A 57,671-nucleotide genomic window follows, 5' to 3' on the forward strand; every position below is an offset into this window, starting at 1 on the left:
GTTAATATATTTAAGTAAAGGGAGAAGTGAAAATATTAAAAGTGCATTTAAAAATATAAGTGATATTTTTATAATATTTATTTCTTGTATTACTATGTATAATAGGTTATAAATATGGAGGTATTAATGTAAAAAAGTAGTTATAATGATATTTAATAATATATTATATATGTATAATAAATAAAATAAAAAGACAATCTTCTAAAAAGTATTACAAATAGCACCCATTAAAAGAATACAACATATAATGAAATTACAGTGTATCTTTTAAAGGAGGTGTAATATTGAAATCATTAATTCTATGCACAACAGCAAGCGATTCAATTTGTAAACTAGCATTAGATAGCTTAGAAATGAAAAAAATAAGATTTAAACATTGCGATAAGCCAGTTGGACCACATGGCATAAGGGTATATTCAGATACTGTTATTACAGCTAATAGTTATAATGATTCTGTATCTTTTTTTTATGGTGAAAATCTTATTGAGAGTAAGGAGATAAGTATTGGACCCAAGCCAAATGATTTGTTGATGCATGAGCATAAGATTTATGTGGTTTGTGGAGAGTCGAACTCAATGGTAATTTATGACCTTAAGGAAGATAAAAGTATAGGCCAAATAGCTACTGAAAGCTGGCCTCATAGCCTTGACATGGATTTAAATACTAATTTATTATTTGTATCAAATCTAGAAAGCGACAGCATTATAGTAATATCTATGGATAATTATGATATAATTGAAACTATTCAAGCACCAGAATACCCTACAAAGGTAAGGGTATCAAATGATGGAAAAAAGATTTATATCTGCTGCAGTTATTTAGGAAAAGATAAACGAGGATATATAGATATACTTAATATTGGTAATTTTCAAAGAATAGCGAGGGTTATGGTTGGATATTCACCAATAGATATGATTGAAGATACTGAAAATATTTATGTTTCTAATTTCACTGATGGAACTATTAGTGTGATAGATAAAGCAACATATAAGGTGGAAAAGGTTATTTATGTAGGAGGAATGCCAAAAGGCATTTTAAAGTATGGTTCAGTGTTATATGTAGCTGATTATTTAAAGAGTAAACTTATTTTAATTGAGGATGATAAAATAATAAAAGTCATAGCAATCGAGTCTGAACCCAATGCCATGACTTTATTTTAATCATTATCATCAAATAAGCTTTGAATTATCTTTGTATAAATAGTAGAAGGATCATCTTTCCACTTTGAACATAAAGCATTAGCTTGCTTTTTGCTAGGAACAGATACCTTTAAATCAATTAATAAGCTTTCATCTTCAAAGGCTCTTAAATTTACGATATAAGAATCATTGTTATCAATAGTATAATCGCTATAAATTGTCAGCTCCTTTTTTATATTTTCAATAGTTGCGGAGATATAATTATCGATTATATCTCTTTTTATTGGAGCAATTCTGTCGTTAAAAAATGATAAAACCTTTTCTCCCTTATCGGTTATAGAAATTAATTTTTTCTCATTTTTCTCGATATACTTAACAAAGTTAGAATACTCTAACTCGCTAATGTATTGTTGAAGAGTAAAGTAATTTATAAAGTTATTTTCTAAAATTATTTCTGTTAATTGTGTATTTGAAATAGGTTGTTTTAAAGATTTTATAACATATAAAACTAAAAGTTTATTTTCTGCTAATTCTGCTGAGTTTTCGTACATATTAAACCTCCAATTTGAAAGTACTATATTATTATATCATAAATTTTTAACACTGTAATATTATTGTCATTAAAATTATACATTAAGAATATAAATTAGTAAAAGTTAAGTTAAGAGGTTTTTTATGTTTAAGGGAAAAAAAGTTGTTATAGAAGTAATTTTGCTTGTACTTGTAATTATTCTGTCACTTGTTGTAAATAAACGTAGTATAAGCGTAAGCACTAATAATCCTTCTAAACTGCCTATATTTAGAGTAAACACTGAAGAGAAAGAAGTAGCCCTTACCTTTGATATTAATTGGGCGGAAGAGGAGCATTTAGATGAAATTCTACAAATATTAAAGAAATATGATGCAAAAGGTACTTTTTTTATAATGGGTGGTTGGGTAAATTATACAGATGATAATAAAGAAAAGCTTAAGAACATATATAATGATGGTCATGAAATAGGAAATCATAGCTATATACATCCTAACTTTGTAAATATTTCAGAACAAAGAATGAATGACGAACTTAAAAAGACGGAAGATATTATTTATCAAACAATTGGATGTAATACAAAATTATTTAGGTTTCCAAGTGGTTCATATAATGAAAAAGCATTAAATTATGTTATGTCAAAGGGATATAAATGTATTCAGTGGGATGTTGATTCAGTTGATTGGAAGCAATCAGGAGCAGATGTGGAATATAACAGGGTAATGAAAAATGTTAAAGAAGGGTCAATATTATTATTTCACAATAATGCTAAGTATACTCCAGAGAATTTAGATAGAATTATTAATAAATTAACAGATGAGGGATATAAATTTTTAACAGTTAGTGAATTAATTTATGATGATAATTATTATATTGATGAAAATGGAGTGCAAAATAAAAAATAAATATCATAAATATATTGAAAAGTACACATGATTTGTATTATAATGGAAATAAATTCTGATATGGTAATAAATTTATAAATAAACAAAAAATTACTAATGGAGAGAGGGGTAAAGATGGACAATTTGATGTTAAATAATAAAATTTATCTTGAAGGGAAGATTGTAAGTAAACTGGAATTCAGTCATGAAATGTATGGGGAAGGATTTTATACATTTTTCATGGAAGTTACTAGATTAAGTGATTCTGTTGATTTATTAAATATAACAGTTTCAGAAAGATTAATTAGTAATATGGATTTAAGCATTGGAAAAGAAATAGTAGTATTAGGACAATTAAGGTCTTATAATAAGTTCGTAGATGGATCTAACAAGCTTATATTAACTGTATTTGCTAGAAACATAGAACCATGTATTGAAAAAAGCAAAAATCCTAATGAAATATTCCTAGATGGATATATATGTAAGGAACCTGTTTATAGAAAAACACCTTTTGGTAGAGAAATTGCAGATGTATTATTAGCTGTAAATAGAGCTTACAATAAATCAGATTATATACCAACTATAGCTTGGGGAAGAAATTCAAGATTCTGCCAAACTTTAGAAGTTGGAGATAATATAAGAGTATGGGGAAGACTTCAAAGTAGAGAATATCAAAAGAAAATCAGCGAAACAGAAGTGGTTAAGAAGATAGCATACGAAGTATCTATCTCTAAGATGGAAAGAGTAACTGAAGAAAATGAAGAAAGTTTAAACAATGAAGGACATGAAAATACACATGTAACTGAAAAAGGTGCTATATAACTAAAAATATAGTTTAAATAATAAAAAGCTCCAATATGGAGCTTTTTATTATTTTCTTAAATCGCTAAGAATTTGAGTCTTATTTTTTGTTCTGTCATCTACTGATTTAACAATCTTTGCAGGGCTTCCAGCAACCACAACACCTGCTGGTACATCATCTACAACCACAGAACCAGCGGCTACTACAGAGCCATTACCAATCTTAACACCTTCTAAAATAACTGAATTGGCACCAATCATTACATCATCTCCAATTTCACAAGGAGATTTACTTGGTGGTTCTAATACGCCAGCTACTACAGCACCAGCACCTAAGTGAACTCTCTTACCAATCTTTCCTCTAGCTCCAATAACAGCATTCATATCAACCATAGAGCCTTCACCGATTTCTGCACCTATATTAATAACAGCTCCCATCATTATAACAGCATTTTTACCAATAATAACTTTGTCTCTGATAATTGCACCAGGTTCAATTCTTGCATCGATAGCAAGTAAATCAAGCATAGGGATAGCGGAATTTCTTCTATCATTTTCTACTCTAAAATTTTTAATTCTATCCTTGTTATTTAATATAACGTCAGATATCTTTTCTGATTCACCATATAATACGTAAAAATTATTAGAACCATATACTTCAATGTTTTCTAGATCTACACCATCTAAGTTACCATTAATGTAAACTTTCACAGGAGTAGATTTCTTAGATTCTTTTATAAACTTGGCAATTTCATATGGATCAGTTAAATTATAATTCATATTATCATCCTTTCTTCTTGTGCATTTGAATTAAATTGATATATTAATTATAATAAACAAAAAAGTTAATTTAAAGAGGAAATAGAAAAAATATGAAAAAACTTTACGAATCGTCGTATATTAATGTACAATGATTTAAAGGAGATGATTTAATGAAATTAAAGAAAGGATTAGTACAAATTTATACTGGTGACGGCAAGGGAAAGACAACAGCAGCAATAGGGCAAGGCATAAGAAGTGCAGGCTATGGATTAAATGTTGTAATGGTCCAATTTTTAAAAGGAGGATATACGGGAGAACTTTCAACAATAGATAAAATTAATAATTTTAATATATTTAGATTTGAAAAAGAAAGAGATTTCGTATGGAATTTATCAAAACCTGAAATTGAGGAATTGAGGAAGGAAATTAGAACAGGGTATGAATTTATTAAGAAAATAGTTGATGAAGGCTCTTGCGATGTACTTATTGTAGATGAAATAATGGGAGCTCATTATAATAAATTTATAACCACTGATGAGATAATATACTTGATTAAGAATAAAAAGGAGTCAATGGAACTTGTTTTAACAGGAAGAGATGTTCCACAGGAAGTCATTGATTTAGCAGACTTAGTGACTGAAATGAAGATGATTAAACATCCATTTGAAAAAGGAATAGCTGCTAGAGAGGGTATAGAATATTAAAAATGGTATAGATGCGGGGGAGAATTTAATGAATTTAAATTTAGAAAATGTGCAAATTTCGGGAATAAGAAAATTTTATAATGAGGTTAAAAAAATAGATGGTGCCATATCTTTAACATTAGGTCAACCGGATTTTTCAGTGCCAAAGGTAGTAAAAGAGGCATTAATAAATGCTGTAAATGAAGATAAGACAGTGTATACAGAAAATGCTGGAATATTACCACTAAGAAAAGAAATAAGCAAATATTTAATGAATAAAGGAATTGATTATTCAGCTGATGAGATATGTATTACTGTAGGTGGTAGTGAAGCCATATTTACTATTTTTACAGCACTTATAAATAGAGGCGATAATGTATTAATTCCAACGCCTGCATATCCAGCATATGAAAATATAGTTAACATATTAGGTGGCAATGTTGTAAGTTATGGTTTGAATGATGACTTTTCAATTAATATTGAAAGTTTAAAAGCGCTTATAAAAGAAAATGAAATAAAAGTTCTAGTTTTATCACTTCCTTCTAATCCATTAGGAACAATACTAACAAAAGAGGAAAAGGAGGATCTTATTAAAATTATTAATGATAACAATATTTTAGTTGTTACCGATGAAATATATGAATCTCTTATATATGAAGATTATTATAGTGTTGCACAGCACAAGGATATATTAGATAAAGTTATATATATAAGTGGTTTTTCAAAGATGTTTTCAATGACTGGGTTAAGAGTAGGATATTTTGCTGCTGAAAAAAAATTAATGGATGAAATAATGAAGGTGCATCAATATAATGTATCATGTGCGGCCTCTATATGTCAGTGGGCGGCTTTAGAAGGCCTTAAAAATGGCTTACATGATGTAGAACATATGAGAAATGTATTTAGTGAAAGAAAGGACTATGTAATTACTGAACTTAGAAATATGGGGCTTGAAGTAAATGAGCCTAAAGGGGCATTTTATGTATTTCCATCTATTAAAAAATTTAATATGTCTTCAGAAGAATTTTGCTTAAGGTTATTAAGTGAGGAAAAGATTGCTTGTGTGCCAGGAAGTGCTTTTGGTACTGGTGGTGAAGGATATATTAGAATATCATATTGTTATTCAATGGAAGAGCTAAAAAAAGCTCTTTTAGGATTAGAAAAGTTTATTAATAAATTATAGTGTAAATATAAGTAAGATACATCAAAAATGATGTATCTTATTTTGTTTTAGGAAATTATGGGAAAAGTTAAATAAACCTCAGTGCTTAACATATTAATAGATAGCATACTGTAATATTAACAATTTTCGCATAATATAATGAAAATATATATGTATAGTAAAGGTATAAAAGTTAAGTGGAGAGTGATAGGTTTGTTTAGATATGTAATAAAAAGAGTTTTATCAGCAATAATCACTGTATGGATAGTAATAACAATTACATTCTTCTTAATGAGACTTATGCCAGGTGGGCCTTTTGATGGAGATAAAATTAAGCCGCAAGTAAAGGCCAATTTAGAAGCTAAATATGGATTGGATAAGCCGCTTGGAGAGCAGTATGCTATCTATATGAAGAATTTAGTGAAATTAGACTTGGGAGAATCTATGCAGTTTAAAGGAAGACAGGTTAGTGAGACAATAAAGACATCATTTCCTAAATCAGCTAAGATTGGGGGGTTAGCTGTAGTCACTTCAGTTATTATAGGGTTAGGACTTGGAATTATATCGGCACTAAAATCAGGTAGGTGGCCTGATAGATTATGTATGTTTATATCGACACTAGGGATAACTATACCGAGTTTTGTAATAAGTGCATTACTTATTTATATATTTGCAAGCAAGATGAGAATACTACCTACCACAGGATTGGATAATTGGAAAAGCTATATAATGCCAGTAATAGCTTTAGCAGGTAGCTCAACAGCCTTTATTACTAGATTAACCAGGAGTAAGCTTATTGATGTAATGAAATCAGATTATATACGGACTGCTAAAGCAAAAGGACTTTCCAAAAGGACAGTAATTTTTAAACATGCGTTAAAGAATTCCATAATACCAGTGGTAACTTATTTAGGACCTTTGGTAGCAGGAATACTTACTGGTTCTTTTGTTGTTGAAAAGATATTTAGTATTCCAGGACTAGGAAAAGAATTTGTATCTAATGTAAATACAAGGGATTATTCAGCACTGCTGGGAGTGATAGTTTTTTATAGTGTGTTGATAGTTATTTGTAATTTAGTTGTAGATTTATTGTATGTTGCTATAGATCCGAGAATAAAATTAGAAAGTAATGAAGGGTAGGGGAAAAGTAGTGGATGATAAGATTGAGGTAAATGAGGAACTATTTATCCCCATAGAAAATGAAGAGAAAAAGATAGATGAAATGGTAAGACCAAGTATAAGCTATTGGAAATATGCATGGAGAAGGCTAAGGGAAAATAAGGTTGCTTTAGTATCACTAGTAGTTATTATTATAGTTGTTGTTGCAGCAATAATCATACCGATGATTTCTCCATATGGATATGCAGAAACTAATCATACTATCGGTGATCAGGCTCCAAATTTAAAACATATTTTTGGAACAGACACCATTGGCAGAGACATATTGGTAAGATGTATGTATGGAACGCGCTATTCTCTTATTATTGCTGTTTCAGCAGCATTAATAAATCTTGTTATAGGAGTTTTATATGGAGGTGTTGCAGGATTTTTTGGTGGTAGGATTGATAATGTCATGATGAGAATTGTTGATATATTGTATTCTATTCCTACAATAATTTATGTAATTTTAATTATGGTTGCTTTTAGAGAAATTGGAATAGGCTCTAGTGGTGTGGGAGCAATAGTATTGGCATTATCAATTTCTTATTGGGTTGGTATGGCTAGGATAGTAAGAGGGGATGTGCTTCAATTAAAGCAGCAAGAATTTATATTAGCAGCAAGGACTTTAGGTGCATCAAAAAAAAGGATATTATTTAGGCACCTTATCCCAAACTGTATTGGATCTATAATAGTTACTTTAACTTTGTTTGTGCCACAAGCAATCTTTACAGAAGCTTTCTTAAGCTACTTAGGACTAGGTATAAATGCACCATTGGCATCATTAGGTACTTTATGTAATGATGCAATGAATTCTATATATATGTATCCTTATCAGCTATTTTTTCCATCAATGATGATATGTATTATAATCTTAGCATTCAATTTATTAGGTGACGGTCTTACAGAAGCATTAGATCCAAAGCATCAAAGATAGGAGGGGTATGATGGAAAATCTGCTTAAGGTTGATGATTTAAAAACATATTTTAAAACTCATATAGGAGATGTTCAGGCGGTAAGGGGAATTTCTTTATATGTAAATAAAGGGGAGGCTTTAGGAATTGTAGGTGAATCAGGCTGTGGTAAGTCTGTAAGCATGATGTCCATAATGAAGCTTTTGGAGAGCAATGCAGTTATAACTTCCAAGAAAATAATATTTGATGATATTGATATTGGTAACATGAAAGAAAAGGAGTTTGAGAAGTTAAGAGGTAATAAAATATCTATGATTTTTCAGGATCCTATGACATCGTTAAATCCACTGTATACCATTGGTAATCAAATGACTGAACATTTAATTAAACATAAAAGAATATCAAAGAAGGATGCTTATGATAAAGCAGTAAAAATGCTTGAAATGGTAGGTATATCAAGTGCAGAAAAAAGAATGCACCAATATCCTCATGAATTTTCTGGGGGAATGAGACAAAGGGTAATGATTGCTATGAGCATTATTTGTGAACCTAGCCTTATTATTGCAGATGAGCCTACCACAGCATTAGATGTGACCATTCAGGCTCAAATACTTGATATATTAAAAGATTTAAAGGAAAAAATGAATACATCAGTAATCTTAATAACCCATGATTTGGGCATTGTGGCTGATTTATGCTCAAGAATTAATGTTATGTATGGAGGAATTATTGTGGAAGAGGGCAGTGCTGAAGATATCTTTTATAATAGTAAGCATCCTTATACCTGGGGTTTGTTAAGAAGTGTGCCTAATCCTAAAAGTAAGGTAAAAGAGAAATTAAAGCCTATTGATGGACAGCCACCTGATTTATTAAAACCACCTTTAGGATGCCCTTTTGCACCAAGATGTGATTATACAATGAAAGTGTGTCTAAATAATCAACCTCCATTGTTACAAGTTGGAACTGGACATAAAAGTGCTTGCTGGTTATGTCATGAATATGCAGCTAAATCTAAAAAGTTATCAGGTGGTGAAATATAGTGGAAAAAAAGAATGATATATTAGAGGTAAAACATCTTAGCAAATATTTTCAAGTATCTAAAGGACTTTTTAGAAAGCATAGCTATATAAAAGCTGTTGATGATGTTTCCTTTACCATTAGAAAAGGTGAAACTCTAGGGCTTGTAGGTGAATCTGGCTGTGGAAAAACTACCATAGGAAGGACTATTTTAAAGCTTTATACAGCTACTGCAGGAAAGATATTATTTGATGGACAGGATATAAGTAACTTGAATGAAAGAGAAATGATACCTTTTAGAAGAAAGATGCAGATGATTTTTCAAGATCCATATGCATCTTTAGATCCAAGGATGACAGTGGGAGATATAATTGGTGAAGCTATTGATATTCATAAATTGTATACTGGTAAGGAAAGGGAAAGTAGAATACGGTTTTTATTGAATAAAGTTGGTTTAAACGGAAGTAATATAAATAGATATCCTTATGAGTTTTCAGGAGGGCAGAGACAAAGAGTGGGAATTGCTAGGTCTTTAGCTGTAGAACCTGAATTTATCGTTTGTGATGAACCTATTTCCGCCTTAGATGTGTCTATTCAGGCTCAAGTAATTAATATGTTAGAAGAATTACAAGAGGAAATGGGACTGACATATTTATTCATTGCTCATGACTTATCAATGGTAAAGCATATATCTAGTCATATAGGTGTAATGTATTTAGGAAAACTTGTTGAAAAAGGCACTTCAGAAGAGGTATATGAACATCCAGAACACCCATATACCAAAGCTTTATTATCAGCCATTCCAATACCGGATCCTAGGGCATCTAAAGCTAAAAAAAGGATTATCTTAAAAGGAGATGTACCATCACCTATAGATCCACCGCCAGGATGTAGATTTGCAAGTCGTTGCAGATATGCTAAAAAAATATGCTTAAGTGAAGAACCAGTAATGGATGAAATAAGTAATGGTCATTTTGTTGCATGTCATTTATTTAAAGATAAATAACAGTTTATATGAATCTAAAGGGGGATTTTAATGAAAAAATCAAAATTAAAAACAGTTTGTGCACTATTCTTAGCAGGAGTTTTAGGTGCTACAGGTCTTGTAGGATGTAACAGCAATGATGATAATGGAGATAAAGCTAAAGGTAATGAAGAACTTATCTATAATTTAGGTGCAGAAGTAAAGACAATTGATCCAGCTCTTAATAATGCTGTAGATGGTTCAATTGTAATATGTAATGCCTTTGAGGGATTAATGAGGCTTGATGATAATCAGAAGGCTATACCAGGAATAGCAGAAAGCTATGAACTTTCTGATGACTCTCTAACATATACTTTTCATTTAAGAGATGATGCATTATGGTCTGATGGTAAACCAGTTACAGCAGAAGATTTTAAATATGCATGGACTAGAGCTCTTAATCCAGATACTGCAGCAGAGTATGCTTTTCAACTATATTATATAAAAGGTGGAGAAAACTATAATAATGGTACAGGTAGCGCAGAAGATTTAGGAATTAATGTGGTTGATAATCATACATTGGAAGTAACCCTTGAAAATCCAACTAGTTATTTTTTAGAGCTTACAGCATTCCCAACATTAATGCCTGTTAGGGAAGATATTGTAGAAGCTAATGGAGATGGATGGACATTAAAACCAGAAACTTATGTTTCAAATGGTCCTTTTATGTTGAAAGAATATAATATGAAGGATTCATATGTATTTGTAAAAAATCCTGAGTACTATAGAAAAGATGAAGTAAAGCTTGATACATTAAAATTTAGGATGATTGAAGATGAAGTATCTGCATATGCTTCAGTGAAAAACGGTGAAATAAGTATGAGTGAGATATTACCAAACTCAGAAATTCAAAAAGGTCAAGAAGAAGGTACTGTACAGATATATCCATATTTAGGGACATATTTTTATTGTATAAATGTGGGCAATAACACAGAAAATCTTCCAGAAGATGTGCAAGCAGCTTTAAGTAACAAGAAAGTTAGACAAGCTTTATCTCTTGCCATTGATAGAAAAACAATTTGTGAACAAGTAACAAAAGGTGGACAAATACCAGCTTATAGTTATGTGCCAGAAGGAATACCAGGAGCAGAAGAAGGAAAAGACTTTACAGGAGAAGTTAAGTATTGGAATCCTGAAAAAGCTGATTTAGAACAAGCTAAGAAATTACTTGAAGAGGCTGGATATCCTAATGGAGAAGGTTTACCAACTTTAGAACTATTATATAATACTAATGAAGGAAATAAGCTTGTTGCTGAAACAATACAGCAAATGTGGTCTAAAATAAATGTTAATGTTGAACTTTATAATGAAGAATGGGCAGTATTTCAAGATTCAAGGAAAAATGGTAATTATGAAATTGCAAGACACGGATGGATTGGAGATTATTTAGATCCAATGACTTTCTTGGATATGTGGATGAGTGGACTTGGTAATAATGATGCTAAATTCTCAAATGAGGAATATGATAATCTAATAAGAAGTGCTAAAGAGGAAACTGATATAGCTAAGAAATATGAATATCTAAGGAAAGCAGAAGATATCCTAATGGATGAAATGCCTATAATACCTATATACTACTATACTCAAATTAAAGCAGTTAGTCCTAGAGTTAAAGATGTAGTAGTTTCACCATTGGGGCAAGTATATTTTGATAAAGCATATATTGAATAATAAAATATAATGAGAGCGCTGCCAATAAGTTTGTGCAGCGCTTTTTTATTAGTTACCAGCAGGATTAAAGTTATCGCTTGATACACCTTGTCTCTTTACTGATTTATGTTTTCTATTTGGATTGTGGTTTAAACCTTCTTCAGTTATTGGAGTCTGATAATTACATTTTTCCATACGGGCTTTTTTGTTATCAGGCTGACTATCTTTTGTCATAATAAAACCTCCTATAAGTTTAATATCAATTCTTTCAAAAAATAGTATAACCAATTAAATTACATTAATACAAAACTATAGATTGATAATTTTATAAATAAAAAATACACAAAATGAATATTAAATTCAAATTGTGTATTATTAATAGTAGCTATATACCTAATACATCATCCATGTTATATAAGCCAGCTTCAGTTACATTAGCCATGAATGTACATGCCTTTAATGCGCCAACAGCAAATACTTCTCTTGAAATTGCTTTATGACTTAATTCTATAACTTCACCAGAGCCAGCAAAGATAACTTCATGATCTCCAACAATGGAACCACCTCTAACAGCATGTATTCCTATCTCTGCTTTTTCACGTTTCTTTTGACCATTTCTTCCATGAACATAGTAGGTAGCATCAGCAATAGATTCCTTGATGGTATCAGCAAGTAGTAGAGCAGTTCCGCTAGGTGAGTCCACTTTTTGATTATGATGTTTTTCAATTATTTCTATATCATAATTTGGATATAGTAAAGGTGAAATTTTTCTTAGTAAGGAATTAATTAAATTAATACCTAATGACATATTGGCAGATTTAAAAATTGGAAGAGTTTTACTGGAATCTTCAATTAACTTTAAATCTTCATCAGTGTAACCAGTGGAACATAATACTAAAGGCTTTTTTGTACTAGCTGTTAAAGCTAGTAAGTCTTTTAAAGCATCAGCTCTAGAAAAATCAAGAAGAACGTCGTAATCAATATTTACGTCTTCAGTATTCTTAAAGATTTTAAACTCAGATTCTTTAGGGAATTTATCAATTCCAGCTACTATTTCTAATGAAGGAAATTCACTCATAATACTTTGTATTACATTTCCCATTTTTCCGCAACATCCACTTAATAAAATTTTAACCATTTTAAAACTCCATTCTATATTAAGCTGTAATTTTGTAAAGTACTGCATAATATTGCTTTATTATTTTCATCCATTTCATAAAGAGGCAACCTTAAATCTCCAGCTTCTTTTCCCATTAAATTAAGAGCTGTTTTTACTGGTATAGGATTTGTCTCAATAAATAAATCGTTTGCTAGTTTTAGATATTCTAACTGTAAAGATAAAGATTTGTTAGTATCACCAGTTAAATATGACATTACCATTTCATGAACAGCTTTAGGAACTACATTTGCTAGTACAGATATAACTCCAATACCACCTAATGCTAGAATTGCAGTAACTTGATCGTCATTACCAGAATAAATATCTAATTTATCACCACATAAAGCTTTTATCTTTGCAACTTGGCTTATATTGCCACTGGCTTCTTTTACAGCTGTCACATTAGAAAGTTCAGATAATTCTAATAAAGCCTCAGGAGTTATATTCATATTTGTTCTTGAAGGAACATTATAAAGGATTATGGGTGTATTTACAGCATTATTAATAGCTTCAAAGTGTTTAAATAACCCCTTTTTATTTGTCTTATTATAATAAGGAGTTATAACAAGAAGTCCATCTACACCAACAGATTCTGCAAACTTACTCATTTCAATTGCAGCTGCTGTATTATTTGAACCAGTTCCTGCAATTACCGGTATTCTTTTATTTACGGTTTCAACTACAAATTTGATAGCATTTTTTCTTTCATATTCACTCATTGTAGTAGCTTCACCTGTAGTACCACATACTATTATTGCATCAGTACCTTCAGCAATTTGCCATTCAATTAATTCTTTAAACTTAGGAAAGTTTATTCCGTTCTCATTAAAAGGTGTTATTATGGCAACACCAGAACCTTTAAAAACTGTCATATTAACCTCCGTATAAAATAGTTATTTAATTATTTCTTCTGCAATTTGTATTGCATTAAGAGCAGCACCTTTCCTGATGTTATCTCCTACAACCCATAAATTTAATCCGTTATCAATACTGAAATCTCGTCTTATTCTTCCAACATAAACTTCATCTTTACCTGAAACTTGAAGTTGCGTAGGGTATTTAAGTTCTTTAGTATCATCATATACCACTATGCCTTTAGTTGATTCTAAAAGTTTAACCACATCTTCAAGTTCATATGGTTTTTCTAATTCTATATTTATGCTTTCGGCATGACAGTTTAGTACTGGAACTCTTACGGCAGTAGCTGTAATCTTTATGGAATCATCATGAAGAATCTTTTGAGTTTCATTAATCATCTTTACTTCTTCTTTTGTATATCCATTATCTAAAAATACATCAATATGAGGAAGGCAATTTCCTGCAATAGGATAAGGGAATTTTTTAGGTTCTACCCCTTTTAATCCATCCTCTAAGTCAGCGATTCCTTGCATACCTGCACCTGATACAGCTTGGTAAGTTGAGTAAACAACTCTTTTAATGCCATATGCATCTTTTAAAGCTTTTAAAGGTAACATAGCTTGAATAGTTGAGCAATTAGGATTAGCAATTATACCATTATTCCATTTTATATCTTCAGGATTTACTTCTGGAACTACTAAAGGAACATCTTTATCCATTCTCCATGCACTGGAGTTATCAATTACTGTTGCACCATACTTTACAAAGATTGGGGCAAATTTTAAACTTGCATCGCCACCAGCTGAAAATAGAGCAAAATCTATTTTCTTATCTTTTATATTTTCTTCACAAGTTTCATTTACAATATATTCTTCACCTTTAAACTTTAAATATTTTCCCGCTGAACGTTTTGAAGCAAAAAGATATAACTCATTTATAGGAAAGTTCCTTTCCTCAAGAATTTCTAAAAATTTTCTCCCAACATTACCTGTTGCACCAACAACTGCTACATTATACATATAAATTCCCCCTTAATTTAAACGTTTATTAATGATTAAAAAATTAGAAGCTTTGAGCAAAATCACCCAAAGCTTCTAATTTTATATACAGTATAGTCATTAGATTTCTTTAAATGATAGCTCTCCACAAAAATGTGACAGGAATACATATATTATATGGATCCCCAGTAAATAGCTGTAAAGCATAGGCTATTTACTTCGGCGATAAATCCTTTCCTATTAAATCATTGTGCTTAGCTCCTTAATAGTACTGATAAGTATCGCACCTCTATCTTGCAATTATTTATTAGATTAGTTTGATTATATATGTTATTTATAAACAATGCAAGATAAAAATAGTAAAAAATATATATAATACAATATATGTATAAAAATGTAATTAGTTTTTTGAATATTTTATATTTATATGGAGAAAATACATATATTACTTTGTAGGGGGAATAGTTATGAGTAAAACACCATTAAAAAAAATTATAAAATCTAAAATTAAAACTAATAAAGAACTTACACCACAAGAGCTTTTAAGGGAAAGGATTAAGTATGAGATTGCTGATGAATTAGGATTAAAAGAAAAAGTTGATCAATATGGATGGGGAGGGCTTACAGCTGAAGAAACAGGAAGAATAGGCGGAATTATGACCCGCAGAAAAAAAGAATTAAAAATCCCAACTAATGATGAGATATTAGGAAGAAAATAATGGATTGACTAATCAGTGGAATACATATATTATAATTGTTAGAAATTATAGATTAATGTAGAAGAAATATTTCTTCTACATTAATTTTTGAGCAACTGTAAAATTTATAGCAAGGGGGAATAGTATGGCTTATGGAGAATTTGCTAAAATTTATGATGATTTAATCAATGAAGATATTAATTACGATAATATGGTTAGCAGAATAATTGAAATATGCAATGAACATAATATTGAATGCAAAGATTATCTTGATGTTGCTTGTGGTACTGGAAACGTTACTGTAAGATTAGCAAAGCATTTTAAAGATATATATGCGGTAGATTTATCTGAAGATATGTTAAGAGAAGCTTTTAATAAGCTTAAGGAAAATAGAATAAAAGGTAAGATAATTTGTCAAGATATGACTGAAATGCAGCTAAATAGAAAGTTTGATTTAATTACATCGGTTTTAGACTCTACAAATTATATTACCGATGAAGATGATTTAGAGAAGTATTTCAGCTCTGTTAAAGAGCATTTAAAAGATGACGGAATTTTTATTTTTGATGTTAATTCATATTATAAGTTATCAGAAATATTAGGTAACAATATTTATACATATAGTGAAGAGGATGTCTTCTATACATGGGAAAATGTTTTTGAAGATGATATGGTTTCAATGTTTCTTACGTTCTTTGTAAAACAAGGAGAGCTTTATGAAAGATTTGAAGAGGAGCATTTTGAAAGAGCATATAAGGAAGAAGAGCTTGAAAGTGCTCTATCAAATTGTGGATTAAAGGTAATAAATAAATTTGATGGATATAGTAATAATAAAGTTCAAGCAAATAGTGAAAGAATAGTATATGTAGTAAAAAAAATATAACTACATTAATTTAGGAGGAAGTATAGATGAAAGATAAGATTATTAATGCGGTAGCTATGGATGGAACTGTTAGAATAATAGCAGGAACAACTACAAATTTAGTGGAAAAAGTAAGAGAAATTCATGAGTGTACACCAGTAGCTGCAGCAGCACTTGGAAGAATGATTACTGCAGGGGCATTATTAGGTACTACTTTAAAATCTGATAAAGAAATCATGACATTAAGAATTAATGGTGGTGGAGAAGCAGAAGGAATTACTGTAACAGCTCATGAAAATGCTGTAGTTAAGGGATTCATTGGAAATCCATATGGAGATAGACCATTAAATGAAAAAGGTAAGCTAGATGTAGGTGGATATATAGGTAAGAATGGTAACCTTATAATAATAAAAGATTTAGGAATGAAAGATCCATATGTAGGGCAAGTTCCAATATTCTCAGGAGAAATTGCAGAAGATTTAGCATATTATTATACAGTATCAGAACAAACACCATCAGCAGTATCTTTAGGGGTATTAGTTGACACTGATTATTCAATAAAGGTTGCAGGTGGATTAATAATTCAAATGTTACCAGGTGCAGAAGAACATATTGCAGATATAGTAACATTCAGATTAGAAGAAATTCCTACTTTAACTGAAATGCTTAGTGAAGGAAAGACTATAGAAGATATCTTAAACTATTTATTTGATGACATGGGATTAAAGATATTAAAAGAAACTGAGCCTAAATTTGAATGTAACTGCTCAAGAGAAAGAGTGGAAAAAGCATTAATATCAATAGGTGAAAAAGATTTAAAAGAAATTTATGAAGAAGGTAAAGATGAAGAAATCAAATGCCACTTCTGTAATACTAAATATGTATTTACTAAGGAGCAAATTGGTGAGTTACTAACTAAGATTAAATAATAAAAAAGGTTGCAGATTAGCAGCCTTTTTTATTATTTTTCAAAAGATGTTTTAAGTATTTTATGCAACAAATTTCAATAATATACGTACTATATATTGATTACAAAACAAAAAGACTTCCTCTGTCAGTAAGTTTTCCATTTTTTAAGTAAATGGGAGTAATATTGTGATCATTAAGGAATTTTAATACTTCTTTGCCATAAGAATAATGATTTAAATCTCCAAATAATGCTAATTTATCCTGAGAAATCATTCCTCCAACACCGCCTATAAATCCATATTCAAATCCTTCAAGGATAATATCTCCATAAGGCAATAAAAGAACATCAAAATCATCACTGGAAAGAGTTTTATGTATTCCAGGATCATTAGTAATTAGTACATTTTCCCTTAAGGGAAGAATAGAACATTTTGTATAGCCTTGCTTTACATTAATAATTTTTTTATCAGTAATATATTTCTTAAACGCACTATCAGAATACTTTAAATTGTGTATGAAATAATCCTTACTATTTAGTGCATTTAAAAATATGTTTTCCGGGTATTTACTTCCAAGGGTATTAGTGCTTTCAATATAATTTACATTATTCTCCTTTAACTGTTCTTTGAATTCCTGGGGCATATCTTTATTTATTAATATTAATCTGTTTTTTTCATCAAGAATATTTATTTGTATATCTACATGGCCGTTAATTGCATCATATAAACCTAGAGCTTTAGGTATTTTAATTATTTTTAGTCCAAGATTATGTAAATTATTACATTCTTCATCTGTAGTTCTATAATCAACAAAGCAAATCATTAAATTAACTCCTTTTACTTATTAATATATATACAATAAATAAAATTCATCTAAAAATCAATAAATTTAGACAGCTACTATTTATAAATGTTGAATATAGAAAACTTTTTAATACATACTATTATTAAGGAAGGAGTGAAATCCATGCTGGTAATGAAGTTAGTACACAATAATGACTTAGATTTTGTAAAAGAGTTACAAGAATTACGGGAGTTATTAAAAAAGAAAAATATAACAATGGGAATTGTTGAAAGTGGAGAAGGAAGCTCTAATATAATTAAGATAATATGTGATAATGAAAATTATAATGATAAGATTAAAAATACCATTTATTTATATATAAGCAATATTTTGTATTCAGTAGTAGTTAAAGAATATAGAAGAAAAGAATTGTTTAATTATTTGATGGAAAACTATTTTTTCTTAAAGCAGAGTGAGATTATGGAAGTGGAAGAGAAAATAGTTAGTGTATTGCAAAATGAAGAAAAAGTTACAGATGAAAAAATGTTTTATTGCATCAATAAAATAAACTGTATAATTGAAAAGATAAAAGAATGTTTAGAGGAAAATGAAGTCATAAATATCAAAGGGTTTATAACCTTTAGAATGAAGGAACTTAGAGAGGATATTGAATGTATCATTGATAAAATAGTTGAAGACTATATGATTGAAAAGGAATATAAAGAATTTATAAAATTATTAAAATACTTTGTAGATATTCAAGAAAGTAAAATAGAAAAGATTGATATATATATACAAAGTGATGGAGGATATGTATTAAAAGATGGCCTTGATAATGATATTTTTGAAGAGTTTGTCAAGGAAATATATGAATGTAAGATTGATACGGAAGCTAATGTAGAGGATATAATTATTAGCGGCCTTATTACAAATGCGCCAAAAGAAGTAGTAATCCATAATAAAGATAGGGCTTTAAACTTAGAATTTATTGATACTATTAAAAATGTATTTGGTGATAGAGTTTCTTTTTGTAATGGCTGTAGTAAGTGCTTGGCAACTAAGTTGAAAATTTAAAAATTAATAATTGACAACTAAAAGATAGCGTGGTAAAATTTTAAATGTTAAGAAGGAACTGCCGTTTCTCACCTTACGGCAAAGCTTAGTAAGGTAATACTTATGAAATTTGTATCTAGTAATATAATATTATGTCTAGATTTAGTTTGATAATGATGGATGGCAGTAATTGCCATCCATTTATTATATAAAAATGCTTTTTTCATTGGTACATTTTATCGGAGGTGAACGATATCAGTAAAAATTTTACTTGTAACGAAAGTATAAAAGAAAAGGAAGTAAGAGTTATTGATTCAGAAGGTAATCAATTAGGAATACTTCAAACAAAAGAGGCTCTAAGAATGGCAGATGAGAGTGAATTAGATTTAGTTATGATCTCTCCAAATGCAAAACCACCAGTATGTAAAATAATGGACTTAGGTAAATATATTTATGAGCAAGCAAAAAAGGAAAAAGAAGCTAAAAAGAAGCAAAAAGTAACAGTAATTAAAGAAATCAGATGTGGAATCACAATTGAAGAAAATGATATTGTTATTAAAGCTAAAAATGCTAGAAAATTCCTATTAGACGGGGACAAAGTTAAAATAACTATAAGATTTAAAGGTAGAGAAGCAGCATTATCTCATTTAGGTGTTAAAATACTTGATAATTTTGTTTCTAAACTTGAAGATGTTTGTGTAGTGGAAAAGCCTGCTAAACAAGACGGAAGAAATATGACTATGGTTTTAGCCCCAAAAAAAGCATAATCTGAGAGGAGGATATTTATCATGCCAAAAATGAAAACTCACAAAGGTGCAGCAAAAAGATTTAGAAAAACAGGTACAGGAAAGTTAAAGAGAGCAAAGGCTTTCAAGAGCCACATCTTAACTAAGAAAAGCGCTAAGAGAAAGAGAAACTTAAGAAAATGTGCTTATGTTTCAACTACTCAAGAAAAAGCAATGAAAAAATTATTACCATACCTATAATTAAGAAGGTTTAGGAGGATTAAAGAATGGCAAGAGTTAAAAGAGCGGTAAATTCACGTAAGAATCATAAAAAAGTATTAAAGCTTGCTAAAGGTTACTACGGTGGAAAGAGCAGATTATTCAAAACTGCTAACGAAACTGTAATAAGAGCATTAAGAAATGCATATGTTGGAAGAAGATTAAAGAAGAGAGATTTCAGAAGATTATGGATAGCAAGAATAAATGCTGCTTCAAGAATGAATGGACTTTCTTATTCAAAATTCATGAATGGAATAAAATTAGCTGGTGTTGATATCAACAGAAAGATGTTATCTGAAATAGCTATAAATGATCCAAAAGCATTTGCTGAATTAGTTGAATTAGCTAAGAAAAACTTAAATGCTTAATTAATACATAATGCGACTTAGGTCGCATTTTTTTTATAACTAAAGTTTTCTCTAAATAAGTTTTTTTTAAAATATACTTATACTTTTATTAAGATAGTGTATAATAATTTGGTAAAGTATTATTTTGGTATTATAAATTTCGTTTAGCAGAGGTGAATATATGCAGTATAAGTTTAATAAAGGGTTTAAATTGAATCCGATGCAAATCCTTTCACTAGGTTTTCTATTAATAATACTCATAGGAGGAATATTACTATCATTACCTATTTCATCATCTACTGGAGAATATACTAGTTTTATTGATGCTGTATTTACATCAACTTCAGCAGTGTGTGTCACAGGACTTGTAACTGTAGATACAGGAACTCATTGGAACTTATTTGGCCAAACTGTAATTATGCTATTGATTGAAATTGGCGGACTAGGATTTATGTCTTTTACTACATTAATTGCAATTTTACTTGGTAAAAAGATAACCCTTAGGGAAAGGTTGATTTTACAAAATGCAATGAATACCTTTAATATTCAGGGAGTAGTAAAAATGGTTAAATATATACTATTATTTACTATTTCTATTCAAGCTATTGGTGCACTTATATTTTGCACACAATTAATACCTGAATATGGATTAGGTAAAGGATTATTTTATAGTATATTTCATTCTATTTCAGCATTTTGTAATGCTGGTTTTGATGTGTTTGGTGGAGGGGTAAGTTTAACAACTCACAACACTAATGCCTTGGTAATACTAACAGCAGCAGCCCTTATAATTATAGGTGGATTAGGTTTCGGGGTGTGGACAGAACTATATAATGTAAAAAGAATAAGAAGGTTTTCAGTACATACAAAAATAGTTTTACTGGTTACTGGATTCTTAGTAATAGGAGGCACTATTTTAATGCTTCTATTTGAATATAATAATCCTGAAACCATAGCAACAATGAATGGTGGAGAAAAGGTTTTAAACTCTTTTTTTGCAGCTGTAACACCTAGAACAGCAGGATTTAATAGTATATCTACATCTGGTATGACTAGTGCAGGTAAGTTTTTAACAATGATCTTAATGATGATTGGAGGATCACCAGGATCTACTGCTGGTGGAATTAAAACCACTACAGTAGGGGTATTGATATTAACTGTAATTTGCGTTATAAAAAGAAGAGAAGATACAGAGGTTTTTTCAAAAAAAATATCAAAAGATCTTGTTTATAAAGCGTTTACCTTATTCTTTATAGGTTCAGGTCTTGTTATAGTGGTAAGTTTAATATTATCATTTACTGAAACAGGAGCATCTTTTACAGCTATTTTATATGAAACTGTTTCTGCTTTTGGTACAGCAGGCTTGACTATTGGCCTTACACCAAATTTAAGTGTAATTGGAAAAGTGTTAATTATGCTGATGATGTATATTGGAAGAGTAGGGCCTTTAACTGTAGTATTATCATTGACAAAGGAAAAGATTAAAAGTGGAATTAAATATCCAGAAGGAAAAATATTAATAGGTTAGGAGAAAGTAATAATGGCAAGTGGAAAACAATTTGTAGTTATAGGCCTTGGTAGATTTGGGCAATCTGTGGCAAAAACGTTATATGATCTAGGCCATGATGTATTAGCTATAGATATGGATGAAGAAGCAGTAAGAGATATTTCGGATTATGTAACTCATGCTGTGCAGTTAGATGCAACAGATGAAACATCAATAAAGAGCTTAGGACTTAGAAATTTTGATGTAGCAGTAATTACCATTGGTTCAAATATACAAGCAAGTGTAATGATTACACTTTTAGTTAAGGAACTTGGAATTAAATACATTATAGCTAAGGGACAAAGTGAACTTCATGCTAAGGTATTATATAAAATTGGTGCTGATAGAGTAGTGCTACCAGAAAAAGATATGGGTATAAGAGTAGCACATAATTTAGTATCTGCTAGTATAGTAGATTATATAGAATTATCACCTGATTATAGCATTTTAGAAATTAAGCCGCTAAAGGTATGGGATAATAAGACTTTAAATGAACTTAAATTAAGAAGTAAATATGGCATTAATGTTATTGCCATAAAAAAAGGTGAGGAAATTGATATAACACCAAGTGCAAATGCTGTTATAGATAGTGAAGATACTTTAGTAGTTATTGGACCAATAAATGATCTAAGTAATTTAGAAGAAATAATTGTTAAACAAAAGTAAGAGGTGTATACACTTTGATAATCATTGAAAGTAAGGAAAATTCTTTATTTAAGAATGTTAAAAAGCTTAAAGAAAGAAAAAATAGAGCTAGAGAAAAGAAATATATTATAGAAGGTTTTAGATTAGTTGAGGAAGGGTTTAAAGCTGGTGCAGATATTGAGTGCTTGATTATAGAAGAAGGAAATGAGCAAAAAGCAAATGAATTCTTAAAAGATTATTTAACAGCATCTAAAGTTTATTTAATGAAGAAAAGCCTGTTTAGTCAGCTTATAGCTACAGAAAATACACAAGGTGTATTAGCTGTTGTAAATATGAATAATAGTACAGAAGAAATAAAGGGAGATTTTTATCTTTTATGCGATAAAGTCCAAGATCCAGGAAATCTGGGTACTATCATTAGAACTGCTCATGCTGCTGGTGCTTCAGGGATAATCTTAACAAAGGGTACAGTTGATATATATAATGATAAAACCATAAGGTCAACAATGGGTTCAGTTTTTTATCTTCCAATTATATATGATAATGACTTAAGCTTCTTAAAGAAACTTAAAGAAGATGGTTTTAGCTTAGTTACAACATCCCTTCAGGAATCAAAAAATTTCTTTGAAGAGGATTTAAGAGGAAAGGTTATCTTAGGTGTTGGTAATGAAGGTAATGGCATAAGTGATGAAATATTTGCAATGTCAGATAAAAAGGTTAAGATACCGATGCCAGGTGGTGCAGAAAGCTTAAATGTGGCAGTGGCATCATCAATAATTTTATTTGAAAAAGTTAGACAAGGAATGCGATAAAAGTATTTTTTAATAAATACTTGAAAAAAATAATCTTTATTTGTATAATAAGTTGAAAAGAATATGTAAATACTGTGAATGAGAGAGTAATTATAAGGAATATTTCAGGGAGAAAAAGCCTTAGACTGGAAGCTTTTTTAATAAAAATTATAATGAAGTTCGCTCAGGAGTACTAGTTGTGAAATAATAGTAGTAACTAGCGGTTTAACCGTTATTTTAATTAAGAGGATGTTATGGTATTGCTGTAATATCAACTAGGGTGGTAACGCGGATATTCCGTCCCTTTTGGGGCTGAATATCCTTTTTTATTTGTAAATAATTTTAATTGCATAGCAATTAAATTTATAAGTATTTAATATTCGGAAGATACTGATTAAAAAGAAGGGAGTAATATCATGGAAGAAAAATTAACCGCAATTAAAGAAGCAGCACTTAATGAAATAGCTTCAGCTGAAAATAGTGCAGCTTTAGAAGAAATTAGAGTTAAATATTTAGGAAAAAAAGGTGAACTTACTACTATATTAAGAGGGATGGGTTCTTTATCACCAGAAGAAAGACCAGTAGTTGGTAAGTTAGTGAATATAGCTAAAAATGAAGTTGAAGCTAAACTTGAAGAAGTAGGAAGCAAAATAAAGGAAAAAGAAAAAAATGCTAAACTTGCCAGTGAAGTTATTGATATAACTTTACCAGGAAAGAAGCAAGTAATAGGAAAGAGACACCCATTAGATCAAACATTAGAAAGCATGAAGAATATCTTCATATCTATGGGATTCACAATAGAAGAGGGGCCAGAAGTAGAATTAGATCATTACAACTTTGAGGCTTTAAACATTCCTAAAAACCATCCTGCAAGAAGTGAACAAGATACTTTATATATCAATGATAGTTTAGTTTTAAGAACTCAAACTTCACCAGTTCAAGTAAGAACAATGGAAAAGCAAAGCTTACCAATTAAAATGATTTCACCAGGTAAGGTTTATAGATCAGATGATGTTGATGCAACACACTCACCAATATTCTATCAAATGGAAGGACTAGTTGTAGATAAGGGAGTAACTTTTGCAGATCTTAAAGGTACTTTAGAATTATTTGCTAAGAAAATGTTTGGGGATAAAGTTAAGACTAAATTTAGACCTCACCACTTCCCATTCACTGAACCTTCAGCAGAAATGGATGCAACTTGTTTCGTTTGTGAAGGTAAAGGATGCAAGGTATGTAAAAATAGTGGATGGATTGAAATCTTAGGATGCGGTATGGTTCACCCAGATGTACTTAGAAATTGTGGTATTGATCCAGAAGTATACAGCGGATTTGCTTTTGGTTTCGGTGTAGATAGAATGGTTATGCTTAAGTACGGAATAGATGATATTAGATTATTATACGAAAGTGATATGAGATTCTTAAATCAATTCTAATAATTATAGTTATTGTAGGAGGTAAAACAAAATGAAAATACCATATAATTGGTTAAAAGATTATGCAGAGATAAATGTTGATGCATATGAATTAGCAGATAGATTAACTCTTTCTGGTTCTCAAGCAGAAGAGGTTATAATGCAGGGAGATACAATTAAAAATGTTGTAACTGGAAAGATTACAAAAATTGAAAAGCATCCTGATGCAGATAGATTAAATGTTTGTCAAGTAGATATTGGAGCTGAAGAGGAAATTCAAATTGTTACAGCTGCTACAAATATGAAAGAACAAGATATAGTGCCTGTAGCTCTTCATAAATCAATATTAGCTGATGGTAGCGAAATTAAAAAAGGTAAGATGAGAGGCGTAGTATCTAATGGTATGTTCTGTTCTGAAGAAGAATTGGGGATTGCTGGAGATGAACCAGTACATGGATTAATGATTCTTCCAGAAGATGCACCATTAGGAATGGATATAAAGGAATATTTAAAATTAAATAAAGCAATAATTGATTTTGAAATAACTTCAAATAGACCTGACTGTTTAAGTATTGTTGGTATGGCAAGAGAAGCAGCAGCAACTCTTGGAACATCTTATAAAATGCCTACCTTCCAATATGAAGTTAAAAATTCAGCTAATATCAATGATGAATTAAAAGTTGAAGTTAGAGATGAATTATGTAACAGATATATGTCTAGAGGAGTTAAGAATGTTAAGATAGCTCCATCACCTTCATGGATGCAAGAAAGATTATTAGAAGCTGGAGTTAAACCAATAAATAATATGGTTGATATAACTAACTTCGTAATGATTGAACTTGGTCAGCCAATGCATGCTTTTGATGCAAGAGAAATTGAATCTGGAAAAATAGTTGTGGAAAGAGCTAAAGACGGTGAAAAATTCACAACTTTAGATGAAGTAGAAAGAACTTTAGATTCGGAATGCTTATGTATAAAAGATGGAGATAAGACTATTGCTTTAGCTGGTATCATGGGCGGATTAAATTCTCAAATAAAAGAAGATACAACAGAAGTATACTTTGAATCAGCAAACTTTGATGGTACAAACATCAGAGTAAACTCTAAAAAGGTTGGATTAAGAACAGAAAGTTCTTCAATATTTGAAAAGGATATAGATCCTAACTTAGCAAAGCTTGCTATAGATAGAGCTTGCAGCTTAGTATGTGAACTTGGTTGCGGAGAAGTTATGGAAGGAACTATCGATATATACAACAATGTTAAAGAAGAAGGTCACTTAACTGTTGATGCTAATTGGATTAATACTTTCTTAGGAACTGATATATCAAAAGAAGAGATGAAGAAAGCTTTAGATTCTTTAGATATAAAGACTGAAATAAATGGGGATATGTTAGAAATTACTACACCTACATTTAGAATTGATTTAACTATTAGAGAAGATATTGCAGAAGAAGTTGCAAGAATTTATGGATATGATAAAATTCCTACAACTGTATTTAGCGTATCTACTGAGAGAGAGCCTAAGTATAAGAAAAATATTTTAGAAGATAAAGTTATTGAAATAATGATAGGAAGTGGATTAAATCAATCAATAAGCTACTCATTTGTTTCTCCTAAGGTATTTGATAGAGTTAATATACCAGCAGATAGCGAATTAAGAAATGTTGTTAAGATTAAGAATCCTTTAGGTGAAGATTTCAGTGTGATGAGAACAACAACAATTCCTTCAATGATGGAATGTTTAGCTAGAAATTATTCAAGAAATAATGACTATGTTAGATTATTTGAAATTGGTAAAGTATATATTCCAAATGAAGACGAAAATCAAGTTCCAACTGAAAAGAATATATTAACTATAGGTATTTACGGAGATTGCGATTACTTAGATATGAAGGGAATCGTTGAAAACCTAGTAGATGGTCTTGGAGTTGAAAAAGCTAAATATGTAAGAGAAAGTGAAAATGCTAGCTACCATCCAGGTAAGACAGCTGCGTTATTAGTAAGAAATAAAAAGACTGCAGTTCTTGGAGAAGTACATCCAGATGTAACTGAAAATTATGGTATAGATGTTGATTGTTATATAGCTGAAATAGATTTAGATCAATTATTTGAAGCAGCTAAAATGACAAAGTCATATAAAGCATTACCAAAATTCCCTGCTGTAACAAGAGATATAGCATTACTAGTAGATGATTCTGTATTAGTTGCAGATATCGAGGAAGCTATAAGAAAAGCTGGTGGAAATTTAGTTGAAAAAGTTCAATTATTTGATATTTACAAAGGTGAACAAATTCCAGCTGATAAAAAATCAATAGCTTATGCAATAGCATATAGAGATGAAAATAAAACATTAAATGAAAAAGATATTACTAAAGTTCATGATAAGATATTAAAAGCTTTAGAGCATAAGCTAGGTGCTGTATTAAGATAATATTAAAATAATTTATAAAAATCAAAAGCAGATTTAATTTGCTTTTGATTTTTTATTTTAAAATTCAATTATAATTTTAATCAGTAATCTTTATGAAACATTTCTTAATATAACTAATGGGATGATATGATTCTTTTGATTTTCTTAGTCCTAAATTACCACAGTCTTCTTGCCTATTTACATATAAGGTATCACTGAAATACATTTCTAGAAAAGTTCTATTTAGAAAAGAATAAATTCCTTTAAATGAAATATCACAGCGTTCAATATGAATTATAGCTGTATCACCATATTTTTCACCTATAGAAAAGCCTGCAAGGGTATTATCTACATAAATTGCTATGGATTTCAAATCTAATTTATAAAAGTTTATCAATACATCTCTAATGACATCATACTCTATTTTTAGCTCTGTGCTAAGGAAAGTTTTTGATTTTTCCCATTTTCTTATTAAGTCTAAACAATCATTAATTATTTTAGGACTATTTATTTCAGATATTTTAAAGGAGTAGTTCTTTTTAAAGAAGTTATATAAATTTTTCTTTGAGTGATACTTTTTTCCACTTAAGTTAATTAAATCTTTTGTTAAATATATATATTCATAATCATCCGGTGAATCAACGATTTCAAATTTATGAGAGCAATATTTCCTTAAATCATCAATAAAAAAGTTTTCTACATCTCCAAATAGATAAAGGTTATGAGTATTATTTGATAAGACATTAGAGTTTGAATAATTATTACTGTCTTTTTCATATGATAGTAATAATTCAATGATTGAATTTAGTTTGCTTTGAGTGTAATTATAGGGAATCATAAAAAAATTTCCATAACATTCTTCATTTTTCTTAACAATTAAGGTATTGTCTATAATAGCAAAAGTGGTTTTTGATAAATTTCTCCATAAATATAACGAAGCAAAAGTGTATTCATATGAAGTAAAATTGCTTTTATAACAATAATTGTTGAATGTTTCTTTATCTTGGAGAGTTAAAGTATGGAATATATCCAAGATATCATCTCCTTTGTAAAAAATAAGCCATATAGTATATTTTATTAAAAAAAGGTAATACGGTTAATTAAAAATGGTATTTATAGAAAAAATCCTATGCCTTATAAGAATTTATAAAGACATAGGATTTCTAAAAATTAATATTTGAATTTTATTAATACTTCTTTGATTTGGCCTTTAGAATTTTTTCTTATACTAAAGTTTTTAATATCGCTAAATTCATGCTCAAGCTGATATGTTAATTCGTTGATTGTTGCTTTACATTTTTTTGAAAGCTCATTATCTTCAACAATTTCAAATCTTGATTTTTTACAAGTAGTTTCGTTTTGCTCATCATCAATTACTACATAATAATCAGAAGTTTCTTCTAATACATAGTATTCCTTATTTAAAGTTAAAGTAGAACATAAATCATTATTTATACATTTTAATAACATTTTACCATACCTCCCTTTATATATTACATTATACATCTATTTAATAAATGTTAAAATTGTAAGAATATATGAAATGTAATTATTTTTTTATATTTAATTAATTTTTTAATAAATTAATTTTTGCAACACTGTATAAAATCTTGTATAATTTATTTGAATTTATTAGAACTAATGAAGTACTTATATAAATAAGGGAGATAAAAATGAGTAAATTTAAAAATAATAGACTGATAGAAAAATGCAATCAATTAAATAAGGCCATAGAGATAGTTGGTGGAAAAGAATTCTTAAATACAAGGATAACAGATGATATTGATATGGCAGAATACATAATAAGCAGTGTTTTTGAAGGAGAAGAAGTTAAGTTTAATATTGCTGGTGTAGAATATATTATTCCTGAATTATTTAAAGCAAAGCTTGAATATGAAAAGAACTTTTTAAGAAATAAAGGTAAAGCTATTGATTCAATTGTATATAAGATTAAAAAGTATGATACAAGCTTAGATTCTGAAATAAGAAAATATAAGAAAAGCAATGGAATTGAAGAATATAATAGGATATATGATATAGTAGAAAAAAGATATAGAAGAGATATCAATATGTTGGTTTTAAGTTCAATTGATAGTAACATAGTAGAGCAGATTTCAGTAGAAGAAGAAGGAAAATACTATGGAGAATATCTTACTCAAAAGAAAAAACAAATAATACATGGTGTATTTAGTAAAATGGGTATAGTTTAATCTATACCCTTTTATATTAGTTAAACGCCTTCATTTTTAAAAGATGGCACAAAATCAGTGGTATTAGATCCTTCGCCTTGAATAAATCCATTTTTAACTCCAATGGATAATGCATAATCTATGATAGAATCATAATGTTTAGGATTCAACTTGTCATTTATTTTTGGATATTTATAAGCATTATGCATAGGTACATATTGATTCATCAATGAGATATAAATATCATCATGAAAAGTATTGTATAGAAGATCAATAACTTTTTTTGAATCAAATAAAAGCCCAGGTAGCAATAAGTGACGTACAATTACTCCCTTTTGAATTATTCCTTCATCATTAAATGATGGGGTACCTACTTGACGCACCATTTCTTTAATCACATTTAAAGCATTTTCGCGGTAGTTATTAATTTTTGAATACATTAGAGCATATTTATCATCAAAATATTTAAAGTCTGGTAGATAAACATCTATAAGTCCATCTAGGGATTTAATAGTATCTAATGAGTCTATTGAATTGGTATTATAAAGTATTGGTATGGTTAAGTTATTGCTCTTTGCAAGTTTAATGGCTTCAATAATTTGAGGTACATAATGGGTTGGAGTGACTAGATTTATATTATTAGCCCCCTGTTTTTCAAGTTCTAGGAATATTTCAGCCAGCCTTTCAACGGAAATAGTTTTGCCATTGAATTCTTGAGATATTAAATGGTTTTGGCAAAATACACATTTAAGATTGCAATGGGAAAAGAAAACTGTTCCAGAACCATTTTTACCAGAAACACAGGGTTCTTCCCAAAAATGTAATTGAGCTCTAGCCACCTTTAAATGATTATCAGCTTGGCATACACCAAGGTTTACATCTCTATTAACATTACATTTTCTTATACATAAGTTACACTTTTTTATTTCTGAATTTATTATCAATTTTAAACACCTCATAAAAGTATATCGTTTATTAAGATTCTATCAAATTTAAATATATTTTCAATAAATTTAAAATAACTAAGATAAAAATAGACAATATGTGTGGCAGAATATAGTTATTCAATGATAAATATGATATAATATCAGTAATTATAAAAAATTTGAGGTGTATTAAATGAATACTGTAACAGTTAAAATAAATGGTATGGAATATAATTTAAAGGGAAAAGAAGATGATGAATATTTACTAAAAGTTTCTGAATATGTTGATGGTAAATTTAAAGAAGTATCAAGTAATAATAATAAGTTAAGCATTAGTTCAGTTGCAGTATTAAGTGCATTAAATATAGCAGATGAACTTTTTAAATGCAATAAAGAAGTTGATGATTTACTTAAGAAAAAAAATTCTTTAGAGGAAAGAAATCTGACTTTAAAGGAAAGAATAAGAGAAATAAAGCAAGAAATTGAAGAAACTGTTAAAAATAAAAATCAAGAGATGGCTTCTTTAAAAGAAATGCTTTACTTAATGGAACAAAAGTCAAGAGAAGCTGAAATTTTAAATGATAAGGTTGCTGATTTAACTGAAGAGTTAGAGGAAAAGAGTAAATTGGAAGAAGAAGTAGCGTTATTAAAAGAAAAAATGGCGGCTTTACAAAATGAAAATGAAGATTTAGGCAGAAAAGTTGAAGTGTTAGAATCAAATCTTTCATCTTCAGATGAAAATAATAAAAAATTAAGCATGAGCCTTTTAAATACTCAAGATGAATTCTTGAAGGAAAAGAAGGAAAATGAAAAATTAAATTCAAAAATATTGGAGTTAAATGAAGAAATAGCAAATAAGATTTCACTAGAAGAGTATAATAATGTATTGGATAAGCATAGCGTTTTACAGGAAAGTATTGAACAAATATCAATTGAAAAAAGTGAAATTGAAAATATGCTAGAAGAATTTAAAATAAATATAAAGGATATTAAACTTGAAAATAAAAACTTAAAGGATAGTGAAGATGCTTTAAAACAAGCAATTTTATTGAAAGATGACGAAATAGAAGAATATAAGAGTAAATCATCTGTAGATGAAGAAGAGGCTAAAATTCTTAAGGATAAGATACTTGAACTTGAAGCTGCAATTACTAAAGGTAAAGAGCAAAGAAAGGCTTTATTAAATAGGGATAAGGATATAAAATTCCAATTACAAAACTTTAAATATAAGGTTTTAGATTTAGAAAAGAAACTTATTGATGTACAGATTGAATTAGCAGCAGAAAGAAGAAAAGCAAATCCATTATTAAAATAGAGTCTGTTCAAAGTGGAACAGGCTTTTAACATAAGCATATTTGCCTAAGTATTTTTTGGAACTTAACATAAGATAAAGAATATACAAAAAAGGAGACATAAAAATGGAAAAGGTAGAAATACTTGCACCAGCAGGTAGCATGGAAAGTTTAGTTGCGGCAATAAATAAAGGTGCTGACGCAGTATATTTAGGTGGAAATAAATTTTCAGCAAGAGCATATGCATCAAACTTTGACAATGATAATATGTTAAAAGCTGTTGATTATGCACATAGCTACGATGTAAAAATTTATGTAACATTAAATACAATTTTAAAAGAAAATGAAATTGAAGAAGCAGTAAGATATGTAGGGTATCTATATGAAATTGGTGTGGATGCATTAATAATTCAAGATTTAGGCTTATTAAAAAGAATTAAAGAAGACTTTCCATTGATGGAAGTACATGCATCTACTCAAATGACTATACACAATGGGGAAGCTGCAGTGTATTTTAAAGATAAGGGATTTCATAGAATAGTATTATCACGTGAAATGACATTAGAAGAAATAAAGTATATATCTAAGGATTTAGGTATTGAAACAGAAATGTTTGTTCATGGAGCTATTTGTGTGGCATATTCAGGACAATGTTTAATGAGCTCTATGATTGGTGGAAGAAGTGGAAATAGAGGAAGATGTGCTCAGCCATGTAGAATGGAGTATACTTTAAGAGGGGAAAAAAGTGGTGAAACTAAAGGACATTTATTAAGTCCTAAGGATATGTGTACTATTGAAGATGTAGAAGATATAGTAGAAACAGGAGTATACTCTTTAAAGATAGAAGGTAGAATGAAAAGAGCTGAGTATGTTGCAGGAGTAGTTGATAACTATAAAAAGGCGGTAAACAAAGTATTATATAATAAGAAATATGATGAACAAGCTGGAAAGAGACAGCTTTTACAATTATTTAATAGAAGCGGATTTACTAATGCTTATTTAAAGAAAAATACAGGTAAAGATATGATGAGCTTTAATTCACCAAAAAACTCAGGAATATCTCTAGGTGTAGTTGATAAAAGTGGAGACATAGTAATTAAAGAAGATTTAGCTGTAGGTGATGGAATTAGATATAGAGATAAAGGATTTACATTAAGTAAGATAGTACATAATGGTAATGAGGTAAAGAGTGCTAAAAGAGGTGACAAGGTAAAACTTTATCCAATTGATTATAAAAAAGGTGATGAACTATTTAAGAGTCTTAACAAGCAATTATTTGATGAGCTTGAAGAATACTTAAAGCCATACACTAAAAAGATACCTTTAAATGCTGTAGTAAATTTTGCGGTAGATAAGCCTGTAGCTATTAAAATAAATTATAAAGGTAATGATTATGAAGTACTAGGTGAGGTAGTTCAAAAAGCAGAGAAGAGGCCTTTAGATCAAGAAAGGATTAAAGAAGCTTTAAAGAAATCTGGAGAAGTTGCTTTTAAGATTGAAAATATAGAATTTGAGAATTTTGAAGACGGTTTTATGAGAGTTTCTGACTTAAATAATTTAAGAAGAGATATAATTGAGAAAATAACAAAAGAAGTATGTAGAAGCTATAGAAGAAAGAGGCCAGCTAAAGGTGATAAGAGCAAGGTATCTAGTGAAAAAACAAATGTTGAAATAATTTGCAGCTGCATAACAAAAGAACAAGTGGAAGCATTAATAGAAATGAAGATTGAAAATATAGCTGTTGATTTATTTAGTAGGGAAAAAAATTCAGTTAAAAAGAAGGATCTACTTGAATTAGCTGAAAAATACAAAGATATTAATTTCTATGTTAAGACTTCTACAATCGTTAAAGGAGAATTTAATAAGGTAGTTAATACTATTGAGGAAGTTTCATCTTATATCAAAGGTATTATTACATCAAATGTTGGTATAATAAGTAAATTTAAAGATAAATTATACATCATTGGCGACTATAAATTAAATATTGTTAATTCACAATCTTTAGCTTTTTATCAGGAAGATGTAGATGTTCCTACTTTAAGTTTAGAGCTTAATAGGGGAGAAATTAAGAGTTTAATGAAAAATGCCAATGGAAATGCTGCAATGGTTGTTTATGGTAAGCCAGAGCTTATGATAAGTGAATATTGTCCAATTGGAAGCACATTTGGCGGAAGAAACAAAGATAGTGGATGTAATGGAATATGCTCAAAAGATAAATTTAAATTAATTGACAGAGTAAATGAAGAGCTTAGAGTAATGACAGATTTATATTGTAGAAGCTATATTTTAAATCCGGTACCTTTAAATATAATAGATGAAATAGAAGAATTAAAAGGTTTTGGTATAACTACTTTTAGATTTGATTTTAGAGATGAGACTTATAAAGAAGTTAAAAATGTAATATCAATATTAAAAAATGGAGATGCTTTTGATAGTAAAGAATATACAAAAGGGCATTATAGAAGAGGAGTAGAATAAAGTTATATGGTTATAATAGCAATTGTAATTTTACTTACAGTTTTTATTTATGGGATTTTAGAGATGAATAGAAGCAGTAAAAACATAAGTAAAGAGAAAATGAGGGGACTAACCACTGCAGATAAAAATGCTGCAGTGGGCATAGTTAAGAGCTACTGGAGAGTTTGTATGATTTTACTGGCAATCATAATTGGCTTCATATTTATTATGATTTCGCAGATCATTGGTAAAACAGTTATATATAGTAACACAGTAAGCATTATGGCAATGGTGTATTCTGTGATAGCTTGTGTTATTATTATATTGAATAAGAAAAAAATGAAAAAAGAATTTGATAAATATATGAAATAGCAAGAGGGAGAGAGTGATGAAAGAAAGAACTCTAAGGATTTTAGAATTTAATAAAATTAAAGATAAAGTTGAAAAATATGCAATTACCTCAAGCGGAAAAGAAATGGTACATTCTCTAGAACCTTTTAAATCAACTTATGAGGTTGAAAAGAAACTTGAAGAAACAAATGAGGCATTGGAATTATTAATTACTAAAGGTGCACCTCCTTTTGAAGGCTTATATGATACAAGAGAGGCCCTTGAAAGAGCAGCAAAGGGAGGAATCCTTACACCTGAGCAATTATTAAAGATTGGTGGTATGCTTAGAGCTTCACGTAGATTTAAAGAATACATGAATAGGAAAGAAGATGAAGTTGCATATAAGAATCTAGAAGATTTAGCTTATATACTAACTCCTGTAAAATCTCTTGAAAATGATATTGAAACGGCAATAATATCTGAGGAAGAGATAAGTGATAAGGCAAGTGCAATACTTTATAATATAAGACGAAGCTTAAAAGAAAAAAATTCTTCTGTTAGAGAAAAGATAAATTCCATTGTAAGATCTAATTCTAAGTATTTGCAAGATGCAATTTATACTATGAGAGGCGAAAGGTATGTGCTTCCAGTTAAGGCTGAATATAAAGGTGCTGTGCCAGGACTTGTACATGATCAAAGTTCCACAGGGGCAACTTTGTTTATAGAGCCTATGAGTCTTGTTAATTTAAACAATGAAATAAAAGAGTTAATGCTAAAAGAAAAAGCAGAGATTGAAAGAATATTAACAGTACTATCAGCAAAGGTTACAGAACATATAAATGAATGCTTAAATAATTCAAAAATACTAACAGAGTTAGATTTTATTTTTGCAAAAGGTAAATATGCTTCTGCCATAAATGCATTAAAGCCCAATGTGTCAAAGGATAGAAGTTTTGAAATATTTGGTGCTAAGCATCCGTTAATCAATCCTAAGGAAGTAGTGCCATCTGATGTTTATCTAGGTAAAGATTTTACAACATTAATGATTACAGGTCCAAATACAGGTGGTAAGACAGTAACCCTTAAGACTGTAGGGCTTCTGCATTTAATGGCTTTAAGTGGGCTTTTAATTCCTGCAAAAGATGGATCTACCATAGGATTTTTTAAAGAAATATATGCAGATATTGGTGATGAACAAAGTATAGAGCAATCACTATCAACTTTTTCATCTCATATGACTAATATAGTATCAATCTTAGAAAAAGCAGATAGAGATTCTCTTATAATTATTGATGAGTTAGGTTCAGGAACAGATCCTGCTGAAGGGGCTGCTTTAGCAATTTCAATTATTGAAGAATTAAAAAGCAGAGATGCAAGAGTTATGGTTACAACTCATTATAGTGAATTAAAAGGATATGCACTAAATACTGAAGGTGTTGAAAATGCATCAGTAGAATTTGATGTTGAAACATTAAGACCAACTTATAGATTACTTATAGGTATACCTGGTAAGTCTAATGCTTTTGAAATATCAAGAAGATTAGGATTAAATGATAATGTAATATCTAAAGCAAAGGAATATATGTCAAAGGATAATCTACAATTTGAAGACCTTATAAGAGACTTACAAGAAAAAAGTATCATTGCTAATAACAATGCAAGAGAAGCAAGGATGTTAAAGGAACAGGCTGAAAAGTTAAAGTTAGAATATGATCAAAAACTTGCTAAAATAAATAAAGTAAGAGAAAAAGCTTACGAAGAAGCTAGGCAAGAAGCTAAAAATATTATAAGTAATGCTAAGGATGAAGCCGATGAAATTGTGAAGGCTATGCGTGAACTAGAAAGAATGGGTATAGCTGAAGGTGGAAGAAATAGACTTGAAGAGGAAAGAAAGAAGCTTAAGGATAGTCTTGAAGCAAAAGAAGCTGCTCTGAGAGCTGCTAGAGAAGAAAAGGGAGAAGCAATAACAAAGGTTACACTAGGTATGGAAGCAATGTTACCATCTTTAAATCAAAGGGTGGTTATTATATCTATGCCTGATAATAAGGGTGAAGTTCAAGTTGAAGCAGGTATCATGAAAATAAATGTTAAGCTTAAAGACTTAAGAAAAGTAGATGCTGCACCTGTTAAAAAAGAAAAGAAAAAGCGAGAACTTAAACTTAATACTAAATCTATTGAAAGTAGAATTGATTTAAGAGGTATGGATTCAGAAGAAGCTTGTTATAGAACAGATAAATATTTAGATGAAGCATATCTGTGCAATTTAGGTGAAGTTACTGTAGTACATGGAAAAGGTACTGGAATTTTAAGAAAAGCAATTAATGATATGTTGAAAAGACATCCACATGTTAAATCATATAGACTTGGTGTATATGGAGAAGGTGGAGATGGCGTTACAATTGTTGAATTAAAATAATATAAATTATTTAAAAGACCTTTCTACTATGCTATAATTATGCATAGTAGGGAGGTCTTAACTATGTATTTGATAAGTGCATGTTTATGTGGAGTTAATTGTAAATATAATGGTGCAAATAATTATAATGAAAAATGCAATGAACTATTTATAAGTGGAAAAGCAGTACTAATATGTCCAGAACAATTAGGGGGACTTACTACACCGAGAATTCCAAGTGAGCTTCAGGCAAATGCAAAAGATGTTATAGAAGGTAATGGTAAAGTTATTACTAATGAAGGACTGGATGTTACTAGGGAATTTATTAAAGGGGCAAAGGAAGTGGTGGAAATTGCAAAAAAACTTCATATTTCAGCAGCTATATTAAAAGAAGGAAGCCCATCTTGTGGAGTTAATTTTGTATATGATGGTAGTTTTAATGGAAATAAAGTTAAAGGAAAAGGAATTACTACTGAAATGTTAAATGAAATAGGAATTAAGACACTAAGCGAAAAAGATTTGGAGGTAAATAGTGTAAATGTTTGATTTTTTTAAAAGAAAGAAGAAAAAAGAAAATGTTAAAATAGATGCTGAATTAGAAGCAAAAGATATTTCTGAAGCAGAGAAATTAAGTGAAAATAGTGAAAAATATAATTATGACTTTACGGTAGAAAATACAGATTTTTATGGAAGTAATTCTGAAGATGTAGAACCTAAGACATCTATTGAAGTGAAGGAAAAAAGCTATACAGAAGAAGAAATTCATAAAATAATTGTACAGCAAATTTTAAGAGTAATAGATAGTGGCAGAGACTTTAATTCTATGCAGATGGCAGCAGAAGAAGCTGGTAAAGTTATTGGAAAAGAATATATTACGCTGGTTAGCACATATATAAAAGATAAAGTATCAAAACCTACATATATGAAAGGAAAATTCGATGAATTAGGTCAATGGCCAATAGCAGTTGAAAATTCAGTATTATCTATTTTATATAGCTTTAAAGAAGATGGAGTAGATGAGTTACTAAAAATTGTTGATAATGGAGGTAACTCTTGTTTAAAAGCAATAAATTTATTATGTAAACTTGCAGCTAAGGGAATTGAAAGAGAAAAAATAGTTGATTCACTAATTTATATAATAAAATCATTTAATGAAGAAGATAAGTATAAAGTATTAGGATATTTTTCACAGATTAAAGGCTATGGAAAAATAGAAAGGCTATATGAATTATATTATAAGAAATTTATTTTAGAAGGTAAATTAGATGCTGCTTATGATATAATATTAAACTTAATTAATATTAGAGGAAGATATACAAGAGAACAACTAATATTTATAAAGGCATTAGCACTTTTTGATAGTGAATTAGATATGGAAATGATTTTAAAGGGTGAAAGTGGAACAGTAAGCTTTGCAAATATTGAAGAACAACTAAGAATTAAAGCAGCTATAAGCTTCTATTCACTAAACAAAATGGATAATGAGATTAATGACAGATTATATTACTTAAAAAATAATTCTTTAGATTCTGAGTTAAGAGCTTTCTTAAGTGAAACATTAGAATAAAATGATAAAAGATTAAATAGAGGATTAAGTGAATTAAATCACTTAATCCTTAATTGTTTTATTCAACAGTAACTGATTTAGCTAAATTTCTTGGTTTATCAACATCGCAGTCTTTAAGTTTTGCAATATAGTAAGCTAAAAGTTGAAGTGGTATCACACTTAAAAGAGGAGTTAGTAAATCAATAGTCTTTGGAATAAAGATAACATCATCTGTTATGCTCTTGGCAGATTTATCACCATCATTGACAATAGCAAGAATATTTCCACCTCTAGTGGTTACTTCTTTCACATTACTAAGCATCTTATCCTTTAATCTCTCTTGAGTTAATAAGGTAATAACAGAAGTACCTTTTTCAATTAATGCAATTGGTCCGTGTTTAAGTTCACCACCAGCATATGCTTCAGAATGTATATAAGATATTTCTTTAAGCTTTAATGAACCTTCAAGAGCTACAGCAAAATCTAATCCACGGCCTAGGAAAAATAAATCTTTTTGATTAAAATGATAAGATGCATATTTTTTAATATTATCTTTATTTTTTAATAATTCATCAATCTTGTTTGGGATAGCAATAAGATCTTGTTTAATGGACTCAATTTCAACAGGATCTAATGTTCCTTTCACTTCTGCAAAGTGTAATGCTAATATATAAAAGGCTGTTAGCTGAGTTGTATAAGCTTTAGTAGAGGCTACAGCTATTTCAGGTCCAGCTAAAGTGTAAAATACATCATCAGCCTCTCTAGCTATAGAAGAACCTACTACATTAGTAATAGCAAGTACTTTAGCACCTTGTTTTTTAGCTGCTCTAAGAACAGCTAAAGTATCTGCAGTTTCACCAGATTGAGATACCACAATCACTAAAGTTTTATCTGTAATCATAGGATCTCTATATCTAAATTCTGATGCAATATCTGTTTCAACAGGTATATTTGCAAGTTTTTCTATGGCATGTTTACCTACAAGTCCAGCGTGATATGCTGTTCCACAGGCAACAATATATATTTTATCAAAGTTATCTAATTCATTCTTTGTAAATTTAATGTTATCAAAAGAAATTTCTTTATTTAAAGCAATTTTACCAGCCAAAGTGTCTCTTACAGCTTTTGGTTGTTCATGAATTTCTTTTAGCATAAAATCTTCATAACCACATTTTTCTGCTGCATTTACATCCCATGTTACATGAAATATTTCTTTCTTGATGATTTCTTTATTTCTTGTTCTTATATCTATTCCATCTTTTGATAATGTTACAAACTCATTGTCATTTAGTAAATAAACATCTTTAGTATGGCTTAAAACTGCTGGAATATCAGAAGCAATAAAGTATTCATTTCGTCCAATACCTATAATTAAAGGACTATCTTTCTTAACAGCTATAAGTTTGTCAGGTTCGTTATTACTGATAACTCCAATGGCAAAGCTTCCTTCAAGCTTTTCTGTAGCGTTAATAACTGCTTCTAATAAATCACCATTATAATAATAATCAATTAAATTTGGAATAACCTCAGTATCAGTTTCAGAATAAAAGTTATATCCTTTTGAAATTAACCATTCCTTAAGCTTTAAATAGTTTTCAATAATACCGTTGTGAACTACGCTAAGAGTGATATTTTCATTAGAGTGAGGATGAGCATTTACATCAGAAGGTTCACCATGAGTAGCCCATCTTGTATGTCCAATGCCAATAGTCCCTTCAATAGGATTAGTTTTTAAGCTTTCTTCTAAATTTATTAAGCGGCCTTTAAATTTTCGAACTTCAATTTTATCATTTAAGATTGCCACGCCAGCAGAGTCGTAACCTCTATATTCTAATTTTTTTAGTCCTTCTACTAGTATATTAGACGCTTGTTTATAACCTATATAGCCAACAATTCCACACATATTATTCTTCCTTTCAAAAATATATTTTAACTTTGGGAAAATAACCAGTGATAATTTGTATACAATATCTTTAGATTGCACATAATTAAATTTGTCCTACAAATTACTTTGTAGTTTTGTTAATTATTAACGCTAGTGCTATTTACGTGAGATATCCGCCGAAAAAATTCGATAAATCTCATCCTCGTCAACTTAGTTAATGATGAATGATGAGTGATAAATTATGAATTAAGGATGAAATTCTTACAGAATTTCTATAATTTAATTCTTCTAAATTCCCTTAAAGAATTTGTACATTAATAAATTAAATTTTATAAACTCCTATAAGGAGTTTTTACATTAATTCATCATTCATAATTCTTAATTCATCATTAACTAAGTTCAGGCGCTTTTTGTATTTTCCCGAATAATTAATATTCTCTCCTTTATTTCCAAATATTGTATACTAGATTATTTTAACATTCTTTTAAAAATAAATCTATATTATTAATATAAGTATATAAATAATGTATTGATACAAGATAGTATAACATAGCCTAAAATATCGATAATATTTTAGGCTATCTATATTTTCAAATATTTAAAATTTTAATTTTTTCTACAGTAGGATCTTCAGTACCTTGAACATATAAATTTGCTCTCTTTAAATCTTGAACATAATTTATTATGTCAGAGGTAATGATTTCCCCTGGACAAAGTAGCGGAATTCCAGGAGGATATGCAAGTAAGAATTCGCCAGAAATTCTCCCAAGGCTTTCGGTAAGTAGCACAGATTTTTTATCAGCATAAAAAGCTTCACGAGGGTTAACGGTTTTGGCAGGGATAGGCGGAATATCTAAGAAATCAGGAATAGGATCATTTATGCCAAAGTATTCCTTTGATATTTCTTTTAAAGCTGTAAGTAGTCTATCCATACCTTCTTTTGTATCACCAAATGAACCAACTGCAAGCACATTATAAAAATCAGATAGCTCCATTTGAATGGCATATTTTTCAGAGAGTATCATATCTAACTGAAATCCTGTAATTCCTAAATCTCTACAAGAAATAGTTATTTTAGTAGGATCAAAGGCAAAAGAGCCTGGTTTTCCAAGGATTTCTTTACCAAAGCAATAGAATCCAGGTATTTTATTAATTTCATTTCTAACATAATTAGCCAATTCAATAGCTTTATTTAATAAAACTTCACCATGAAGTGCAATTTGTCTACGTGCACAATCTAAAGATGCCATTAGTATATAACTAGGAGACGTTGTCTGTAAAAGATTAAGATTTCTTTGCACCCTATTAGGAGTTACAAATTTACTTTTTACATGTATTAATGATGCTTGAGTAAGGGAACCAATAATCTTATGAGTGCTTTGTGAACAAATGTCAGCACCAGCTTCTAAGGCTGATATAGGCAATTCTTTTGAAAATGCCAAGTGAGGGCCATGGGCTTCATCAACAATTAATGGAATATTGTATCCATGAACTATTTCAACAATTTTTTTTATGTCTGTGGCCACGCCATAATATGTTGGATTAATTAAAAGCACTGCTTTAGCATCAGGATTTTCTTTTAAGGTTTTTTCCACAGTCTCTGGTGATACACCGTGAGCTATTCCTAATTTTTTATCTAATTCAGGTTGCATAAATATTGGAATAGCACCACTTAAGATTATTCCAGCAGTAACTGATTTATGGACATTTCTTGGAACTATTATTTTATCACCATCAGATACTACTGACATAATCATGGCTTGTATTGCACCAGAGGTTCCATGAATTGAAAAGAAGGAAGCATCAGCGCCATAGGCATCAGCTGCTAACATTTGGGCTTTTTTTATTGGTCCTGTTGGGTGATGAAGACTATCCACTAGTTTGAAGACTGTTACGTCAATTTTAAAAGGATTTTCTCCAATGAAATTCTTGAATTCTTCATCAATGCCAACACCTTTCTTATGTCCAGGTACGTGAAAAGGTAATGTATCTCTATTTACATACTCCATTAATGCATCAAATAAAGGAGTTTCATTTTGATCAAATTTATACAAAAAGTACACCTTCTTTCAAGTAAGTTGATAAATGATTCTTTAAATAAAAATATAAAGGTTTTATAAAGATAGTATATGCAGAATTGTAGCTTTACTACATGTTATTTTAATCAAATGCTGGTATAAAAAATATCAATGAATAAAAATAATTAAAATTGAGAATAATTACATAAGAAAGTAATTAAGGAGGTATATATCGTGTCAATAATCCAATTAAATGAACGAGATTGCAGTATTGCTAAAAGTGCTAAGAAATGCCGCAGAAGAGGTAAAATACCTGGAGTACTATATGGAAAGAATATTAATAACTTTATGTTTGAAATTGGAGAAATGGATTTAGTTGACGAAGTTACAGCTAATGGTCAATTTGGGGTTATGAATGTTAACTATAATGGTAAGGAACATAAAGCATTAATAAAAGAGATGCAGAGAGATCCTGTAACAAATAAAATTATCCACTTAGACTTAGAAGAAGTATCTGCTGGTGAAAAAGTTGTATCTACAGTACCAATTCATTATATTGGTGAAGAATACATAAATAAAAAAGGAATTGTTCTACAAAAAGAAAAGGATTGTGTTAAAGTTGAAGGAAATGTGGATTCTTTACCTAAATATTTAAACATTAATATTGGTACTGGTACAGTAGGCGATGTTTATAAATTTGGAGATTTGGAAGTTGGTTCCGAAATTTCAATCGTGGATGATTTAAATTCGGTAATTGCGTCAGTGATTTATGAAAGAAAGAGAGTTGCTGATGATATGGAAATGGCAGCTGAAGACAATGAAAGTTAAAATATGTTTTTAAAATATAAATTTTACATAATAATATATTGATTTTTATTAAGCTACAAGTGATAATATACATGTAGCTTTTTTTATATGCTTAAAAATATTGTATTATTTAAAGTATAAGTTTACAACTTAATTTAGGAGGTATGAGTATGATGTACAAAGAGAAGTTTAATGAATGGTTAAATTCGGCAGTTATAGCTGAAGAGGTTAAAGAAGAATTAAGATCAATTACAGATGAAAAAGAATTAGAAGATAGATTTTATAAAGATTTAGATTTTGGAACAGGCGGACTTAGAGGAGTTATAGGTTTCGGGTCTAATAGAATGAATGTATATACAGTATCAAAAGCAACTCAAGGGTTTGCTAATTACTTAAATAAAAGCTTTGAAGAGCCATCAGTGGCAATTGCATATGACTCAAGAAACATGTCAAAGGAATTTGCTGAAGCAGCTGCTTTAACTTTATGCAGCAACGGAGTAAAGGTATTCTTATATGAAAGTTTAAGACCTACACCAATGCTATCTTTTGCAGTTAGACATTTAAATTGTACTGGTGGTATCATGGTAACTGCTTCACATAACCCTAAAATATACAATGGTTACAAAGTTTATGATGAATTTGGTGGACAAGTAACAGATGAAAAAGCAACTATAATAATAAATGAAGTAAATAATATAAAATCTTTTGATGAAATCAAGACTATATCAAAAGAAGAAGCAATAAGAGATAATCTTTTAACTTATGTAGGTGAGGAAGTTGATAAAGCTTACTTAGAACAAGTAAAATCTTTAACAATAAGAAGAGAATTAGTAGAAAAAAATGCTAAGGATTTAAAAGTGATTTATACACCAATTCATGGTACTGGAAATATTCCTGTAAGAAGAGTATTAAATGAATTAGGGTATGAACAAGTTCAAGTTGTTAAAGAACAAGAGTTGCCAGATGGAAACTTCCCAACAGCACCATATCCAAATCCAGAAGATCCACAAGTTTTTGAAATAGCATTAGATATGGCAAAAACTTCAAACCCAGATATAATATTTGGTACAGATCCTGACTGCGATAGAATTGGAGTTGTAGTAAAAGATAGTGAAGGTAACTATAGAGTATTAAATGGAAATCAAACGGGATTATTATTAACAGAATATATATTATCTGCATTAAAAGAAGAAAATAAGCTTCCTGAAAATGGTGTTGTAATCAAAACTATAGTTACAACAGAAGGAGCTAGAGCTATTGCAGAACATTATGGAATAGAAATAATGGATGTTCTTACTGGATTCAAATATATTGGAGAAAAAATAAGAGAATTCCAAGAAGCTGGAGATAGAAAATATCTATTTGGTTTTGAAGAAAGTTATGGATATCTAGCTGGAGAATTTGTAAGAGATAAAGATGCTGTAATAGCTTCAATGCTTATAGCTGAAATGACTTTATTCTACAAACAACAAGGAAAGAGCTTATATGATGGATTAATAGATTTATACAATAAGTATGGATTCTTTAAAGAAGGCCTTGTTTCAATAGAATTAAAAGGTAAAGAAGGACAGGAAAAGATTGCTAAGTGCATCGATGAATTAAGAAATTCTTCACTACCAGAAGTAAATGGAGTTAAAGTTGCTACTAAGCTTGATTATAAATTAAGCAAAGAAGAAAACTTAAGCGCTGGAACTGAAAGTGTAATTAACTTACCAAAATCAAATGTATTAAAATATATACTTGAAAATGGTTCTTCATTTGTTGTTAGACCTTCAGGTACAGAACCAAAAATGAAAATATATCTTGCAGTTAAAGGTTCAAGCTTAGAAGATGCAGATAAGCAACTAGAAGTATTTAAAGATAAGGTAATGAATATAGTTAATGAAAAATTAGCATAATTCATATGTATAATAAAAGCTACTGAGTTTTTCAGTAGCTTTTTGCTGTATTGAAGTATAAATATATGGCTTTTATTTGAAAGTTTTTCTATAATAATGTATTATGTAATGAGATAATTTGCAAAGGAGTGTTAGTAATGGATTATAGATCGCAAATTAAAGAAAAAATGGGGAAATTGCTATTTTTGGAAATGAATATTAAAGGGTTTAAAGAAAGCATAGGTATTCCTGAATATGTAGAGTTTAAAAATAAGGATTTATACCTTCCAATAAGTACAGAATATATAAGTTCTAATATTGGAAATGAGATAAAAATTAAAAACCTTCCAATATATTATTTTATAGAAGGGATGTTTATAGCCTTTGGCTGTGATGAAAATTTAAGATTTAATGATGATTATGAACTTATATTAGATTACATAAAAGATACTGAAAATTGTATAAAATCATTAATATCAAAGAGCGTTAATGAGGAAAAATATTTAGATGCATATATTTTACTTAAGGGTTATTATTATTATTCAAAAGATAATGAAGTACTTAAGAAGCTACTTTTAGTTGGAGAAAACATTAGAGAAAAAGATAAAGATTTTGGTGAAGTACTATTAGATGATATTGAGTATTGTGAAAAAAATAAAATTAAGATAAATGATTATCATTTATACAAAGCACTTATATTAAAGGATAATGGTGAATTTGAGAAAGCTAGAATAGAACTTAATGAGTATGTTAATAAAGGTGGTACAATAACTGAAGAAATAAAAATATTAACAAAAGATATTGATAATATCACAAAGTATGAGAAAGCTATTGAAATGTTAAAAGAATTCCCTGAAAAAAGTCTTCAGTCATTATTGGAATTGGTAGAAGAGTTTGATAGCAATCCACTTATTTACTACTATATAGGTGTTGCTTTTAGAAGGTTACAAAAGTTTGAAGAAGCAATTCATTATTTAAGAGAAAGTATAAAAATCGAAAGTGGAATACTAGAAGTTGTGGTAGAACTAGGATTAAACTATGCCTGCTTAGGAGAATATGAAGAAGCGCTTGTTTACTTTAAAAAGGCCTTTGAAGCATCAAGAGATGTTGAAATATGTACAAATATTATTATGTGCTACATAAACTTAAAAGATATGAAAAACGCAAAATTACATCTTGCCATAGCAAAGGAATTAAATCCTGAAGATGAAATTGTAAAAGAAATAGAAAATTTAATAAGTAAATAAAGGATGAGAAATATGAAGAGGAATATGAAGGAAGATTATATTTCTATCTTAGGATATAGGATATATTCGTTAAGCAAAAAGCAATGTCTAGATGAGATCTTTAATAGAAAAAAGGTTCATATCGTATCAGGAAATCCAGAAGTATTATATAGAGGACTAGATGATAAAATTTTATTTGATAATTTTACCAGTGATGATTCATTAATTATTCCTGATGGAGTAGGTACACAAATTGCTGGAAAGATGCTTAAAACACCTGTCAGTGAAAAAATTGCAGGAATAGAGGTTATGAAAGAAATAATCACTAAATGTGAAGAATCTGGTGAGTCTATATATCTTGTAGGAGCAGAAGAGGAGATTTTAAGGGATTGTGTGGAAAATTTAAAAAAGAATCATCCAAAACTAATTATTGCAGGATATAGAAATGGATTTTTTGATTTAGATAACTGTGATCAGTTATTGGCAGATATAAAGAGCAAAAAACCTAAAGCGTTATTTGTAGCCATGGGATGTCCAAGACAAGAAAAGTTTATTATTAAATACTTTGATGAACTTCCTGTGGATATATTTATGGGCGTTGGCGGAAGTTTTGATGTTATAGCTAATAAAGTAAAAAGGGCTCCAAGATGGATGATTAATATTGGTTGTGAATGGGCATATAGAGTAGCTAAAGAACCTTGGAGAATAAAAAGATTAGGAAGTATTCCTAAGTTTCTTCTGAAAGTAGCTAGTAGCCGAGGTATCCAAGATGAAAAGTAAAAAAATATTTAAAGCAACATTTTTAGTGATGGTAATTACCATTGCCAGTAGATTTTTAGGGCTTATAAGAGATTCGCTAGTAGCTTATTATTTTGGTGCTGGTGCTATAACTGATGCATATAAAGCAGCAGTTATGGTGCCTGAAACATTATTTACCATAATAGGGCTAGGTGTTTCTACTGTTTTTATTCCTATGCTTAGTAAGATAAGATATAGAGATAGTAAAGAAAAGATGTTTGAGTTTGCCAATAATGTAATTGGACTCTTAATAATTATGTCATTATGCATTTTTGTTTTAGGAAATATATTTACCGAAAGTATAGTAAACATAATTGCACCAGGATTTTCAAAGGAAAATATGGAATTAGCAATTAGCCTTACAAGGATAAGTCTTATAAATCTTCTATTTATGTCTGTTAATGTATGTTTCTTATCTATGCTACAAGTTTGTGAAGATTTTGTAATACCATCTATTTTAGGGATGTTCTTCAATGCTCCCATAATATTGTATTTAATAATCTTTAAGGATGTAAATATATTAGGTGTTACTATTGCAAATGTTATTGGAAACATATTAAGAGTGGTAGTACAAATACCTTCTCTTTATAGACAGGGATATAATATTAAGTTTATATTTAAGCTTAATGATACTGATATTAAGAGGATGTTTGTATTATTAGTGCCAGTAATAATTGGTGCTGGTGCAAACTCTATAAACATGGTGGTGGATACTAACATTGGTTCAACTTTAGGTGTTGGAATAATGTCTAATCTTGAATATGGACAAAAGATTATTTCCTTTATTAATACAGCAATTACAACTTCAATTGTATCTGTAATGTATCCGCTGATGGCTAACAAGTTAAATGAAAAAGATAATAAAGGATTCCTACAATATCTAGTTAAAAGCGTTGTTGTTATTGCCTTTATTTTAATGCCAGTTGCAGCAGGAATAATAATCTTAAATAAAGAGGTAGTTACAATTATTTTTGCAAGAAATCAATTTGATGCTACTGCTGTAAGATTGACATCTTTAGCCATATTAGGATATTCACTTTCAATTCCATTTACAGGAGTAAGGGATATATTAAATTCATCATTATTTGCTATGGAAAAAACAAAAACTACAGCTTTTAATGGAATAATAGGTGTTGCAATTAATATTCTTTTAAATATATTTTTATCAAAAAGGTATGGAATAATAGGCGTTGCATTGGCTTCATCCATTTCATCAGTGGTAATAGCGTTTCTTTTATTTAGGGCAACAGTAAAATATACAGGACAAATTGATTTAAAGCTTTTATTAGTAAAGTTAGCTAAAATCACATTAACAACAATTATGATGTTTATAGCTCTTTTAGTATTTAATTACTTAACAGGAATTACAGGAGTAATTAAAATAATTGCTGATGCAATAGTTGGAGCAGCATTATATGTAATAATTTCAATTGTGTTAAGGATAGAAGAACTTAATGAAGTACTAAGTATGTTAAAGAACAAAGTGGCCAAAGGGGAGAGATAATAGATGAAAATTTTATTTATAGCTTGTTATTCTCCATTAATAAATAATTCTGCATCTATAGAAACACTGCAGTATCTTAATAATTTAGTTAATGAAGGTAACGATATACATTTGCTTACAGTGGATTTTCCCAAGAACTCAATATATTATGATGAGTATATTTTAAGTATGCTTAATCCAAAAGTTAAGATACATAAGGTATCTGGTGGAAAGATATTTGAAAAAATAATGCCTAAAAAAAGTAACAATCCAATAGGATCTAGCAGTAATACTAGCAAATCATACTTTAAAGGGTTATTAAAGAGAGGTAAAAAGCTTATTGCCATACCGGATATGTATTTAAATTGGGCTAGAAAGGCATCTAAGATAGGTCTTGAGTTAATGGAAAAGGAAAATTTTGATGTGATTTTTTCAATGCATGAACCACCTTCAAGCCATATATGTGCAATGAAGATTAAAGAAAAAAATAAAGATGTACCATGGGTTACATACTGGAGTGACCCTTGGTTAAAGGATTCTACTAGGGAAAATATGGGATATATAAGAAAGAAGATAGAAGGTGGATTTGAAAAAAATATTATAAGCCTTGCAGATAGGCATATTTTTGTTACAAAATCAAATCGTGATGATTATATTAATAGTTATAATATTCCTAAGGAGAATACTTTTATCTTAACAAGAGGATATGATGAAAAGTCATATGAAAGAATCAAAAGCACTATCACTGCAGAAAAGATAGATAAAGATAAAATAAACTTTATATATGCAGGAGAAATTTTTTCTAAGCTTAGAGATACAAATCCCTTTGTTGAAGCATTAAAGATAATTGAGGAAAATGATAAAGAAAGTTTTAATAAACTAAATGTTTTATTTTTTGGTAATATTGATAGTGAAGAAATGAAAAAGAATTTAGCTAGCGTAGCTGTTGTGGATGTTTCACCAAGGATACCTTATGACAAAGCAATATCATATATGCTTAATGGCGATGTACTTATGATTTTTGGTAATAAGAACTCTAAGCAAATCCCAGCTAAGATTTATGATTATTTTGGAGCAGATGGAATAATATTTGTTATTTTAGGTGATGATAAAGATCCAATATTAGATGTGGTAAAAGATAAAGAAAAATGTATTGTTGTAAATAACAAAGCAGAAGAAATAGTAGCAGGTATATACAAGCTTTTTGCTCATCTGGAGAAGGAGGATAAATTCCCTCCACTTGAAGAATATAAGTGGCAAAATATTTCAGGTAAACTTAATGATATATTAAAGGGGTAAAAGAATATGCACATTATGTTTATACCATCATGGTATTCCAATGTTAGAAATAAAGTCCATGGAAGCTTTTTTAAAGAGCAAGCTTCAGAGTTACAAAAAGCAGGTGTCAAAGTAACAGTAGCATACAATGAAGTATGGCCGCTTACGATGATAGGAAAAATCCATGAAGAAAAAGGTCTTAATTACAATATTGAAGATGGATTAAAGACATATAGATATAAAAACTATAATTATATTCCTAAGAATGCTTTAATGTTTAAAGTGTTTAATAAAAGGATGGAGAAATTATATAAAGAAATAGTGAAAAAAGAAGGACCTATAGATATAATTCATGCTCAATCTTCTCTATGGGGAGGAATAAGCGCTGCTTATATATCAGAAAAATATAATATTCCTCTAGTTATTACAGAACATTCTTCTGTAGAGAGAGGTCCATATGTAAAGAATAGCTATGTACCATTTATTAGAGACTCATATAAGAAAGCTAAAAAGGTCATAACGGTAGGTAATGGCTTAAAGAATGAAATACAAGCTTTAAGTGGAAGAAATGATATAGAAGTCATAGGAAATCTAGTGGATTTATCGAAATTTACCATTAAAAAGAGAATACAAAATGAAAAGTTTATTTTCTTTTCACTGGCATTTTTAGAAGGTGAAAAAGGATTTGATACATTGATCAAAGCTTTTGCAAAGAAGTTTAAAGACAAGGAAGCAATGTTATATATAGGTGGAGACGGTAGTCAAAGAGCTTGGTTAGAAGCTTTGGCTCAAGAAAATGGTGTTAAGAAACAAATAATTTTTTTAGGTGCTCTTTCAAGAGATGATGTTGCTAAATGGATGAACAAATGTGATTGTTTTGTTTTACCTTCTAGATATGAGACATTTGGGGTAGTATATATTGAAGCTCTTGCCAGTGGAAGACCTGTTATAGGGGCTTTAAATGGTGGAGCAGAAGACATAATAAACAATCTTAATGGATATCTTGTTCCAATAGATGATATAGATAAATTGGCTGAAAAAATGTTAGAACTGTATAAAAAGATTGACAGTTATAATGAAGAAGAAATAAGAAGTGACTGCTTAAAAAGATTTAGTCCAGAGGTTATAGTAAATAAAATAATTTCTGTTTATAAAGAAGTTTTGAAATAGGGGGCGTAAAAATGGAATTTAAGGAAATGAAGATATTAGAATTTATAGAAGATTTATCAGGTGATAAATCTTCACCAGGTGGTGGAAGTACAGCAGCTTTAGTTTCTGCACTGGCATCTAGTTTAAATGATATGGTGTATTCTTTTACTGTTGATAAAAAATCATTTGAAAATCTTACAGAAAAAAATAAAGCAGAAATGCTTAAGTTACAAAGTGATACAAAAGAATTCACTAAGAATGCATTGGCTTTCATGGAAAAGGATAGAGCTGATTTTATGGCTGTTATGGAATGCTATAAATTACCTAATAACACAGAGGAAGAAAAAAAGCTTAGGAAAGAAAAACTTAAATTTGCAACGATAAAAGCAATGAATACTCCACTAGAACTAGCAGAAAAATCATTAGCATATTATGAAAATATAAAATTTGCTGTGGCTTTTGGCAATAAAAATCTTAAATCAGATGGAATTGTAGCAGCTATATTGCTTAATAGTGCCATAGAAAGTGCAATTATAAATGTGTTGATAAACTATAAATCACTAAAATCATATGAAGAGTTTAAAAATATTCCAGAGAGATGTAATGAAATTTCTTTACAATCAAGAACTTTAAAAGAAGAGATTTGTAATGAATTTTATAATGAAATATAAAACAGAGGATGTTTGTCATCCTCTGTTTTATTTTTTGCCTATTTTTCAGGTAAATCATTTAAAGATTTAAATTCATATCCTTCATTTTTAAGTTGAGTTATAACATCTTTTAAAACATTGGTATTTGTTTTAGATACTGCATGAAGAAGCATTATACATCCAGGATGAACACCGGAGGTAATCTTTTTTATTGCCATTTCTTCGCTTGGTTGATTATCAATAATCCAATCTTTGTAAGCAAAGCTCCAAAAAATTGTCTTATAGCCTAATTCTTTTGTTTGCTTTAAAGATGCTACTGAATATTTTCCCATTGGTGGACGGAAGAACTTAGGCATTTCCGAATCAGTAACTTCTTTATAGGCATCTTCAACTTCAGTAAATTCTTTCATGAATTTTTCTTTATCAGTAATTGATGCCATGGAAGGATGATGAGAAGAATGGTTACATACTAGATGTCCTTCTACATTCATTCTTTTAATTATTTCTGGATTTTGAGTTATATATGGCTTTACTACAAAAAATGCTGCTGGTACATTTTCTTCTTTTAAAATATCTAATATTTTTACGGTGTAGCCATTTTCATATCCTTCATCAAAAGTTAAATAGATTATTTTATTTTCTGTATCGCCAACGTAATAAGCATCATAAGTATCTAAAAACTCAGCACTTTCTTTTGGACATTCAGGAATTTGATCGTTTCCACGATTAACAAAATACCAGTTTAATTCAGAGTTTTCTGGAGCTAATTTATATTTAAAGCTATAACTAGTGGCAGAAATAAGATTAAATGCCATTAAAATTAGCAGAGAAAAGATAAAAATATTTAGAGTTCTCTTTTTCAATATTAAAACCTCCTATTAAGTCCTTTAAATTTATTTTTAGTAAAAACAGATAATATAAACATGGAAAAATTTAAAAAGTATTGACAATAACTATATTTAGGTATAAAATGGTAAAAAAGTAAAAAAATAAAAGAAGGTAGGAATATGTTAAAATCAAAATTTAGACTAAGTAGTTTAAGAAAAAAAATAATAAAATGATAGCCCTATCTCAATTATTTTATATATGATTTGTATTATGTAAATTATGAGGCTATGGCTATTTATGCCATAGCCTTTTTATGCTTATATATAATGTTGTAAAAAATAAAAGGCTATGGTCACAATCCATAGCCTTTTATTTTTTAATATTAGAAGGGAAGATGTAGATGGTATTTGAGAAGAAGGTAGAATGATTAATTAATAATCAAGGGGGTAACAAAATGAAAAAAATAATAAAATATGTATGCAAACATAGATTTGAATTGTTTAAAGGAACATTATGTATGCTTGCTATTATAGGAGTTGACTTATGCAGTCCATATTTACAAAAAGTATTTTTAGACCAAGGAATATTGAATAAGAAATATAATCTTATAGTACCTATTTTAATATGCTTTTTGTTGATTTCTGTATTTAAAGCACTTTTTGGCTATGTTAAGGAATTTTCATATGATAAAGTTAGTAGTCTTGTACAAGAAGATATAAAAATAGATTTATTCAATCATATCCAAAGTCTTGAATTTAAGTTTTTTGATGGTATGAATACTGGAGAACTTATGTCAAGAATCGGAGAAGATGTTGAAAATATATGGGACACAGTTAGCTTTGGACTTCGGTTATTTATAGAAAATATAATATATTTTACTTTATCAGCAGGTATCTTATTTATGCTTGATTGGAAACTGACAACTATATGTATTCTAGTAATGTTACCAATTTCATTTATAGGTATAAAGCTGGAAAAGGAGTTTGGCAAGTGCTATGAAGAAATCAGTGATAAAACAGCTGAAATAAATACCACCGCACAAGAAAATATTGCTGGTGTTAGGTTGGTAAAGGCTTTTGCTAGAGAAAGGCATGAAGTAAATAAGTTTTTAAAGATGAATCAGGAGTACTATGATTTAAATGTTAAACAGGCAAAAGTTTTAGGAACTTATTTTCCACCTATAGATTTCCTTACAAATGTTTCTCAGATGATGATGATAGTTATTGGGGGAATATTTGTGATGAATGGCAGTATGACTCTTGGAACATTGGTTGCTTTCAGTGGATATATAGGTAATTTGATTTGGCCAATGCGACAGCTTGGAAGTCTTATGGACCTTTTATCAAGAAACTCTGCTTCTGCAAAAAAAATCTTTAATATTATAGAGAGACCTTCAAAGGTTGAATCAAAAGAGGATTCTTATAAGGGAGAAGAAGTTAAAGGAGATATAAGTTTTAAAAATGTGTTTTTTAAATATGATGATAAGATGATTTTAAAGAATATTAATTTGAATATAAAATCTGGTAGTACAGTTGCAATTATGGGACCAACAGGTTCTGGTAAAACTTCATTACTTAATTTGATTGGAAGATACTATGATGTAACAAGTGGGCAAGTACTTGTTGATGATATTGATGTTAGAGATTATAATCTTGAATTTCTAAGGAGAAATATGTCTGTGGTGCCACAAGATACTTTCTTATTTTCTGATAGCATAAAGAATAATATTAAATTTAGTAATGCTAATGCATCTGATGAAGAAGTAAAAAGAGCTACAAGTATTTCATGTTGTAATGAATTTATAGAAGATTTAGAAAGTGGCTATGATACTGAAATTGGTGAAAGAGGACTTGGACTTTCAGGCGGACAAAAACAAAGAATTTCCATTGCAAGAGCTCTTTTAAGAAAAGCTCCAATATTGATACTGGATGACTCTACATCTGCTTTAGATATGGAAACAGAGCATAAGCTTCTTGGTAATTTAAACTGCATGAATAAGAATTGTACTACATTTATAATAGCTCATAGAATTTCAGCAGTAAAAAATGCAGACATGATACTTTATCTTGAAGATGGTGAAATTAAAGAAAAAGGCACCCATGATGAACTTATTAAGAAAAAAGGTAAATATTACAATATCTATTGTGAACAATTTAAAGATTTTGATATGGTGGAAAAAGAGGTGATATAGTGCTTAACAATATAGAAAAAGATGAAGAAATAGTTCGAAGAAGTAAGAAAGAAATTATTATAAGGCTTATGGCTTATCTAAAGCCGTATAAAGCTAAATCAATGATAGTAATATTGCTAATGATATTGGTAATGCTATGTAATGTTGTGAATCCATATTTATTACAACAAGCTATAGATGTACATGTGGTTAATAAAGATATTAATGGTATATTGTTAATTGGTGGCCTTTTATTAATTATAAATATATTTGCTTGGATAGCATCAAAAATAAGATGGACTATGATTTCAAAAATAACTAATAATATTTTGGTTAATATAAGGCATGAGCTTTATGAACACATACAAAAGTTATCTTTTGATTTCTTTGATAATAGACCTGTTGGGAAGATACTGGCAAGGGTAGTTGGCGATGTAAATGCATTAAAGAATTTATTTAATCAGAGTATACAAACGTTGATACCTGAGTTACTTAGTCTTATTTGTGTAGCAATAGCTATGTTTATTCTAAATATAAAATTAGCAATGGCTTGTATTATTTTGTTACCTTTTTTAACAATAGCTATGTTTTACATTGAAATACATTCTCGAAAAAGATGGGAAGTATTTAGGAATAAAAGATCAAATCTAAATGGATTTACCCATGAGGATTTTTCAGGTATAAAGGTAGTACAAGCTTTTGCAAATGAAAAGAATACTGAGAAAAATTTCCGTAAAATGGTAAAGGGGCAAAAGGAGGCATTTCTCAATGCAGTAAGGCTTAATGATTGTTTCTGGCCTTTAGTTGAATTATCATGGGGAATAGGAACACTCATTGTTTTTGCTGTAGGATACAGGCTTATTTTATCTGGTGAAATACAAGTAGGAAAACTTATTGCTTTTTCAATGTATACAGGAATGTTCTGGAGACCTATAATGAATTTATCTAGTTTTTATAATACTTTGATAACAAATTTTGCTGCAGCAGATAGAATATTTGATATATTAGATCAGGAGCCAGATATAGAAAATATAGGTAAAGCACCTAAAATGAATAGAATTGAGGGAAAAGTTGAATTCAGGAATATTGATTTTTCATATAATGTAGGTGGAAAAGTTTTAAATAATATTAATTTTAAAGTTAATCCTGGTGACAAAATCGCTTTAGTAGGAGCAACTGGATCAGGAAAGACCACTATTATTTCACTCTTAAGTAGATTTTATGATCCAACTGATGGTGAAATATTGGTTGATGGTAAGAATATAAAGTATGTAGACTTATATAGCTATCGAAGCCAGATGGGAATTATGCTACAAGACACATTTTTATTTTCAAGCACTATAATGGAAAATATAAGATATGGAAGATTGGATGCAACTGATGAAGAAGTAATAAATGCTGCTAAAGCTGTTAATGCCCATGAGTTTATTATGAAATTGGAAAACGGCTATGATACTGAAGTTAATGAAAGAGGTTCAAGATTATCTCTAGGTCAAAGGCAGCTTGTGTCATTTGCCAGAGCACTGCTTGCTAATCCTAGGATTTTAATTCTTGATGAAGCGACATCCAATATTGATACACAAACAGAGATGTTGGTGCAAAAAGGAATTGAAAAGCTTATTAAAGGAAGGACTTCTTTTGTTATTGCCCATAGATTATCAACAATACGTGATTGTGATAAGATTTTAGTGATTTCAGATGGTGAAATAATTGAAGCAGGAACACATGATGAATTGTTGAGAAATAAAGGCATGTACTATGACTTATATAGTGCACAATACGAATTTTTAAATGAAGGTGCTTAGATGTAAATGAAGCTTCAAAATAGAAGCTTCATTTTTAAATTTATAATTTAAATGCTATAATAATATTATTGTGTTGAAATAAAATTGTATCTAGAGTATAATTTTAAAGTATTAGTTAAGGTAAGAAAGGAATGTACATAGATGAGATTAGGAATTGTAGGATTACCAAACGTAGGAAAAAGTACATTATTTAATGCGATAACAAAAGCAGGTGCAGAATCAGCTAACTATCCATTCTGTACTATAGAACCAAATGTTGGTGTTGTAAGTGTACCAGATAAGAGATTAGATGTATTAGAAAAAATGTATAATACAAAGAGAAAAGTTTATACTACTGTAGAATTTTATGATATTGCAGGTTTAGTTAAAGGAGCTTCAAAAGGTGAAGGATTAGGAAATAAATTCTTATCTCATATCAGAGAAGTTGAAGCTATTGTTCATACAGTAAGATGTTTCAATGATGAAAATGTTGTTCACGTTGAAGGAAGCGTTGATCCAATAAGAGATATTGAAACAATTAACTTAGAATTAATATTTGCTGACTTAGAAGTTCTTGAAAGAAGAATGGAAAAAGGAGTTAAGCTTGCTAGATCAGGCGACAAGAAAGCAAAGGCTGAATATGAAATAATGGAAAAAGTTAAAGCTCATTTAGAATTAAATAAGCCAATAAGAACTTTAGAAGTTAATGAAGATGAAGAAGCATTCATTAAGAGTTTATTCATGATTACTTCTAAGCCTGTACTTTATGCATGCAACATATCTGAAGATGATATGATGAGCGGAAACTTAAACAATGAATATGTTCAAAAGGTAAGAGAATATGCAGAAGCAGAAAACTCAGAAATAGTTGTTGTTTGTGCTAAGCTTGAAGAAGAACTTTCAGGTTTAGAAGATGAAGAAAAAGCAGAAATGTTAGCAGAATATGGTTTAACTGAAGCTGGATTAGATAAGCTTATAAGAGCATCTTATAGACTATTAGGATTAATAAGTTACCTTACAGCTGGAGTTCAAGAAGTTAGAGCTTGGACTATTAAAGAAGGTACAAAGGCACCTCAAGCAGCAGGTAAGATACACACTGATATTGAAAGAGGATTTATCAGAGCAGAAGTTGTAGCTTATGATGATTTAGTTGAATGTGGTTCAGAAGCACAAGCTAAAGAAAAAGGAAAATATAGACTAGAAGGTAAAGATTACGTTATGCATGATGGTGACGTAGTTAACTTCAGATTTAATGTTTAATTTTTTAAATTTCTTTATAACTCTACATGAATTTATATTCATGTAGAGTTATTTTTTTGATTAATTAGTTTTGCTGTCAATAAATATAGAATAAATACTAAATAAATCTTGAAGGATACGG

At 29.4% G+C, this 57,671-nt stretch carries 53 protein-coding genes, 1 riboswitch and 1 other annotated feature; of the genes, 40 read left to right on the top strand and 13 right to left on the bottom strand.

What is annotated here, in order from left to right; translation table 11 throughout:
• Positions 1-284 precede the first annotated feature (284 nt).
• A complete protein-coding gene (locus Q5O44_RS07805; protein WP_022167850.1) occupies positions 285-1,160 on the top strand; it encodes a YncE family protein in 876 nt (291 codons plus the stop codon).
• Here the strand turns inward: Q5O44_RS07805 and Q5O44_RS07810 are convergent.
• Entirely contained in the window at positions 1,157-1,690 is a 534-nt protein-coding gene (locus Q5O44_RS07810; RefSeq protein ID WP_022167851.1) for a DUF4364 family protein, read from the bottom strand. The genes Q5O44_RS07805 and Q5O44_RS07810 overlap by 4 nt on opposite strands.
• A gap of 124 nt (positions 1,691-1,814) precedes the next feature.
• Between Q5O44_RS07810 and Q5O44_RS07815 the strand changes: the two genes are divergently transcribed.
• Together Q5O44_RS07815 and Q5O44_RS07820 are read left to right on the top strand one after the other, a co-directional pair.
• Positions 1,815-2,573 (top strand): polysaccharide deacetylase family protein, encoded by a 759-nt coding sequence (locus tag Q5O44_RS07815; protein WP_022167852.1) that lies wholly within the window; start codon positions 1,815-1,817, stop codon positions 2,571-2,573.
• Between the two features lie 114 nt (positions 2,574-2,687).
• Positions 2,688-3,374, top strand: a complete 687-nt coding sequence (locus tag Q5O44_RS07820) for a single-stranded DNA-binding protein (RefSeq protein ID WP_022167853.1) — start codon at positions 2,688-2,690, stop codon at positions 3,372-3,374.
• Between the two features lie 48 nt (positions 3,375-3,422).
• On the opposite strand, the gene dapD is transcribed toward Q5O44_RS07820, so the two are convergent.
• The gene (gene dapD / locus Q5O44_RS07825) at positions 3,423-4,133 is read right to left on the bottom strand and encodes a 2,3,4,5-tetrahydropyridine-2,6-dicarboxylate N-acetyltransferase (RefSeq protein ID WP_022167854.1); all 711 of its coding nucleotides are present in this window, start codon (positions 4,131-4,133) and stop codon (positions 3,423-3,425) included.
• A gap of 152 nt (positions 4,134-4,285) precedes the next feature.
• Between dapD and Q5O44_RS07830 the strand changes: the two genes are divergently transcribed.
• The 7 genes from Q5O44_RS07830 (at position 4,286) to Q5O44_RS07860 (ending at position 11,745) form a co-directional block, all read left to right on the top strand.
• Positions 4,286-4,819 carry a cob(I)yrinic acid a,c-diamide adenosyltransferase gene (locus tag Q5O44_RS07830; protein ID WP_022167855.1) on the top strand — a complete coding sequence of 178 codons (534 nt, stop codon included), beginning with the start codon at positions 4,286-4,288 and terminating at the stop codon, positions 4,817-4,819.
• Between the two features lie 28 nt (positions 4,820-4,847).
• Complete coding sequence (locus tag Q5O44_RS07835) at positions 4,848-5,981, top strand: pyridoxal phosphate-dependent aminotransferase (protein WP_022167856.1); 1,134 nt, start codon at positions 4,848-4,850, stop codon at positions 5,979-5,981.
• Positions 5,982-6,173: 192 nt separating this feature from the next.
• A complete protein-coding gene (locus Q5O44_RS07840) occupies positions 6,174-7,100 on the top strand; it encodes an ABC transporter permease (protein ID WP_022167857.1) in 927 nt (308 codons plus the stop codon).
• A gap of 10 nt (positions 7,101-7,110) precedes the next feature.
• Positions 7,111-8,055, top strand: coding sequence for an ABC transporter permease (locus Q5O44_RS07845; protein WP_022167858.1), 945 nt, complete (start codon positions 7,111-7,113; stop codon positions 8,053-8,055).
• 10 nt (positions 8,056-8,065) lie between these two features.
• Positions 8,066-9,073, top strand: coding sequence for an ABC transporter ATP-binding protein (locus Q5O44_RS07850; RefSeq protein ID WP_022167859.1), 1,008 nt, complete (start codon positions 8,066-8,068; stop codon positions 9,071-9,073).
• On the top strand, positions 9,073-10,056 hold the full coding sequence (locus tag Q5O44_RS07855; protein WP_022167860.1) for an ABC transporter ATP-binding protein: 984 nt from the start codon (positions 9,073-9,075) through the stop codon (positions 10,054-10,056). Before Q5O44_RS07850 ends, Q5O44_RS07855 begins: the two co-directional genes overlap by 1 nt.
• Positions 10,057-10,086: 30 nt before the next feature.
• Positions 10,087-11,745, top strand: a complete 1,659-nt coding sequence (locus Q5O44_RS07860) for a peptide ABC transporter substrate-binding protein (protein ID WP_022167861.1) — start codon at positions 10,087-10,089, stop codon at positions 11,743-11,745.
• Between the two features lie 48 nt (positions 11,746-11,793).
• On the opposite strand, the gene Q5O44_RS07865 is transcribed toward Q5O44_RS07860, so the two are convergent.
• The 4 genes from Q5O44_RS07865 to Q5O44_RS07880 form a co-directional block, all read right to left on the bottom strand.
• Positions 11,794-11,958, bottom strand: a complete 165-nt coding sequence (locus tag Q5O44_RS07865) for a hypothetical protein (protein WP_022167862.1) — start codon at positions 11,956-11,958, stop codon at positions 11,794-11,796.
• Positions 11,959-12,109: 151 nt separating this feature from the next.
• The gene (gene dapB / locus Q5O44_RS07870; protein ID WP_022167863.1) at positions 12,110-12,862 is read right to left on the bottom strand and encodes a 4-hydroxy-tetrahydrodipicolinate reductase; all 753 of its coding nucleotides are present in this window, start codon (positions 12,860-12,862) and stop codon (positions 12,110-12,112) included.
• Between the two features lie 14 nt (positions 12,863-12,876).
• Positions 12,877-13,755: a 4-hydroxy-tetrahydrodipicolinate synthase gene (dapA, locus tag Q5O44_RS07875; protein WP_022167864.1), complete on the bottom strand. Its 879-nt coding sequence runs from the start codon at positions 13,753-13,755 to the stop codon at positions 12,877-12,879.
• 21 nt (positions 13,756-13,776) lie between these two features.
• Positions 13,777-14,760 (bottom strand): aspartate-semialdehyde dehydrogenase, encoded by a 984-nt coding sequence (locus tag Q5O44_RS07880; protein WP_022167865.1) that lies wholly within the window; start codon positions 14,758-14,760, stop codon positions 13,777-13,779.
• 109 nt (positions 14,761-14,869) lie between these two features.
• A riboswitch (Lysine riboswitch) is annotated at positions 14,870-15,039 on the bottom strand.
• Between the two features lie 167 nt (positions 15,040-15,206).
• Between Q5O44_RS07880 and Q5O44_RS07885 the strand changes: the two genes are divergently transcribed.
• The 3 genes from Q5O44_RS07885 to hslO all read left to right on the top strand — a co-directional run bounded on the left by Q5O44_RS07885 (position 15,207) and on the right by hslO (position 17,228).
• Positions 15,207-15,458: a small, acid-soluble spore protein, alpha/beta type gene (locus tag Q5O44_RS07885; RefSeq protein WP_022167866.1), complete on the top strand. Its 252-nt coding sequence runs from the start codon at positions 15,207-15,209 to the stop codon at positions 15,456-15,458.
• Between the two features lie 124 nt (positions 15,459-15,582).
• A complete protein-coding gene (locus Q5O44_RS07890; protein ID WP_022167867.1) occupies positions 15,583-16,320 on the top strand; it encodes a class I SAM-dependent methyltransferase in 738 nt (245 codons plus the stop codon).
• A gap of 26 nt (positions 16,321-16,346) precedes the next feature.
• Positions 16,347-17,228 carry an Hsp33 family molecular chaperone HslO gene (hslO, locus tag Q5O44_RS07895; RefSeq protein ID WP_022167868.1) on the top strand — a complete coding sequence of 294 codons (882 nt, stop codon included), beginning with the start codon at positions 16,347-16,349 and terminating at the stop codon, positions 17,226-17,228.
• A 100-nt stretch (positions 17,229-17,328) separates the two neighbouring features.
• On the opposite strand, the gene Q5O44_RS07900 is transcribed toward hslO, so the two are convergent.
• A complete protein-coding gene (locus tag Q5O44_RS07900) occupies positions 17,329-18,030 on the bottom strand; it encodes a DUF6873 family GME fold protein (protein WP_022167869.1) in 702 nt (233 codons plus the stop codon).
• Between the two features lie 144 nt (positions 18,031-18,174).
• Between Q5O44_RS07900 and ytxC the strand changes: the two genes are divergently transcribed.
• The 9 genes from ytxC to pheT all read left to right on the top strand — a co-directional run bounded on the left by ytxC (position 18,175) and on the right by pheT (position 27,223).
• A complete protein-coding gene (gene ytxC / locus Q5O44_RS07905) occupies positions 18,175-19,065 on the top strand; it encodes a putative sporulation protein YtxC (protein ID WP_022167870.1) in 891 nt (296 codons plus the stop codon).
• 224 nt (positions 19,066-19,289) lie between these two features.
• A complete protein-coding gene (gene infC, locus Q5O44_RS07910) occupies positions 19,290-19,811 on the top strand; it encodes a translation initiation factor IF-3 (protein WP_022167871.1) in 522 nt (173 codons plus the stop codon).
• 21 nt (positions 19,812-19,832) lie between these two features.
• Complete coding sequence (rpmI, locus tag Q5O44_RS07915; protein ID WP_022167872.1) at positions 19,833-20,030, top strand: 50S ribosomal protein L35; 198 nt, start codon at positions 19,833-19,835, stop codon at positions 20,028-20,030.
• 26 nt (positions 20,031-20,056) lie between these two features.
• A complete protein-coding gene (rplT, locus tag Q5O44_RS07920; protein ID WP_022167873.1) occupies positions 20,057-20,416 on the top strand; it encodes a 50S ribosomal protein L20 in 360 nt (119 codons plus the stop codon).
• A gap of 160 nt (positions 20,417-20,576) precedes the next feature.
• Positions 20,577-21,923: a TrkH family potassium uptake protein gene (locus Q5O44_RS07925; protein ID WP_022167874.1), complete on the top strand. Its 1,347-nt coding sequence runs from the start codon at positions 20,577-20,579 to the stop codon at positions 21,921-21,923.
• A gap of 12 nt (positions 21,924-21,935) precedes the next feature.
• Positions 21,936-22,607, top strand: a complete 672-nt coding sequence (locus Q5O44_RS07930) for a TrkA family potassium uptake protein (protein WP_022167875.1) — start codon at positions 21,936-21,938, stop codon at positions 22,605-22,607.
• Positions 22,608-22,621: 14 nt separating this feature from the next.
• Positions 22,622-23,398 carry an RNA methyltransferase gene (locus Q5O44_RS07935; protein WP_022167876.1) on the top strand — a complete coding sequence of 259 codons (777 nt, stop codon included), beginning with the start codon at positions 22,622-22,624 and terminating at the stop codon, positions 23,396-23,398.
• Between the two features lie 65 nt (positions 23,399-23,463).
• Positions 23,464-23,685: a binding site (T-box leader), on the top strand.
• Positions 23,686-23,793: 108 nt separating this feature from the next.
• Complete coding sequence (gene pheS, locus Q5O44_RS07940) at positions 23,794-24,813, top strand: phenylalanine--tRNA ligase subunit alpha (RefSeq protein WP_022167877.1); 1,020 nt, start codon at positions 23,794-23,796, stop codon at positions 24,811-24,813.
• Positions 24,814-24,844: 31 nt separating this feature from the next.
• Positions 24,845-27,223 (top strand): phenylalanine--tRNA ligase subunit beta, encoded by a 2,379-nt coding sequence (pheT, locus tag Q5O44_RS07945; protein WP_022167878.1) that lies wholly within the window; start codon positions 24,845-24,847, stop codon positions 27,221-27,223.
• Positions 27,224-27,299: 76 nt separating this feature from the next.
• Here the strand turns inward: pheT and Q5O44_RS07950 are convergent, their stop codons facing one another.
• Both Q5O44_RS07950 and Q5O44_RS07955 read right to left on the bottom strand, forming a co-directional pair.
• Positions 27,300-28,235 (bottom strand): DUF2156 domain-containing protein, encoded by a 936-nt coding sequence (locus tag Q5O44_RS07950; RefSeq protein ID WP_022167879.1) that lies wholly within the window; start codon positions 28,233-28,235, stop codon positions 27,300-27,302.
• A 137-nt stretch (positions 28,236-28,372) separates the two neighbouring features.
• A complete protein-coding gene (locus Q5O44_RS07955; protein WP_022167880.1) occupies positions 28,373-28,672 on the bottom strand; it encodes a hypothetical protein in 300 nt (99 codons plus the stop codon).
• Positions 28,673-28,875: 203 nt separating this feature from the next.
• Here Q5O44_RS07955 and Q5O44_RS07960 point away from each other — a divergent pair, with 203 nt between their 5' ends.
• Entirely contained in the window at positions 28,876-29,412 is a 537-nt protein-coding gene (locus Q5O44_RS07960; RefSeq protein ID WP_022167881.1) for a hypothetical protein, read from the top strand.
• A 20-nt stretch (positions 29,413-29,432) separates the two neighbouring features.
• Here Q5O44_RS07960 and Q5O44_RS07965 read toward each other — a convergent pair whose 3' ends face one another.
• Positions 29,433-30,335 (bottom strand): radical SAM protein, encoded by a 903-nt coding sequence (locus tag Q5O44_RS07965; RefSeq protein WP_022167882.1) that lies wholly within the window; start codon positions 30,333-30,335, stop codon positions 29,433-29,435.
• Positions 30,336-30,510: 175 nt separating this feature from the next.
• Between Q5O44_RS07965 and zapA the strand changes: the two genes are divergently transcribed.
• The 6 genes from zapA to Q5O44_RS07995 all read left to right on the top strand — a co-directional run bounded on the left by zapA (position 30,511) and on the right by Q5O44_RS07995 (position 38,358).
• Positions 30,511-31,632: a cell division protein ZapA gene (gene zapA, locus Q5O44_RS07970; RefSeq protein WP_022167883.1), complete on the top strand. Its 1,122-nt coding sequence runs from the start codon at positions 30,511-30,513 to the stop codon at positions 31,630-31,632.
• Between the two features lie 103 nt (positions 31,633-31,735).
• Positions 31,736-34,087, top strand: coding sequence for a DUF3656 domain-containing protein (locus Q5O44_RS07975; protein WP_022167884.1), 2,352 nt, complete (start codon positions 31,736-31,738; stop codon positions 34,085-34,087).
• Positions 34,088-34,093: 6 nt separating this feature from the next.
• On the top strand, positions 34,094-34,438 hold the full coding sequence (locus Q5O44_RS07980) for a hypothetical protein (RefSeq protein ID WP_022167885.1): 345 nt from the start codon (positions 34,094-34,096) through the stop codon (positions 34,436-34,438).
• 16 nt (positions 34,439-34,454) lie between these two features.
• A complete protein-coding gene (locus tag Q5O44_RS07985) occupies positions 34,455-36,812 on the top strand; it encodes an endonuclease MutS2 (RefSeq protein ID WP_022167886.1) in 2,358 nt (785 codons plus the stop codon).
• Between the two features lie 63 nt (positions 36,813-36,875).
• Entirely contained in the window at positions 36,876-37,337 is a 462-nt protein-coding gene (locus Q5O44_RS07990; protein WP_022167887.1) for a DUF523 domain-containing protein, read from the top strand.
• Complete coding sequence (locus tag Q5O44_RS07995; RefSeq protein WP_022167888.1) at positions 37,330-38,358, top strand: hypothetical protein; 1,029 nt, start codon at positions 37,330-37,332, stop codon at positions 38,356-38,358. The genes Q5O44_RS07990 and Q5O44_RS07995 overlap by 8 nt, the downstream gene beginning before the upstream one ends.
• Before the next feature lie 58 nt (positions 38,359-38,416).
• On the opposite strand, the gene glmS is transcribed toward Q5O44_RS07995, so the two are convergent.
• Positions 38,417-40,240: a glutamine--fructose-6-phosphate transaminase (isomerizing) gene (gene glmS / locus Q5O44_RS08000; RefSeq protein ID WP_022167889.1), complete on the bottom strand. Its 1,824-nt coding sequence runs from the start codon at positions 40,238-40,240 to the stop codon at positions 38,417-38,419.
• Between the two features lie 572 nt (positions 40,241-40,812).
• On the bottom strand, positions 40,813-42,276 hold the full coding sequence (locus Q5O44_RS08005) for an aminotransferase class I/II-fold pyridoxal phosphate-dependent enzyme (protein ID WP_022167890.1): 1,464 nt from the start codon (positions 42,274-42,276) through the stop codon (positions 40,813-40,815).
• A 198-nt stretch (positions 42,277-42,474) separates the two neighbouring features.
• On the opposite strand from Q5O44_RS08005, the gene Q5O44_RS08010 reads away from it, so the two are divergent.
• The 8 genes from Q5O44_RS08010 to Q5O44_RS08045 all read left to right on the top strand — a co-directional run bounded on the left by Q5O44_RS08010 (position 42,475) and on the right by Q5O44_RS08045 (position 51,529).
• Positions 42,475-43,068, top strand: a complete 594-nt coding sequence (locus Q5O44_RS08010) for a 50S ribosomal protein L25 (RefSeq protein ID WP_022167891.1) — start codon at positions 42,475-42,477, stop codon at positions 43,066-43,068.
• Positions 43,069-43,217: 149 nt separating this feature from the next.
• On the top strand, positions 43,218-44,945 hold the full coding sequence (locus tag Q5O44_RS08015) for a phospho-sugar mutase (protein ID WP_291660549.1): 1,728 nt from the start codon (positions 43,218-43,220) through the stop codon (positions 44,943-44,945).
• A 137-nt stretch (positions 44,946-45,082) separates the two neighbouring features.
• Positions 45,083-46,171, top strand: coding sequence for a tetratricopeptide repeat protein (locus Q5O44_RS08020; protein ID WP_022167893.1), 1,089 nt, complete (start codon positions 45,083-45,085; stop codon positions 46,169-46,171).
• A 12-nt stretch (positions 46,172-46,183) separates the two neighbouring features.
• On the top strand, positions 46,184-46,930 hold the full coding sequence (locus Q5O44_RS08025) for a WecB/TagA/CpsF family glycosyltransferase (protein ID WP_022167894.1): 747 nt from the start codon (positions 46,184-46,186) through the stop codon (positions 46,928-46,930).
• Entirely contained in the window at positions 46,920-48,452 is a 1,533-nt protein-coding gene (murJ, locus tag Q5O44_RS08030) for a murein biosynthesis integral membrane protein MurJ (RefSeq protein ID WP_022167895.1), read from the top strand. Before Q5O44_RS08025 ends, murJ begins: the two co-directional genes overlap by 11 nt.
• A 3-nt stretch (positions 48,453-48,455) precedes the next feature.
• Positions 48,456-49,730, top strand: coding sequence for a glycosyltransferase (locus tag Q5O44_RS08035; RefSeq protein ID WP_022167896.1), 1,275 nt, complete (start codon positions 48,456-48,458; stop codon positions 49,728-49,730).
• Positions 49,731-49,736: 6 nt separating this feature from the next.
• The gene (locus Q5O44_RS08040) at positions 49,737-50,879 is read left to right on the top strand and encodes a glycosyltransferase (protein ID WP_022167897.1); all 1,143 of its coding nucleotides are present in this window, start codon (positions 49,737-49,739) and stop codon (positions 50,877-50,879) included.
• An 11-nt stretch (positions 50,880-50,890) separates the two neighbouring features.
• Entirely contained in the window at positions 50,891-51,529 is a 639-nt protein-coding gene (locus Q5O44_RS08045; protein ID WP_022167898.1) for a cyclodeaminase/cyclohydrolase family protein, read from the top strand.
• 38 nt (positions 51,530-51,567) lie between these two features.
• On the opposite strand, the gene pdaA is transcribed toward Q5O44_RS08045, so the two are convergent.
• The gene (pdaA, locus tag Q5O44_RS08050) at positions 51,568-52,323 is read right to left on the bottom strand and encodes a delta-lactam-biosynthetic de-N-acetylase (RefSeq protein WP_302637660.1); all 756 of its coding nucleotides are present in this window, start codon (positions 52,321-52,323) and stop codon (positions 51,568-51,570) included.
• Between the two features lie 467 nt (positions 52,324-52,790).
• Between pdaA and Q5O44_RS08055 the strand changes: the two genes are divergently transcribed.
• The 3 genes from Q5O44_RS08055 to ychF all read left to right on the top strand — a co-directional run bounded on the left by Q5O44_RS08055 (position 52,791) and on the right by ychF (position 57,550).
• A complete protein-coding gene (locus Q5O44_RS08055; protein WP_022167900.1) occupies positions 52,791-54,527 on the top strand; it encodes an ABC transporter ATP-binding protein in 1,737 nt (578 codons plus the stop codon).
• Positions 54,528-54,595: 68 nt separating this feature from the next.
• Complete coding sequence (locus tag Q5O44_RS08060) at positions 54,596-56,311, top strand: ABC transporter ATP-binding protein (protein WP_368075155.1); 1,716 nt, start codon at positions 54,596-54,598, stop codon at positions 56,309-56,311.
• A 141-nt stretch (positions 56,312-56,452) separates the two neighbouring features.
• The gene (gene ychF / locus Q5O44_RS08065) at positions 56,453-57,550 is read left to right on the top strand and encodes a redox-regulated ATPase YchF (protein WP_022167902.1); all 1,098 of its coding nucleotides are present in this window, start codon (positions 56,453-56,455) and stop codon (positions 57,548-57,550) included.
• Positions 57,551-57,671 lie beyond the last annotated feature (121 nt).

Source organism: Clostridium sp. CAG:221 (assembly GCA_000435835.1).
Classification (GTDB): domain Bacteria; phylum Bacillota; class Clostridia; order Clostridiales; family Clostridiaceae; genus Clostridium.

Coding starts and splice junctions, on each gene's coding strand:
- Q5O44_RS07810 (WP_022167851.1), bottom strand. CDS start 1,690: ATGTACGAAAACTCAGCAGAATTAGCAGAAAATAAACTTTTAGTTTTA.
- Q5O44_RS07815 (WP_022167852.1), top strand. CDS start 1,815: ATGTTTAAGGGAAAAAAAGTTGTTATAGAAGTAATTTTGCTTGTACTT.
- Q5O44_RS07820 (WP_022167853.1), top strand. CDS start 2,688: ATGGACAATTTGATGTTAAATAATAAAATTTATCTTGAAGGGAAGATT.
- dapD (WP_022167854.1), bottom strand. CDS start 4,133: ATGAATTATAATTTAACTGATCCATATGAAATTGCCAAGTTTATAAAA.
- Q5O44_RS07830 (WP_022167855.1), top strand. CDS start 4,286: ATGAAATTAAAGAAAGGATTAGTACAAATTTATACTGGTGACGGCAAG.
- Q5O44_RS07835 (WP_022167856.1), top strand. CDS start 4,848: ATGAATTTAAATTTAGAAAATGTGCAAATTTCGGGAATAAGAAAATTT.
- Q5O44_RS07850 (WP_022167859.1), top strand. CDS start 8,066: ATGGAAAATCTGCTTAAGGTTGATGATTTAAAAACATATTTTAAAACT.
- Q5O44_RS07860 (WP_022167861.1), top strand. CDS start 10,087: ATGAAAAAATCAAAATTAAAAACAGTTTGTGCACTATTCTTAGCAGGA.
- Q5O44_RS07865 (WP_022167862.1), bottom strand. CDS start 11,958: ATGACAAAAGATAGTCAGCCTGATAACAAAAAAGCCCGTATGGAAAAA.
- dapB (WP_022167863.1), bottom strand. CDS start 12,862: ATGGTTAAAATTTTATTAAGTGGATGTTGCGGAAAAATGGGAAATGTA.
- dapA (WP_022167864.1), bottom strand. CDS start 13,755: ATGACAGTTTTTAAAGGTTCTGGTGTTGCCATAATAACACCTTTTAAT.
- Q5O44_RS07880 (WP_022167865.1), bottom strand. CDS start 14,760: ATGTATAATGTAGCAGTTGTTGGTGCAACAGGTAATGTTGGGAGAAAA.
- Q5O44_RS07885 (WP_022167866.1), top strand. CDS start 15,207: ATGAGTAAAACACCATTAAAAAAAATTATAAAATCTAAAATTAAAACT.
- Q5O44_RS07890 (WP_022167867.1), top strand. CDS start 15,583: ATGGCTTATGGAGAATTTGCTAAAATTTATGATGATTTAATCAATGAA.
- hslO (WP_022167868.1), top strand. CDS start 16,347: ATGAAAGATAAGATTATTAATGCGGTAGCTATGGATGGAACTGTTAGA.
- Q5O44_RS07900 (WP_022167869.1), bottom strand. CDS start 18,030: ATGATTTGCTTTGTTGATTATAGAACTACAGATGAAGAATGTAATAAT.
- ytxC (WP_022167870.1), top strand. CDS start 18,175: ATGCTGGTAATGAAGTTAGTACACAATAATGACTTAGATTTTGTAAAA.
- rpmI (WP_022167872.1), top strand. CDS start 19,833: ATGCCAAAAATGAAAACTCACAAAGGTGCAGCAAAAAGATTTAGAAAA.
- rplT (WP_022167873.1), top strand. CDS start 20,057: ATGGCAAGAGTTAAAAGAGCGGTAAATTCACGTAAGAATCATAAAAAA.
- Q5O44_RS07925 (WP_022167874.1), top strand. CDS start 20,577: ATGCAGTATAAGTTTAATAAAGGGTTTAAATTGAATCCGATGCAAATC.
- Q5O44_RS07930 (WP_022167875.1), top strand. CDS start 21,936: ATGGCAAGTGGAAAACAATTTGTAGTTATAGGCCTTGGTAGATTTGGG.
- pheS (WP_022167877.1), top strand. CDS start 23,794: ATGGAAGAAAAATTAACCGCAATTAAAGAAGCAGCACTTAATGAAATA.
- pheT (WP_022167878.1), top strand. CDS start 24,845: ATGAAAATACCATATAATTGGTTAAAAGATTATGCAGAGATAAATGTT.
- Q5O44_RS07955 (WP_022167880.1), bottom strand. CDS start 28,672: ATGTTATTAAAATGTATAAATAATGATTTATGTTCTACTTTAACTTTA.
- Q5O44_RS07960 (WP_022167881.1), top strand. CDS start 28,876: ATGAGTAAATTTAAAAATAATAGACTGATAGAAAAATGCAATCAATTA.
- zapA (WP_022167883.1), top strand. CDS start 30,511: ATGAATACTGTAACAGTTAAAATAAATGGTATGGAATATAATTTAAAG.
- Q5O44_RS07975 (WP_022167884.1), top strand. CDS start 31,736: ATGGAAAAGGTAGAAATACTTGCACCAGCAGGTAGCATGGAAAGTTTA.
- Q5O44_RS07980 (WP_022167885.1), top strand. CDS start 34,094: ATGGTTATAATAGCAATTGTAATTTTACTTACAGTTTTTATTTATGGG.
- Q5O44_RS07985 (WP_022167886.1), top strand. CDS start 34,455: ATGAAAGAAAGAACTCTAAGGATTTTAGAATTTAATAAAATTAAAGAT.
- Q5O44_RS07990 (WP_022167887.1), top strand. CDS start 36,876: ATGTATTTGATAAGTGCATGTTTATGTGGAGTTAATTGTAAATATAAT.
- Q5O44_RS07995 (WP_022167888.1), top strand. CDS start 37,330: ATGTTTGATTTTTTTAAAAGAAAGAAGAAAAAAGAAAATGTTAAAATA.
- glmS (WP_022167889.1), bottom strand. CDS start 40,240: ATGTGTGGAATTGTTGGCTATATAGGTTATAAACAAGCGTCTAATATA.
- Q5O44_RS08015 (WP_291660549.1), top strand. CDS start 43,218: ATGATGTACAAAGAGAAGTTTAATGAATGGTTAAATTCGGCAGTTATA.
- Q5O44_RS08020 (WP_022167893.1), top strand. CDS start 45,083: ATGGATTATAGATCGCAAATTAAAGAAAAAATGGGGAAATTGCTATTT.
- Q5O44_RS08025 (WP_022167894.1), top strand. CDS start 46,184: ATGAAGAGGAATATGAAGGAAGATTATATTTCTATCTTAGGATATAGG.
- murJ (WP_022167895.1), top strand. CDS start 46,920: ATGAAAAGTAAAAAAATATTTAAAGCAACATTTTTAGTGATGGTAATT.
- Q5O44_RS08035 (WP_022167896.1), top strand. CDS start 48,456: ATGAAAATTTTATTTATAGCTTGTTATTCTCCATTAATAAATAATTCT.
- Q5O44_RS08040 (WP_022167897.1), top strand. CDS start 49,737: ATGCACATTATGTTTATACCATCATGGTATTCCAATGTTAGAAATAAA.
- Q5O44_RS08045 (WP_022167898.1), top strand. CDS start 50,891: ATGGAATTTAAGGAAATGAAGATATTAGAATTTATAGAAGATTTATCA.
- pdaA (WP_302637660.1), bottom strand. CDS start 52,323: ATGGCATTTAATCTTATTTCTGCCACTAGTTATAGCTTTAAATATAAA.
- Q5O44_RS08055 (WP_022167900.1), top strand. CDS start 52,791: ATGAAAAAAATAATAAAATATGTATGCAAACATAGATTTGAATTGTTT.
- Q5O44_RS08060 (WP_368075155.1), top strand. CDS start 54,596: ATGGCTTATCTAAAGCCGTATAAAGCTAAATCAATGATAGTAATATTG.
- ychF (WP_022167902.1), top strand. CDS start 56,453: ATGAGATTAGGAATTGTAGGATTACCAAACGTAGGAAAAAGTACATTA.